This window comes from Kitasatospora sp. NPDC057015, assembly GCF_042673745.1.
In the GTDB taxonomy this organism is placed as follows: Bacteria; Actinomycetota; Actinomycetes; order Streptomycetales; family Streptomycetaceae; genus Kitasatospora.
In genome coordinates, this window is sequence record NZ_JBHUSG010000014.1 from 57,672 (window position 1) to 115,342 (window position 57,671).

A 57,671-nucleotide genomic window follows, 5' to 3' on the forward strand; every position below is an offset into this window, starting at 1 on the left:
CCGCCTCGTGTGAGGATTGAGACATGTCCGATGCCTCCAACATCCCGTCCGACGTCTCCAGCCTCCCCGCCGCCACCCCGCTGACCCGGGCCGCGCTGGAGATCGACGAGTACGCCGCCACCCTCGGCTGGGACCTCCCGGCCCGCCTGTTCGCCCTGGTGGACAGCGCCCAGCTGCGCAAGGCCGACCCCAAGCTGGCCAGGCAGCTCGGCCTGGCGGACTCCGACGAGCCCGGCCTCACCCCGATCGAGCAGGACGAGCTCCCGGCCGGCATGGAACTGGACAAGTTCCTCGGGACGATCGCCTGGCCCGACATGATCGCCGGCTGCGCGCTGGTGGTCGAGCGGCTGATGCTCCCGCCGGGCGCCGAGCAGAGCCGTCCGAAGAACGCCACCGAGGCCCAGCTGGCCGAGTGGGTGGCGAACCACCCCAAGCGCGAGGAGGTGCGGATCACCGCCGCCGTGCTGCGCGACGGCAAGCGCGAGACGGCGCTGCGGCTGCGCTCCAAGGACGTCGCGCGCGAGGTGCTCACCGGCCCCGACCTGGTGCCCGGACTGACGGACGCGCTGCTCGCGACCTTCGCCTGACCCGCGGCCGCCCCCGGCCCTCCCGCCGGCCCACCCGGTCGCGGCGGGGCCGGGGGCGGGCGGCTCAGGCCCTGTGCCGGCCGTGCCCCGGCCCCGCCGCGGCCCCGGCCCTTGCCCGAGCCCGCGCGTCAGCCCTGTCTCAGCCCTTGCCGCAGGACGGCAGCGCCGAGGTCTGCCCGGAACGCACCTGCTCCAGCGACTTCAGCGCGCCGTCCAGGGTCTCCGCCTTGATCAGGGTGAGCCCGCTCGGGGTCGCCCCGGCGGCCTCGGCGCAGTTGTCGGCGGGGGTGAAGAAGTACTGCGCGCCGGCGTCCCGGGCCGCGATCAGCTTCATCGCGATGCCGCCGATCGGCCCGACCTTGCCGTCGTCGGTGATCGTCCCGGTGCCCGCCACGAACTTGCCCGCGGTCAGGTCCTCCGGGGTCAGCTTGTCGATGATCCCGAGCGAGAACATCAGCCCGGCGCTCGGCCCGCCGACGTCCTGCAGGCCGATGTCGATCTGGAACGGGTAGGTGTGCTTGGTGTCGGGGCCGATCCCGACGATCGCCCGGTCACCGTCGGAGGCCTTGGCCGTGGTGATGGTGACGTCGGTCGGCTTGCCCTGGTCCGGCGCCGCGGCGTCCTTGCCGCGCGGCACGACGGTGAAGACCGTGTTCTCGCCCGGCTGGTGCTTGGTGACCAGCTTGGCCACCTGGTCGTCGGCGGTCACCGCGGTGCCGTCCACCGCGACGATCCGGTCGCCCGCGTGCAGCTTGCCGTCCGAGGGGCCGCCGGCCACCACCGAGGCGACGATCACCTCGCTGCCCATCGGGATGCCGAGCTGGTTCAGCGCCGCCGTCTTGGCGCTGTCCTCGGAGGAGGCGAACTCCTCGGCGTTCTGCTGCTGGGCCTCCTTGTCGGTCTGCCCCGGCGGGTACACGTTCTCGTGCGGCACCACCAGGACGTCGCCGCGCAGCCACCCGACCACCGCCGAGACCAGGCTCGGCTCGTACTTCGCGCCGGTCACCTGGACGGTCGTCATGTTGAGGTGACCGGTGGTCGGGAACGACTCGTGGCCGGTGATGGTGATCACCGGGCGGCCCGTCTTGTCCTGCACGCCGAGCGTGTTGTACGTCGGCCCCGGGCTCATCTCCGTGTACGGCACCTTCATCAGGACGGAGACGCAGAGCAGGGCTATCAGCAGCAGGGTGGCGGCGAGCATCGTCGCAGAGCGGCGTGGCATGGCTCGACAGTACGGGACGCCGGTGGCCGGGCGCCCCCCGGGCTACCGGCCCAGCCCGTCCGTGGAGGCCGTGCCGGGCCCCGCCGTGGAGCGTTCCATGGCCGCCAGGAAGCGCTGGTGTTCGGCCAGCGAGGCCGGATCACCGGCGGATTTGGGGGCCCGGGCCGCCCAGAGCGCCCAGAGCGAGGCGAGTACCGCGGCGACCGCGGGGATGATCAACCAGGCGAGCGCACCCATATCCGAACTCCCAGCTCGTCGTGTCTATGAGCAGATTAACCACCCACACGAACAACGTGCGTGGCGCCATCCGGGTTACGGTGCGGACAACCCGTCCAGGGACGGCGCGGGGGAGCTCAGGACCACCGGCCCGGCTGCCACCGAACGGGTGACGGGGCCCCCGGCCGGGGGCCGGCCGTCCTCCGCCGAACACGGCGCGGGCCGCCCCGGGACGCGCCCGCGGACGAGCGGACGAGGCGTCGGGGCGCACCGGACGCCCGGGTGGGACGGGCGCTCAGCAGGAGCCGGCGCCGACCCACTCCTCCTCGCCGTCGGAGAAGACCTGGTGCTTCCAGATCGGCACCTCGTGCTTGAGGTCGTCGATCAGCCGGCGGGCCGCCGCGAAGGCCTCGCCGCGGTGGGCGCAGGAGACGGCGACGATCACGGCCTTGTCGGTGATCTCCAGCCGGCCGATCCGGTGCACCGCGGCGAGCGCGCGGACCGGGAAGTCCGCGACGATCTTCTCGGCGATCCGGCGCATCTCCTGCTCGGCGGTCGGGTGGCAGCTGTACTCCAGCGCCGCGACCGACTTGCCGCCGTCGTGGTCGCGGACCGTCCCGACGAAGACGGTGGTCCCGCCGGCCGCGTCGTCGCCGACCGCCTCGTACACCTCGTCGAGGGAGAGCGGGGTCTCGCGGATCGCGAGCAGGCGGATGGGGTCGTGGTTCTCGGACATGCCCCCATGATTCCTCATCCCGGGCGGCCCCGGGCAAGGGGCTTCCGCATCACGATTGCGAAATTTCGCATCGTGAGAAGAAAGGGGTTCGGGCCTACCGCCCGACGGACGGCGCGGTGCCTCAGAAGCGGCGCCGCTTGCGGGCCCGGCGCACCAGCGCCGCCGTCCCGACCAGGGCCACCGTCGCACCGGCCGCACCCAGGCTGGTGGCGGCCTCCTTGCCGCCCAGCCGGCGGCCGGCCACCGCGTGCTTGCCGGAGACCTGCGCGAGCAGCTCGGCCAGCACCTGCTCGTTGGAGTGGGCCGGGCGCCAGCCCGCCTCGTGCAGCCGGCTGCCGGACACCACCCAGGGGTACATCGTGTAGGCGAGGTCACCGGCCGGGGCCGGGGTCAGGCCCAGCCGGTGCAGCCGCGCGGCGGTGCCGAGCGCCAGGGCGGCGGGCAGCTCCATCCGCCGGATGCCGGAGAGCCTCTCGACGTCCTCCTGCTCCAGCCAGCCGTCGCAGCCGACCGTCACCTCGCCCTCGACCAGGCCGAGCGCGGCGTACTCCAGCGCCGCCGCCAGGTCGTCCACGTGGCAGAACTGCCAGCACGGCCGCGAGCCAGCCACGACCAGCAGCCTGGGCGCCTCGAAGTGCCTGGTCAGCACGGTGTCCACACCGGGGCCGACCACCACGGCCGGGCGCAGCACGGTGACCTGCAGGCCGGGGTGGGCGCGCGGGGCGCGGCGGGCCAGGCGCTCGATCTCCAGCAGGTCGCCGACCAGCGTGGCCTCCTCGGTGGCCCGCAGCTCGGAGTCCTCGGCGAGCGGCACCTCGTTGTCGGGGAGCGCCCCGTAGACCATCGCGGAGGTGCAGAGCACCACCCGGCTCACGCCGGCCGCAGCGGAGGCGGTCAGCACCGTCTGCGCGCCCCGCACGTTGTACGCGCTCCGGGCGCGCGGGTCGGTCTCCATGCCCAGGTCCATCGCGAGGTGGACCACCACGTCGACCCCGGCCAGCCGCTCGGCCACCGCCGGGTCGCGGACGTCCAGGACGCGCCACTGCACGCCGGGCACCTCGCCCCGCCGGTCGTCGATGGCCAGGACCTTGCGGACGCCGGCGGAGGCCACCAGCCGGGCCGCGACCCGTTCACCGAGCACACCGGCGGCACCGGTGACGGCCACGGTCAGCGGCTTGCCGCCGTAGGCTGGAGGCGGCGACACCGTGGTACGTGGGTCGTCCTCGCCTCCGGTCAGCCCAGAGCGAACGTCCGAAGGCGGGGAACTCACCGGCCATCCTCCACGGTTAGCTTATGTGCGTACGTACGAGTGTTACGTACCGTCCATCCTGCCCGAGGCGAAGGCCCGGCGGTGCACCCGGCGCGGACCAGTCCGTACGGGAGCCGCTCACCGGCTGTGAGTTCCGGCTCCGCCCACCACCCCGGGCCTGCAGACTTCCCCGCCACACCACCCGCGTGACGGCCGACCAGATCGAGGAACCCGTGAGCGACCTCCCCTTCGGATTCGGCGTTCCGCCCGAGGAGCCCGAGGACGGCAAGGCCAAGCGCGACAAGTCCGAGAACTCCGACAAGGACGGCCCCGACGCGGGTGCCACCCCGCAGCAGCCCTTCGGCTTCGGCGCGGGCAACCCGCTGGGGGCGCTCTTCGGCATGGGCGCGCCCGGCGGCGCGCCCGGCGCGGACAACCCCTTCGGCGCCATGCTCGGCGGCCTCAACCCCAACGACCTGGGCGCGGCCTTCCAGCAGCTCGGCCAGATGCTGTCCTTCGACGGCGGGCCGGTGAACTGGGAGCTGGCCAAGGACATCGCCCGCCAGACGGTGGTCGCCGAGCCCGTCGAGGGCAAGAGCAAGGACCGCTCGGTGAGCGCCGCCGAACGCTCGGCCGTCGCCGAGGCCGTCCGGCTCGCCGACCTCTGGCTGGACTCCGCGACCGAGTTCCCGTCCGGCGCCGGCACCGCCGTCGCCTGGAGCCGCGCCGAGTGGATCGAGGCGACCCTGCCGGTCTGGAAGGACCTGGTCGACCCGGTCGCCGAGCGGGTCGGCAACGCCATGGGCGGCGTGCTGCCCGAGGAGATGCAGGCCATGGCCGGCCCGCTGATGGGCGTCATGCGCTCCATGGGCGGCGCCATGTTCGGCACCCAGATCGGCCAGGCGCTCGGCGCGCTGGCCGCCGAGGTGGTCGGCTCCACCGACGTCGGCCTGCCGCTGGCCCCGGCCGGCAAGGCCGCGCTGCTGCCGCAGAACGTCGCCGAGTTCGGCGAGGGCCTGAGCGTCCCGGCCGACGAGGTGCGCCTCTACCTGGCCCTGCGCGAGGCCGCCCACCAGCGGCTCTTCGCCCACGTGCCGTGGCTGCGGGCCCACCTGTTCGGCGCCGTCGAGGCGTACGCCCGCGGCATCAAGGTCGACACCTCCCGGATGGAGGAGCTGGCCGGCCAGCTCGACCCGAGCAACCCCGAGGCGCTCCAGGAGGCCCTCGCCGGCGGCCTGCTGCAGCCCGAGGACACCCCCGAGCAGAAGGCCGCGCTGGCCCGCCTGGAGACGGCCCTCGCGCTGGTCGAGGGCTGGGTGGACGCGGTGGTGCACAGCGCCGCCCAGCCGCACCTGCCGCAGGCCGGCGCCCTGCGCGAGACCGTCCGCCGCCGCCGGGCCGCCGGCGGCCCCGCCGAGCAGACCTTCGCCACCCTGGTGGGCCTGGAGCTGCGCCCGCGCCGGCTGCGCGACGCCTCGCGACTGTGGGCCACGCTCGCCGACGCCCGCGGCGTCGAGGGCCGGGACGCGCTCTGGCAGCACCCCGACATGCTGCCGACCGCCGCCGACCTCGACGACCCGGACGGCTTCGTGCACCGCGGCTCGGCCGAGGACGCCGAGGGCGGCTTCGACTTCGACGCGCTCGACAAGCTGCTCGGCGAGGCTGCCGCCGGCCGGGGCTCCGCGGGCGGTGACACCCCGAAGGGCGCCGACCCCGCCAAGGGCACCGACGCCCCGGGGAACACCGACGAGGACGGGAAGGGCGAGCCCACCGCATGACGGTCACCGAGACCGGCGCCACGGCGCTGCACACCGACGCCGTGCGCGCCCTGGCGGGCTGGCACCCCACCGACGCCGTCCAGCAGCGGCTGCGGGACGACTACCTGGCCCACCTGGCCGGGCAGCCGGACGGCCTGTACCGGGCCTGCCTGCCGGCCCACGTCACCGCGAGCGCGCTGGTGGTCGACCCGGCCGCCGGCCGGGTGCTGCTGACCCTGCACCCGAAGGTCGGGATCTGGCTGCAGATGGGCGGCCACTGCGAGCCCGGCGACCCGACGCTCGCCGCGGCCGCCCTGCGGGAGGCCGTGGAGGAGTCCGGCATCCCGGACCTCGCCCTGCTCGCCGCGGACGGCACGCCCGCCCCGGTGCTGCTCGACCGGCACCAGGTGCGCTGCACCGGCAAGGACCGCCCGGAGAACACCCACCTGGACGTCCAGTACGTCGCGCTGGCCCCGCCCGGGTCCGAGGCGCTGATCAGCGAGGAGTCCTTGGACCTGCGCTGGTTCGACTACGACGCGCTGCCCGAACTGACCGACGACTCGCTGCGCGCCCTGGTCGCACGCGCCAGGGCGCTGACGGCCTGACGGATCCGCGCGCGGGCACCGACCTGCGCGCGGACGCGGAAGGGGGGCCCGGCCGCCGGGCCCCCCTTCCGCGTCCGTCCGCGTCGTCGGCCGCCCCGCGGGGGCCGGGCCGCCGCGGCGGCCGCCCGGGTCAGCGCAGCGGCACCCGCTGCGGGGCGAGCAGCTCGCTCGGCTGCACCAGGACGAACCCGCTGCCGGTGAACGCCATCTCCCAGCCCTCGGTGGCCGTACCGCGCCGCCGCCACGCCTCGGTGTTGCTGCTCTGCGCCTGGAGCTGCACGTCCAGCGCCGAGGACCAGCCGACCACAGCGTCGGCGTCCGCGTACACGTACCGGCCCGGCTCCACCCGCATCACCAGCGGCCGGCCGGAGGTCATCAGCACCAGCTTGCCGCTGCCGGTCAGCTCCAGGCTGCGGGTGCCGACCCCGGCGATCCGCTCGCCGCCCTCGATGCCGACCACCTGCCAGTTGATCGTGGTGTCCATCGCCAGCAGGTAGGTGCTGGTGACCGTCAGCCGCTCCCGCCGGAGGTCGAGGATGTGCAGGTGCTGGGCGAGGTTGGCCAGGAACACCGTGCCGGTGCCGCTGCACCGCATCAGGTCGAGCTCGGTCGGGGCGACGTTGGCGCGGTTGCGGCGGCCCGGCGGCGTCCAGCCGGTGAAGTGGACCCGGCCGGTGTGCGCGACCATCGCGCCGCTGCGGGCCAGTACGTCGGCGGGGCCGCCGTCCAGCACGACCCGCAGCATCTGCGGGTTCTGCAGGGCGTAGCGGTCGGAGCCGGTCAGGGCGGTGTGGTCGAGAAGGGGACTCTGCACGGTGCTCGCTCCTCAGCCGCGGATCTTGAGTCGGTCGGAGGTGTCCTCGCTGGGCTGGACGACGACGAAGCCCGAGCCCTTGAAGCCCAGCTGGAGGGCCTCCCCGCTGCCCCGCCCGATCAGGGCGCCCATCTTGACGGTGCGCCTGGTCCTGATCTCCAGTCCGGTGGTCCAGGCGACCAGGGCGTCGGGGTCCACGTACGTCTCGGCCTCGGCGCAGTCCAGCACCACCGGCACGCCCCGGGACGTGACGGACACCCAGCCGCTGCCGGACACCGTCACGTTGAACAGCCCGGTGCCGGCCAGCAGCGCCGGGCCCTTGACCTTCTCGACGGCGCAGGTCAGCCCGGCGTCCAGGGCCAGCAGGTGCGAGCCGTTGACGGACAGCGACTCGCCGTCGAGCTGCAGGTTGAGCACGTCGGCCCCGAAGTCGGCCAGGTAGAGCGTGCCGTCGCCGGACCACCGGAGCAGCGGACTGCGCTCGCCCGAGGCCCACTCCCCCAGCGCCCGCCGCAGGGTCTGCGAAACCGCCTCGTACTGGAGGAAGCCGTCGTACGCGACCATCGCGCCGGGCTTCGCCAGGACGTCCTGGCCCGTGGTCACCGCGATCCGGCACATCGCGGCGCCGTGATTGCTCATCCGGGCCGTCGTCGGGCTCTCCAGGTACCCCTCCAGGTACGAGCCCGAGAGCGTCTGCCTCTCCATGGAATCCGCCTACCAATCCCGGACGTGTCCGGCTCTCAGACCTCGAACGGCTGGACGACGACGAAGTTGCCGGGGCCGCCCCTGAACTGCAGGCTGTACGACTCCGCCGCATGCCCCGCGTACGCCGAGCGCCTGATCCGCACCGGCGCGGTGGTGATCACCTGGGAACCCTTCGACCAGGCCACCAGGGCGTTCACGTCGGCGTAGGTCTCCGGCGCCGGCGTCACCGGCAGCACCACCGGGACGCCGTTGGTCTTCACCACGACCGTCCCGTGCCCGGTGAACTGCAGGGTGAAGAAGCCGCCGTTGGGGAGGCCCTCGCCCTCGATCCGGCGGACCTCGTGCTCCAGGCCGGCGTCGAAGGCCAGCACCCGGTCGGAGCTGACGCAGAAGGAGTCGCCCTCCAGCCGGACCACGTGCAGGTGGCTCGCCTCGTCCGCGAGGAACACCTGGCCCTCGCCGGACACCCGCATCAGCTTCAGCTGCTGGCCGGTCAGGTTGGCGGTCAGCTTGCGCAGGACGCCCGAGCCCTCGTGGGCGAAGTCCGCCTTGCCCTGGTAGGCGACCATGCTGCCCTGCAGGGCCAGCACGTCCTGGCCCTTGGTCAGGGTGTAGCGGACCAGGTGGTCGTTCTGCTTCAGCCAGCCGCTCTGCTCGGGGAGTTCGGCGTACTTGGTGAGCGAGATCCGCACCCCGGCGGCGGGCGGCTGCGGCTGCGGCTGCGCCGGGATCTGCACCGTGGCCGCGGGGGCCGGGACGGATGCGGGAGCGGGTGCGGGTGCGGGCATCGGGGCGGGTGCGGCGGCCGGCACCGGGACGGCGGCCGCGGGTTCGTCCTCGACGACCTCGCCGCCGAAGTTCTCCAGCAGTGCCTGGAGCCCGCCGTCGAAGCCCTGGCCCACCGCGGCGAAGCGCCACTCGCCGCCGCGCCGGTACACGTCCGCCAGCATCACCGCGCGCTCGGTGCTGAACTCGGCGCCGGTGAAGGAGTACCGGCCGACCTCGGCGCCGCCCGCGACGATCCGCACGTACCCGGAGCCCACCTGCGACATCGAGCCGTCGCCGTCGACGGTGGCGGTCAGGCTGAGCTTGTGGATGTGCTCCGGGACATCGGCCAGCGTCAGCTGGAAGGCCTCGGTGTCGTCCTGCTGCGCGCCGAGCTGCCGCACCGAGTTCTCCGGGCTGGCGGGCTGGTTGAAGAACACGAAGTACCGGTCGTCGCTGAGCCGCTCGTCGGCGTCGAGGCCGAAGCAGCTGATGTCGAAGGACAGCCCCGGCGCGGTGAGCCGCACCCCCAGGTAGAGATCCGTCACCGGGGTGAGCTCGGCGATGCGGACGCGCGACGCCTTGGCGAGTTCTCTGGTCATGGCGCTGAGAACGCCCCTCCCTGTGTGCCGGCCTGGTTCCGGTGACCCTATCCCAGGGGGACCGGCCGGCAGCAGGCCCGTGCGCCCGCCGAATACCGAAGGCCGCAGGCCGCAGGCCCTAGGCGCAGGATCCGCCGGCCGCCTGCTGCTGCCCGGCGCCGGTGGCCGGGCCGTCGCCGCGGGCGCCGGGGATGTGCGGCAGCCGGGCCGCCGAGACCACGCCCTCCAGGTAGCCGCGGGCCCGCTCGGTCCGCGGGTAGGCCTCCAGCAACGCCCAGAACGCCGAGCCGTGGTCGGGGACCAGCAGGTGGGCCAGCTCGTGCAGGAGCACGTAGTCGACCACGTACTCCGGCATGCCCTGCAGGCGGTGCGAGAGCCGGATGGTCCGCTCGCTCGGAGTGCAGGAGCCCCAGCGCGAGTTCTGGTTCGTCACCCAGCGGACCTGTACCGGCCGGGCCCGGCCGTCGAGGTAGGCGGTGGACAGCTCGCGCGCGCGGGCCGCCAGCGCGTCGTCGCCGAGCACCCGCCGGCTCTCCTGCGCGGCCAGCCGGTCGAGCATCTGCGCCACCCAGCGCTGCTCCTCGGCGACCGACATCCGGGCCGGGATCAGGACGATCGTGCGGTCCCCCTCGCGGTAGGCGGAGACGGTGCGGCTGCGGCGGGCGCTGCGGCGCACCTCCACCCGGGTGCGGTCGGCCGGCTGGTCCTGGTGGGCCGGGGAGCCGGGTGCGGAGGGCGGCCGGGAGGGGGCCGCGGGATCGACCGGATCCGGCCGCCCGCGCGTGCTCGGCGTCGCGACTCCCGACCCGGATGCTGCACGGGCACGCCGACGCGACGCCGGGGGATGGGGTTCCCGTTCGGCCGCCATGGCACACGACGTTACCTGTTACCCCTGACAGAAGTCCCGGTGCCCTGGCCGAAATGTTGCGTGGAGTGATCGCGAACGAAAGGCCTACGGGAGGTGACGTCACCGTGAGCCGGGGCGGGACGAGAAGTTATCCACAGGGCATGCGAAGCAATGGTGTGATCATGCGTCCGGGGCTGTGGACAACGGAGTTCGCGAGGGGCCGACGATCGGGCATCCTGCGGGCAGCGCCCCCTGCCGGAGGCGCCGCCGCGACCCGGCCCGCGAGGCCGGCTGTCCGGATCCGATCTGGAGGGACACCACATGCGCCCGGTGCTCAAGCCCGCCCTCTCCCGCGCCTGGCGGGACACCGAGACCCTGCAGTTCGGCACCGTGCACCGCCACGCCCGGGTCGTGGAGGAGGCCGGCGCACCCTTCTGCTCCTTCCTCGGCCTGCTCGACGGCAGCCGCGAGCGCCCGGCGCTGCTCGACGCCGGCGAACGGCTGGGCCTCGGCCGCGAACCCACCGGGGAGCTGCTCGACTCCCTGGAGAAGGCCGGGCTGCTCGACGACGCCGTGGCCGGCGCGCAGGCGCTCGCGCACTACCCCCCGGCGCACCGCGAACTCCTCGGCCCCGACCTCGCCTCGCTCTCCCTGGTCCACCCCGAGCCCGGGGCCGCCCCGGCCGTCCTGCGCGGGCGGGCCGCCGCCCGGGTCGAGGTGCGCGGGGCCGGGCGGGTCGGCGCCGCGATCGCGGCGGTGCTGACGGCCGGCGGGGTCGGAACGGTCACCGTGACGGACACCGGCCGGGTCACCCCCGGCGACTGCTCCCCCGCCGGGCTGGCGCCGACCGAGGTCGGCCGGCTGCGGACCTCGGCCGCCCGCGCCACTGTCGCCCGGGCGGGAGCCCGCGGCGCGGGCGGGCAGCGGCGACCGGACCCGGGCGCCCCGGCGCCCTCGCTGGTGGTGCTGGCGCCCCGGGACGGCAGCGGGGCGTTCGCCGGCGGCGCGGTGGACGCCCGGCGGCTGATGCGGGCCGGGATCCCCCACCTCTACGTGGGCGTCGTGGAGCACCTCGGCGTGGTCGGCCCGCTGGTCCTGCCCGGCGCCTCGGCCTGCGGCGGCTGCCTGGCCCTCGGCCGCACCGACGAGGACTCCGCCTGGCCCCGGCTGCTCGCCCAGCTCGCCGAGGACGGCCCCGGACGGCCGCGGACCCCCGCCTGCGACAGCGCCCTCGCCACCGCGGTCGCCGGGCTGGCGGCCCTGCACGTCCAGCTGCACCTCGACGGCGCCCGCCCGCCGAGCGTGGACGGCTGGTGCGAGATCTCGGCCGCCGACGGCTTCGCCCGCCGGCTGCGGCTGCCGGACCACCCGGACTGCGGCTGCCTCTGGCACCCGGCCGCGCACCGCTGAGCGGCGGCCGGCGGGGGCCCGGCGGACCGGATCCGGGCAGCCGGCGGGCCCGCCCGGCGGACCGCCGAGCGGTGGCGGCGGCGCTGGTGGCGGCCGGTCCGGCGCGCCGGGCCCCGGGGCGCGACCCGGCCCGGAGCGACCGTCCGCGGGTGCCGTACTGTCAGCGCTCCCGCACTATCCACAATTCGGCCGGGCCCGCCCGCCGAGCGGGCACAATGGCGTAGTGACCGCCGTCCCTCAGGCCCCGCAGCTCGCGAAGGCCGCCGGGGCGTCTGACTGGGAGGCCCGGGTGAGCGATCTTCCGCGCAAGGCAATGACCCGTACGGCAAAGCTCGCCGCTCTGCCGCTGGGGATGGCCGGCCGGGCCACGCTGGGCCTGGGCAGGCGGATCGGCGGGCGCTCCGCCGAGGTGGTGACCGCCGAACTGCAGCAGGCCACCGCCGACCAGCTCTTCAAGGTCCTCGGCGAGCTCAAGGGCGGGGCGATGAAGTTCGGGCAGGTGCTGTCCGTCTTCGAGGCCGCGCTGCCCGAGGAGGTCGCCGGTCCCTACCGCGCCGCGCTGACGAAGCTTCAGGACGCCGCGCCGCCGATGCCCGCCGCCAAGGTGCACGCCGCCCTGGCCGAGCGGCTGGGCCCGGACTGGCGGGACGGCTTCCGCAGCTTCGACGACCGGCCGGCCGCGGCCGCCTCGATCGGCCAGGTCCACCGGGCCGTCTGGCACGACGGGCGCGAGGTCGCGGTCAAGGTCCAGTACCCGGGCGCGGGGGAGGCCCTGCTCGCGGACCTCGCCCAGCTGAGCCGGGTGGCCTGGCTGCTCGGCCCGCTCATCCCCGGGCTGGACATCAAGCCGCTGATCACCGAGCTGCGCGAGCGGGTCGCCGAGGAGCTCGACTACGAGCTGGAGGCGCAGGCCCAGGGCCGGCACGCGGAGGTGTTCGCCGGCGACCCCGACATCGTCGTCCCGGGCGTGGTGGCCCAGGCCGACCAGGTGCTGGTCACCGAGTGGATGGGCGGCACCCCGCTCGCCGAGGTGATCTCGAACGGCACCCAGGAGGAGCGCGACCGGGCCGGCCACCTGCTCGCCCGCTTCCTGTTCGCCGGCCCGTCCCGCACCGGCCTGCTGCACGCGGACCCGCACCCGGGCAACTTCCGGCTGCTGAAGGACGAGGGGCCGGCCGACGGCTGGCGGCTCGGCGTGCTGGACTTCGGCACCGTCGACCGCCTTCCGGGAGGGCTGCCCTCCCCGATCGGGGACTCGCTGCGGATGGCGCTGGCCGGCGACGCCTCCGGCGTCCTGGACATGCTCCGCGAGGAGGGCTTCGTCAAGCCCTCGATCCGGCTCGACCCGGACGCGGTGCTCGACTACCTGCTGCCGATCATCGAGCCGGCCACGGTCGAGACCTTCCACTTCACCCGGGCCTGGATGCGCTCCCAGGCGGCCCGGATCGCCGATCCGCGCTCGCCCGCCTACAACCTGGGCAAGCAGCTCAACCTGCCGCCCTCGTACCTGCTGATCCACCGGGTGACGCTCAGCACCATCGGCGTGCTCTGCCAGCTCGGCGCCAACGCGCCGTTCCGGGCCGAGATGCAGGCGTGGCTCCCGGGCTTCGCCCACCAGGGCGCGCCGGGTGCGAACCCGGAGGTGTTGAAGAAGCGCTGACCGCCCGTCCGGCCCGCTGCGGGCGCGGGCCGCTCAGGACACGGCGATGGCCGCTCCCCCGGTTCGGGGAGCGGCCATCGGCACGACGGGGGTGGAACGCGGGACGCGCCCCGGCGCTTACATCAGCGCGAGGGCGAGCGCCTTGCGGGCCCGCAGGGAGGCACGTTCGGCCTTCCGCACGAGCTTGTGGGCCCTGACGACCCGTAGGCCGAGCCGTTCGTGCTCGGCTTCCTGGAGGCGCTCTTGCATATGCGCACGCGCCAGGGATTCGTGGAGGAGTTGCATCTCGAGGGTCCTGTTCTGGATCTGAAGTTCGGTGGTCTGCTCAGCGCGGACGGTGGGATCGACGACGGCGGCGGTCATGTGGTGGTCCTGCTCGTGGTGCTTGCTCGGAAAGGGGATGCTGCGGGCTGCGTCCGCCTTGGCGGCGGCGAGGCGCACGGAGTGGCGCAGGGCACTGTCCAGCGGGGGCTGCTCTCCCCGGCGGACGGCCTCGGCACCGAGCGCGGGGTTCACGCGAGGGCCTCGGTCTTGCGCGGACGGCCCCGGGGACGCTTGCGGGCGACGACGACGCCCTGGACGAAGAGCTCGCCACCCCAGACGCCCCACGGCTCGCGGCGCTCCAGGGCACCGGCGAGACAGGCCTCCTTCACCGGACAGGCCCCGCAGAGGGACTTCGCGTACTCGACGTCCGCCGGGGTCTCGGCGAAGAAGACCTCCGGGTCGAAGGCGCGGCACGGGATGGGAAGGCCGAGGGCCTCGGCGTCGTCGATCGCGGTGAGCTGCATCAGGGATACCTCCGGGGGGTCGGCCTGGTCGGCCTTGGTGATCTGGTCTGTCGTCGGTACGGACGGGAGGGGCGGTGTGATGACCGTGGACACTGTGGGCGTCTTCCTCGTCTTTTCAGTGGGTCCGGTTCAGCTGGCTGGTGGGGCTGAACCGGAGGCCCCGGGGGGCCTGGGTGGTCTTGCGTACCGGACAAAACAGAAGGGCCGCGGATCCCGGTGTACGGGTTCCGCGGCCCTGGAGGGTGCCGACCTGATGCTGACTCAGGTTCGTTCTCTCCAGGGTTCAGGCCCGCGGAAGGCCCTGTTCCGGATGACCGAGGCGCCGATAAAGGCGGCCTTGGCCTGGTTGATCAGCTGCTCGTTCTGCTTCTGGGTGATTCCGGCACCGATGACCTGCGCATAGTCGCCATGCTTGGCGGCTGCTACTGCTGCCTTCGGTGCCTGCGTCGGTCGCTCGTCGCGCAGATCGCGGGACATCGCGTCCATCGCCCAGTCACGGGACAGACCCGTCTCGACGGCGCCGGCTCCGGTGCTGCCGCCAGTGTTCCGAAGACCACTGACAACGGGCAGGACGGAGACAACGGTGGTGTCGAGACCCAGACCGGATGCGGCAAGCAGCGCGAGCGCCCGCTCGGGGGCGACGCACAGGGAGGCAGCGGTGACGGTCTGGCCAGTCAGTTTGGTGATCATCGTCGTGGTTTCCACTGTCTTCGCCTCCTCTCGGCGTCTCGCGGTGCCCAGTCCCCCGGGCTCCGGCTGTTCGGATGTCTGTCTCGGTGAAGCTTCTTCTCGGTGAGGCTTGTGGTCGCGCGCTGTGATACGCACGACACGCAGGGGAAGGCCGTTTCAGGAGTGACCCCGTACGGCTCGCGATCTCGTCCCCTTGACCGCTCCGGCAGGCTATTGCGCTCCATGCACGGCGCGCAAACTATTTTTCCGGCGAGTTTCGAAGTGCCCGCCCCGGGTGGTTCAGGCCGGCTCGTCCGACGTGTCGACGGGAGCCGCTTCCGAGTCGTCCTCGGGCTCTTCCCCCGCACACAACGAGAGCACGGCGGCCCCGTACTTGTCCAGCTTCATGGCGCCCACGCCCGAGATGACGGCCAGCTCGCGCTCGTTGGCGGGGACGTCCTCCGCGATGGCCATCAGGGTGGCGTCGGTGAAGACCACGTACGCGGGCGCGCCCTGCTTCCTCGCCTGACCCGCCCGCCACTCGCGCAGCCGCTCGTACAGGGCCTCGTCCATCGAGGACGGGCAGCTCTCGCACCGGCGCAGCTTGCGCTCGACGGCGTCGGTGAGGGTGCGGTCGCAGACGCGGCACTTGACCGGTCCGCGCGCCTTGCGGGCGGCCGGGCGCCCCTCGCCGAACTCGACGCCCCCCCGCCCGCCCCGGGCGCCGGAGCGTGAACCGGGCGCGCCGGATCCCGGGCGCAGTCCGTCCAGGAAGCGGGTGGGCTTGCGGCTGGCCCGGCCGCCCGGGGAGCGCGAGAGGGACCAGGAGAGCGAGAGGTTGCGCCGGGCCCGGGTGACGCCCACGTAGAGCAGCCGGCGCTCCTCCTCCACCTGTTCGTCGGTCTTGGCGTAGATGATCGGCATGGTGCCCTCGGTGAGGCCGACCAGGAAGACGGCGTCCCACTCCAGGCCCTTGGCGGCGTGCAGCGAGGCCAGCGTGACCCCTTCGACCGCCGGGGCGTGCTGGGCGGCCGCGCGGGCGTCCAGCTCGGCCACGTAGGCGCTCAGGTCGGCGCTCTCGCCGGCCTTGCGCCGGGCCGCCTCGAACTCCTCGGCGAGCCGGACCAGCGCCGCCAGCGACTCCCAGCGCTCGCGCACCGCGCCCGAGCCGCCCGGCGGGGTGGCGGTGAAGCCCCGGGTGGCCAGCACCGCGCGGACCTGGGAGGCCAGGTCGGGGGCGTCCGCCGTGAGCGGGTCAGAACCGGCCCGGGCGGCCCCCTTCAGCAGGACGCCGGCCTCCCGCACCTCGGGCCGCTCGAAGAACCGCTCGGCTCCCTTGAGCTGGTACGAGATGCCGAGGTCGGCCAGCGCCTGCTCGTACACCTCGGACATGCCGTTGGTGCGGAACAGCACGGCGATCTCGCTGGCCCGGCAGCCGCCGCGCTCGGCGGGCAGCGCCAGCAGGTCCTTGATCCGGTGCGCGGTGCTCTCCGCCTCGGTGGGCTCGTCCGCGTACTCCACGTAGACCGGCTCGGGGCCGGCCTCGCGCTGCGAGACCAGCTCCAGCCGGTGCTGGGCGGCCTGGCCCCGGGCCTGGGCGAGCAGGCCGTTGGCCAGGTGCACCACCTGCGGGGTGGACCGGTAGTCGCGGACCAGCTTGACCACCGTCGCCTCGGGGTGCCGGGTGCGGAAGTTCAGCAGGTAGTCGGGGGTGGCCCCGGTGAAGGAGTAGATGGTCTGGCTGGCGTCGCCGACCACGCAGAGGCTGGCGCCCGGGCCGGTCCACTGGTCGAGCAGGCGCTGCTGGAGCGGGGAGACGTCCTGGTACTCGTCGACGGTGAAGTGCCGGTACTGGGCGCGGACCCGGTCGGCGATCTCCGGGCGGTCCTCCAGGATCGCGGCGGTGAGCAGCAGGACGTCCTCGAAGTCGATCACGGAGCGGTCGCGCTTGGACTGCTCGTACGCGGCGTAGACCCGCGCGATCTCGGCCGGGTCGCGCGGGGCCTCGCGGCCGGCCTTGAGGACGGCGGCGGCGTAGTCGTCGGGGACGATCTGGGTGACCTTGGCCCACTCGATCTCGCCCGTGAGGTCGCGCAGCTCGGTGCGCTGCACGCGCAGGCCGCAGCGCCCGGCCGCCTCGGCGACCAGCTGGACCTTGCGCTCCAGCAGCCGCGGCACCTCGCCGCCGACCGCGCGCGGCCAGAAGTACTGGAGCTGGCGCAGCGCGGCGGAGTGGAAGGTCCGGGCCTGGACGCCCTCGGCGCCGAGCTCGCGCAGCCGGCCGCGCATCTCGCCGGCGGCGCGGGCGGTGAAAGTGACGGCCAGCACCTGCTGCGGCTGGTAGACGCCGCTGCGCACGCCGTAGGCGATCCGGTGGGTGATGGCCCGGGTCTTGCCCGTACCGGCGCCGGCCAGCACGCAGACCGGGCCGTGCAGGGCGGTGGCGACGGCCCGCTGCTCCGGGTCGAGGCCGGCCAGCACGGCGTCGGCACCGACGGGGGCCGGCCGGTCGTCGTCGTACGGGCTGCCGCTCAAGAGGTCTTCCTGCATACCGTCCATCCTCTCAGCCCGGCGGGGGCGGACGACCGGCCGCCGGGTGCGGCCGGTGCGGACATCCCGGGCCGACGACCCGGACGGGCGTCCTGCCGGGCGTGCTGCCGGACGGGCGTCCCGGCCGGGTGTGCTGCCGGGCGGACATCCCGGACGGTCATCCTGGCAGGCCGGGGTGACAGGTGCGGCGGCCTGTCCACAGGGCCGGTAGGACCGGAGGATGATCGGCACGCGCCAGGGCGTGCGTACTCGCGGTCACGCCCGGCGCACATGGAATGACCGAGGCACGTCGCGCGTTCTTCTCCGAGACCGTACGCCCCCCTTCCGAAGGAGACCCCACCGATGTCCGGCAGCGTCACGATGTACAGCACGACCTGGTGCGGGTACTGCACCCGGCTCAAGGGCCAGCTGCAGCGCGAGGGGATCGGCTACACCGAGATCAACATCGAGGAGGACCCGACCTCGGCGTCCTTCGTCGAGTCGGTCAACAACGGCAACCAGGTGGTGCCGACCGTGCTGGTGACGCCGGCCGGCGGCGGCGAGCAGGTCGTGATGACCAATCCGAGCCTGCGTCAGGTCCAGGCGGCCCTGGCGGGCTGAGCCCGGACACGGGCGTGCCCGGGGCCCGGCTCGCGGACTGCGGGCCGGGCCCCGGGGCTTGCGTGCGCGTCCGCCGCGACGCCACCGGCGGTGCGGCGGCGGTGCGACCCGGGCGCGACGCGCGGCGGGACGGTCAGGAGACCTCCGCCCGGGCCCCGTCCGCCGGGCGCGGCTCGGACAGCCGCGGCTCCGCGCGCGCGGTGTCGACCGGGGTGGCCGGCGCCGGCAGGCTGGTGCGCCCGGCCAGGTCGCCGACGCCGTAGACCAGTCGGCAGCGGTCCGCCGAATAGCGCGTCTCGATCACCCGGACCGGCCCGCGCCGGTCGTAGGTGACCCGGGTCTGCACCACCAGCGGCACCCCCGGCCCGCCCTGGAACCACTGCGCCTCCTCCGGCCCGGGCATCCGGGCCACCATGTGGTCCACCGCGCCGACCTCGGTGCGGCCGAGCGCGGCGAGCACCGCCTCGTCGCCGCCCTCGACCTGGTCCGGCTCCATCAGCGGCGTCCCGGCGGCCAGCCCGGCCCGGTAGTGGCTCTCCTCGATCGAGTACGGCTCGCGGTCCAGCATCCGCAGCTGGCGGCGCACCACGATCGCCTCGCCGGGCCGCAGCCCGAGCCGCTCCGCGATGTCCACCCGGGCCCGGACGATCAGCATCTCGAAGTCGGAGGTCAGCTCGCGGCCGGCCTCGGCGGCCTCCCTCGCGTAGATGTCGGTGGGCGCGGCCAGGCAGTCCCGCTGCCCGGGCAGCAGGGTGGGCCCGTAGGCGCGGTGGTCCAGCACGGGGTGTTCCCGCAGGTAGGTGCCCTTGCCCTGGAGCCTGACCAGCCGGCCCTCGTTGACCAGCACGTCGACCGCGAGGCGGACGGTGTTGCGGGCCACCCCGTACTGCCGCTCCAGGTCGCCCTCGACCGGCAGGGGGTCGTCGGCGGTGAACTCGCCGGCGGCGATCCGGCGGCGCAGGTCCGCCGCGAGCCTCTGGTACTTGGGGGATTGGGCACTGCCCCGGGGGATGGTCACCCGAGTGAATGTAGCGATCGGGCCTCCGCCGTTTCAGCCGAACCCGCCAGAATCGGCCAATCCCGGACTTTCCCCGATTGCGGCGCACCGGTCCGGGCATGCCCACCCGGCAATCGTCCGGGACGCATTCCCCGGTGATTGCGAGGGCGGGGGCCCGTGCGGGCCCTGGTGGCACGGCCGGTCCGGTGACCAGCGGCGGACGCCCGAGCGGTGCTTTCACGGGCGGCCCGGATCCGACCCCCGGAATGGACCGGACGAAAATCGGGGGCGCACGGCCTATGGCCGTGCGCCCCCGATTTTATTCACGCGCCTCTTTTATGGAGAACCGCTGTGGACGACTCGTGGAGAACCGTGGCGGACGCCCGAGGAGAACCGTCGGGGACGCCCCGGGGAACGCCGCCGGCGCCGCCTACCAGCGGGCCGCCGACGGCAGCGGCTCGCCGTACCAGAGCTCGACCAGGTGCCGGGCGATCGAGATCCCCGAGGGCGGCACGATCTCGCCCGCGGCCATCGCGGCCCGCAGCTCCTCGCGGGAGAACCAGCGCGCCTCGGCCAGCTCCTCGCCGTCCACCGTGATCGTGGTGCCGGCCGGATCGGCCCGGCCCGTGAAGCCCAGCATCAGGCTGCTCGGGAAGGGCCAGGGCTGGCTCGCCACGTAGCTGACCTCGGCGACCCGGACGCCCGCCTCCTCGAAGACCTCCCGGGCGACCGCCTGCTCGATCGACTCGCCGGGCTCGACGAAGCCGGCCAGGGTCGACCAGCGCCCCTCGGGCCAGATCGCCTGCCGGCCCAGCAGGCAGCGGTCCTGCTCGTCGGTGATCATCATGATCACCGCCGGGTCGGTGCGCGGGTAGTGCTCCGCCGCGCAGGAGGTGCAGCGCCGGAGGTGGCCGGCGCCGGCCTTCTCGGTCGGGTGTCCGCAGCGCGAGCAGAAGCTGTGCAGGCGGTGCCAGTGCTCCAGCGCCACCGCGTGCACCAGCAGCCCGGCGTCGCGGTCGGAGAGCATCGCCCCCACCTCGCGCAGGCCGGCCGGGCGGGCGTCGCCGTCGAGGCGGCCCGGCAGGGTCTCGCCGGCCAGCGCGAAGTAGGAGACGCCGTCGTCGTCGGTGCCGAGGAAGTAGCGGTCGCCGGTCTGCGGCGCCTCGAAGGAGGGGAGCAGCACCAGTTCGGTGCCCTCCTCGGTGTCCACCACGAAGGCCTCGCCGCCGGCGATCGGCAGCACCTTGGTGGCGGGGTGGCTCCAGGCCGCGGCGAGCCAGGGCTCGTCGACCCGGTGCTGTGCGGCGCGGTCGACCCCTGCCCTGGCCAGCGCGAGGGCCTTCGGACGTTCGGTCTCAGGCACGGTGCTCACTTAAGGTTCCATCCCACGTGAAGAGTCGTCAGGTCCGTCACTCGCTCTCGCCGCCCGGCCGCCAGGTCTCGGCCAGGTCGCCCCACAGGTAGGCGGTGGTCTCCACGCCCTTGCGCAACAGGTCCAGCTCGACCTTCTCGTTGACGGAGTGCCAGCCGTCCGACGGCACCGAGATGCCGAGGAAGAGCACCGGCGCACCGAGCACGTCCTGCAGGTCCGCGGCCGGTCCGGAGCCGCCCTCCCGGGTGAAGAGGATCTTCTGCCCGAACGCCCGGCCCATCGCCCGGACGGTCGACTGCAGCGCCGGGTGGTCCAGCGGGGTCAGGCACGGCCGCGTCGCACCGGGGAAGACCAGCTCGTACCGGATGCCCTCGGGCACCCGGTCCGCGACCCACGCCCGGACGGCCTCGCGGATCTTCTCGACCTCCTGCCCGGCGACCAGCCGGAAGGAGAGCTTGAGGTGGGCCGAGGCCGGCACGATGGTCTTGCCGCCGGGGCCGGTGTAGCCGCCCCAGATGCCGTTGACCTCGGCGGTCGGCCGGGCCCAGACCCGCTCCAGGGTGCTGTAGCCGGCCTCGCCCTGCGTCCCGTACGACTTGGCGACCCGCAGCCACTGGGCCTCGTCGAAGGGCAGCTCGGCGAAGAGCTCGCGCTCGCGGTCGGTCAGTTCGACGATGCCGTCGTAGAAGCCCGGGACGTCCACCCGCCGGTCGCCGTCGTGCAGGGCGGCGGCGAGCTCGGCGGCGACCGAGGCCGGGTTCGGCACGGCGCCGCCGAAGGAGCCCGAGTGGATGTCGGTGTCCGGACCGAACAGGTCGATCTGGGCGTCCGCCAGGCCGCGCATGCCGGTGCAGACGGTCGGGGTGTCCTCGGACCACATCCCGGTGTCCGAGATGATCACCACGTCGGCGGCCAGCCGCTCGGCCTCCCGCGCGACCAGGGCGGCGAAGTGCGGCGAGCCGGACTCCTCCTCGCCCTCGATCAGCAGCTTGAGGTTCACGGCCGGCGCGGTGCGCCCGGTCGCGGCCAGGTGCGCCCGCACCCCCAGGGTGTGGAAGAACACCTGGCCCTTGTCGTCCGCCGCGCCGCGGGCGAACAGCTGCCGGCCGACCACGGTGGGCGTGAACGGCTCGGTCGCCCAGCCGTCCTCCCTGGCCGCGGGCTGCACGTCGTGGTGGCCGTAGACGAGAACGGTGGGCGCGTCCTGCTCACCGGACGGCCACTCGGCGAAGACGGCGGGCAGGCCCGCGGTCTCCCAGATCTCCGCCACCGGGAAGCCGGTCTCCCGCAGCTTGGCGGCCAGCCACTCGGCGGAGCGGCGCACCTCGCCGGAGCGCCCCGGGTCGGCGGAGACGGACGGGATGGAGAGCCAGTCGGCGAGGTCGGCCAGGAAGGCGCTCTCGTTCTGCTCGATGAAGGTACGGACGACGCTGTCCGGAGTTCTCGTCATACGGACGACTTTAGTTCGCCCGTGCGGGTGCTCGCCCCGGCCGGCCGGCCACTGGGCCGCGCCGGGGCTGTAACCTCCGTCACCTCCCGGCGGGCCGCCGTCGCCTCCCCGGAAAACCCCGTCGCCTCCCGGCCGCGGGTGACGGCGGCCGGGAGGCGACGGGGGCGGGCACGAACGGCTCGCTCAGCCGGAGGTCCGCAGCAGGGCGATCCGGGAGCGGGTGAGCAGGGTCGCCAGCACCACGGCGACGAGCGGCAGGGCCAACAGCGTGATCCCCATGTTCAGCCAGGGGAACACCACCACCGTGCGGTCCACGGCCTCGTCCGGGCTCATCCCCGGATAGGCGGCGGCCACCCCCTCCACCTTGCGCAGGGCCACCGCCGGCACGACGCCGCAGATCGTCCCGAGCACCGCGCCCATCGCGGCGATCACCCCGCACTGGAAGCCGGACAGCGTGCGGCGGATGCGCGGGGCCGCGCCGACCGCGGCCAGCGTGGTCAGGTCGCGCTGGGAGTCGGCGGCCGCCAGGCCGGTGGCGATGCCGGCCGCGCCGAGGGCGACCAGCGCCGCGAAGCCGGTCAGCGCCAGCGAGACCAGGCCGTTCGCCGGACGGTAGCCGCGCTCGACCTCGAACTGGACGCCCTCGCTGACCCGGTTCACGGCGCCGGCGGCCTTCTGCTCCGCCGCGTCGCCCGGCACCGTCTCCGGCAGCCAGACCGAGCCGGCGTCCGTGGTGGTCAGACCGATCCGGCGGGCCGTCTCGGGGCTGATCACGGCCTTGGCGTAGGAGACCGTGAGCGGGGAGGAGACCAGCACCGCGTCCAGGGAGACCTCGTGCACGGCGGGCCGCTGGTACCCGTCGGGGCCCGTCGTGCCCGCGCTCTTGGGCAGCACGGCGGGGCCGGCCGAGGCGGCCGGGGACGCCGACGGCGACACCGGACCGGACGGCGCGGGCGCAGCCGCCGCCCCCGACGCGGTGGGCGTCGCTGACCCGGTGGCGGACGCGGTGGCGGACGGTGTCCGCGCCCCCGCGGAGCCGCTCGGGCCGGGCGTCCCGTCCATCCGGTACGGCTCGGTCAGGTCCAGCGTGATCTTGCCGTCCTTGACGAGCTTCGGGTCGAAGACCACCGCCCGGCCCGCCGCCAGGGCCTGCTCGGCGCCCTGGTCGTGCAGCGCGAACAGGTTGCGCAGCAGTGCGGCGTCACCCGCCTGGACGGAGCCGAACGCACTGCCCCGGTAGGTCGACCCGTCCTGCTTGCAGCGCGGGTCCTTGGCCAGCTCCGCGCGCTGGGCCGGGGTGGTCGGGGTGTCGAGGTCGGGGTCCTCGGCCGGGCAGCGGCGCTCCTTGGGCACCGAGACGTCGACGTTGCCGCAGCCGCCGCCCGTCGTGGCGGTCTGGCAGTCGCCCATGAAGTTGACCCGCTGGACGTCGGCCCGCTGGCCGAGGCCCGCGACGTTGCCCTCGACCGCCGTCCGCAGCTGCGGCAGCTGGCTGCCGTCCGCCGACGGACCCCAGCCGGAGGCCAGCGTGACCGCACCGGCCGGCGCGGAGGCGACGTACTCGCGCCGCTGCTGCTCGTCGCTGCTGGCGGTGTAGACGCCCACCGCGACCGACCCGGCGACGGCCGCCATCACGGCGGCGACGGCGGGGGCGGTGCGGCCCCGGTGGCGTACCGAGTCGCGCAGCGCGAGCCGCGGCCCCAGCGGCAGCCGCCCGCCGAGCCGGCCGAACAGGCCGACCAGCATCGGGGCGAGCGCGACCATGCCGAGCTCGGCGATCATCGAGCCGCCGAGGACGGCCAGGCTGCGGTTGCCGACGCCGGCGGTCGAGCCCAGCAGGGCCAGGGCCGCGCCGCCCGCGAGCATCAGCAGTCCGAGGACGGCCAGCTTCTTGCTGGGCGGCTTGACCGAGCCCCGGCCGGTGAGGGCGGAGACCACGTCCTGGCGGGAGGCCTGGACGGCCGGGACGACGGCCGCCAGGAGCCCGGTGACCAGCCCGATGCCCATCACGCCGAGCAGGTCGAGGATCTGCAGGTCGAAGTGGCCGAAGCGGCGGCCGGCGTAGTGCTCGGCCCACGGCCGCAGCGCGGCGACCAGCCCGACCGCGACCAGCAGGCCGACCGCGGCGCCGCTGATCCCGAGGACGACGCCGCCGCCGAGCACCACCGAGCGGATGTGCGCGCGCTCACCGCCGCCGGCCGCGAGCAGGCCCAGCTGCCGCCGGGAGCGCCTGGCTCCGACGGCGAAGGCGGGGCCCGCGAGCAGCACGATCTCCAGCAGCGCCATGCCCGCGACGGTGGCCAGGATGACCACCGCCGTCTGGTCGAAGTACGCGCCCTGGGCGCCGCCGTCCCGGTCCTGCCGGACGAGGTAGGGCACCTGGGAGCGGGCCGGCGGGTCCAGCAGGACGCTTCGCGAGGAGACCGTGAAGCCGTACTTGTTGAGCTCCATCACCCTGGGCCAGTCGAGCACCGCGCCGTCGGGGAGGTCGACCAGCCAGTGGTCCTCCTGCTGCGGGGTGCCCTCGCGGTTCGCGCGGTTGCTCCCGACCGCGGCGAGCGGCGCGACGAGGTCGCCGGGGCGGCCGATCAGCACGGCGCTGCGCAGCTCGCTCGGGAACTCGACGACGGCGGTGACGGTGTACGGCGTCTTCTCCAGCCCGCGCGGGCTGGTCCGGTCGCCGACCTTCAGCCCCGCCCGGTCGAGGAACTCGCGGGTCGCCGCGATCTCGTGGGACGCGGTGGGCACCCGGCCCTCCACCAGGTCGACGCGGCCCTTCCAGATCGGGTCGGCCAGGTCGGCCTCGGCGGTCTGGGTCTGGAGCAGGCCCTCCGCGCTGGTGGTGGAGACGTACGGGCCGTCGACCAGCGGGACGAGCCTGCTGCCGGCCGGCAGCAGTTCCCCGATCAGCGCGGCCGGGGTGCTCTGCTCGCTGCGCTGCTGCTCGGCGGTGAGCTGGGCGCCCTGCTCCGGCCGGTCGACGGTGACGCCGGACCCGGGGTCGGAGTCCTGCAGCACCGTCGCCCCGGGGCTCGTCAGACGCACCTCGGCGTCGGCCCGGCCCATCGTGCGGACCACCCGCTCACCCGGGTCGAGCTCGGCGCTGCGGAAGACGATGTCGGCCCCGGCCACGCCGAGGACGGGCAGCGCCACCATGGCGATGACCAGGGCGCTGCGGCCCTTGGCCCGCAGGGCGTCGCGGCGGGCGATGCGCAGGGCGACCCGCCAGGCGCCGGGCTTCACTCGGCCACCGGGCCCTTGATGCTGTTGGTCGCGGCGGAGACCAGCAGGCTGGCCGCGTTCTGGCTGACGCTCTCGTCGACCATCCGGCCGTCCCGCAGGAAGACCACGCGGTCGGCCCAGGCGGCGTGCCTGGCCTCGTGGGTGACCATCATGGCGGCGGCGCCGGCGTCGCAGCGGGCCCGCAGGACGGCGAGCACCGCCTCGCCGGTGGTGGAGTCGAGGGCGCCGGTGGGCTCGTCGGCGAGGACGAGGCGGCGGTCGCCGATGAGTGCCCGGGCGATCGCGACCCGCTGCTGCTGGCCGCCCGACATGTCGTCGGGGAACCGGTCGGCGAGCTCGGGGATGCCGAGCTCCTCCAGCGCGGCCAGCGCCTCGCGGCGGGCCGCCCGGCCGGAGACGCCGTCCAGCTCGCGGGGCAGCGAGATGTTCTCGGCGGCGGTCAGCGCGGGTATCAGGTTGTAGTCCTGGAAGACGTAGCCGATCGAGCGCCGGCGCACCCGGGCGAGGTTCTTGCGGGACAGGCCGCCGAGGGCGACGCCCTCGACCAGCACCTGCCCGGCGGTGGGGGTGTCCAGCCCGCCGGCGAGCGTGAGCAGGGTGGACTTGCCGGAGCCGGACGGGCCCATCACGGCGACGAACTCGCCCGGGTGCACCCGCAGGTCGACCCCGCGCAGGGCCTGGACCTCGGAGGCCCCCTGCCCGTGCACCCGGGTGACGTGGTCCAGGTGCAGTACCGCTCCCGTCGGGTTCCTGGTCGGGTCGGTCTCGGTCACTGTTTCCCCCTCGTGGATCGGGCTGTGGTTCCGGGCTCGGTGTCGAGCCGTTCGAGCCGGCCCCGGCCGGGCCCGGTCGGGGCGGGCCTTCGTGGGGCGGGCGGCTCGGCGGGACGGGCGGACGCGGGGCGTCCGACCCGGCCGGGAGCCGCGCGGGGCTCCCGGGGTGCGCCGACGGCGCCGGAGGTGTGGCCCGGCGCCGCGGGCGGGGTCAGGCTCTGAAGCCCCGGCGGCCGGCGCGGGCGGGCGCGGGGCCCTCCCCCGGCAGCGGGCCGGCGGCGCCGGGCGCCTGCGGCGGCGCCGGCTGCTTCGCGCGGGCCTCGGCGTGCTGCGCGAGGCGGGTCTCGCAGTGGTCGAGCCAGCGGACCTCGGCCTCGGCCTGGAAGATCAGCTGGTCGAGGACGAGCAGCCAGGCGAGGTCCGAGCCCTCCTGGCGGCCGGCCTGCGGCGCGCTCTCGCCGGCGAGCGCGCGGCCCTTGAGCCGGGTGTAGTCCTGGAGCGCCTTGATGCTGTGCCGGCGCTGGCTCTGGACGACGGCGGGCACGTCCACACCGGGGACGGTCACCGCCATCGCGAGCTTGATCGCCAGTTCGTCCCGGGGCGGGTTGGTCCTGGACACCGGGGTGTCGAACCAGTTGCGCAGTTCCGCGCGTCCCTCATCCGTGACGGCGTAGAACTGGTGGCCCTCCTCGTCCTCTCCGGCGGGCACCACCAGGCCGTCCCGTTCGAGGCGTCCGAGGGTGGTGTACACCTGCCCGACGTTGAGCGGCCAGGTCGCACCGGTGCGGGCCTCGAACTCGGCGCGCAGCTGGTAGCCGTAGCGGGGACCTTGGTCGAGCAGGGCCAGCAGGCCGTGACGGATGGACATACCGAGTATGTATACCCGGTATGCTCTCCATGCTCAAGCCGCACCGCCGCACCCCGCGGCGGACCTCGCCGATTCCCGGCCCGACACGCCGACCCGGTAGCGTCGTGCCCTGTGAGCCAGTTGCGCATCGCCACCTTCAACCTGCTGCACGGTCAGCCGCTGGCCCTCGACGGCAGCCCGCTGGACGACCCCTCGACGACCGGCGGCCCGCTCGCCGAGGCGATCGCCGCACTCGACGCCGACGTCCTGGCGATCCAGGAGGTGGACCGCCACCAGGAGCGGTCCGGCCTGATCGACCAGGCCGCCGTCGCCGCCAAGGCGATGGGCGCCGCCGACTGGCGCTTCGCCGCGGCCCTGCACGGCCGCCCCGCCCCGGTGGCCGGCTGGCTGCAGGACCCGGCCGTCACCGGCCTCCAGGTCTACGGCCCCGACGAGGTCGGCACCGCCACCGACCTGCCCTCCTACGGGACGGCGCTGCTGACCCGGCTGCCCGTGCACCACTGGCGGGCCCGCCGGTTCGCACCCGCGCCGTTCGGCCTGCCGCTGCGGGTGGCCGGCCGGCGCGGCCTCACCCCCGTGCCGGACGAGCCGCGGGCGGCGCTGGCCGCCGTCCTGGAGGGCGAGCACGGGCCGTTCACCGTGGTCGCCGCCCACCTGTCCTTCGTACCCGGCTGGAACATGGCGCAGCTGGCCGGCATCCGACGCTGGATCGCCGACCTGCCGCAGCCCTACCTGGTGCTGGGCGACTTCAACCTGATCGGCGCGGTGCCGCGGACGGTGCTCGGCGGGGCAACCGCCCTGGAGCGCTCGGGCCCGCGCCGGATCCGCGAACTGCGCGCCGCCCGCCGGGCCAGGGCCGCCGCGGCCGAGCCGCGCCGGCGCCGGGTGCGCGAGCCGCGGGCCCGACTGCAGGGCTGGCACGACCTGGCCCGGATCCCGACGTACCCCTCGCACCGGCCGGCCGTGCAGTTCGACCACGTGCTCGCCGTCGGGGTGCCGCGCGGCGCGGTCGGCGCCTCCGCCGCACCGCGCACCGCCGTCTCCGACCACCGTCCGCTGGTGGTGGAGGTCGCACTCTGACGCCCCGTCGGTCCGGGCCCCCGCGGGGAGGGCCCGGACCGGCTCTAACGGTGTGCCAGCTGCCCGTTCTGCTGCGGCAGCAGCGCGGTGGCCGGGGCCGGGTCGTACTGCAGCAGCAGCATCGCCGCGTCGTCGCCGAGCTGCCGGCCGACGTGGCGCACCACGTCCTCGTGCACCCGGTGCAGCACCTCCGCCGGGTTGCCCCGGGCGCGCTCCGGCAGGCGCTCGGCCAGCGGGTAGAAGACACCGGCGCGGTCGCGGGCCTCGACCACGCCGTCGGTGAAGAGCAGGACCCGGTCGCCGGGGCTCAGCCGGACCCGCTGCACCGGCGGGCGGACGTCCGCGGGGTCGAGCACGCCGAGCGGCGGGACGGTCTCCTCCAGCCCCAGCACGGAGACCCCCTCGCCCTCGCGCAGCAGCAGCGGCGAGGGGTGGCCGCAGTTGGCGATCTCGGTGGCGCCGTCCGGCGCCACCCCGATCAGGACGAGCGTGACGAACTCCTCCTCCACCCCGGTGTGGTCGTTCTCGTGCAGCGCCCGGTCGAGGCTGACGGCCAGCCAGCCGGCCACCTTGTCCAGCGCGGGCTCCTGGTGGGCGGCCTCCCGGAAGGCGCCGAGCACGGCGGCGGCCGTCTCGACGGCGTTCAGCCCCTTGCCCCGGACGTCACCGACCACCGCCCGGACGCCGTGCCGGGTGTTGACCAGCTCGTAGAGGTCGCCGCCGATCCTGGCGTGCGCGGCGGCCGCCGCGTAGTGGACGGCCGCCCGGACGCTGCCGACCCGGTCGGGGACGGGTCGCAGCAGCACCCGGCGGGCGACCTCGGCGACCAGCTGGGCGTCGGCCAGGGCCTTCTCCTGACGCAGTCGCAGGGTCGCACTGACCCAGCCGATGGCGGCGACCAGGACGATGGCGAAGACGGTGGCGCTGTGCACGGACTCGCCGAGCGAGTCGCTGGAGAGGGCCATCAGGAAGGCCGCGGCCTCGGTGCAGAGCCCGATGAGCAGCGGGTACCAGGTGCGACGGCTGACCACGGCGGCCAGCGCGGGGACGGCGGTGAGGGCCGGTTCGACCGTCACGCCGGTGTCGGTGAAGTAGTTGAGGGCGACCACCAGCGCCATGCCGATGAACGGCAGCGCGAGCGCCGTCCTCGGCCAGGTGCCGGTACCGCCCGGAGCAGCCCCCGGGGTCGGCCCCGCGAAGCGCTCTCTGATCCATCCGGTCGCGCTCAACTTCGGTCTCTCCAGCAGAAGGTGCCGGCGCCCCGGAGGGCACCTGCGGTGATGACTGAGGGTCAGGAGGAAGGGGCCTTGCTGGCGGCCGGAGTACGAGGTGACCGGTTACCGACCCCACAATAGGCGCGAAACGCGCGGGGAGCACAGGTTTCGCGTGATCGTGTGACGACTTGGATGCTCTCTGTGACTCATTCTTCACTGTTCCCGATCAGGAGCCGTTCCAACTCTTTTCGGCCAGGAAGTCCTACCGGTTGTTCGATCCGCCCGCTCCGGACGTACAGGAAGGAAGCCGTGACCTGCTCCACCGGCACCCGGGCCTGTTCGGCCCAGGCCACCCGGTAGACGGCCAGTTGGAGCGGATCGGCAGTCTCCTCCCGATTGGTCTTCCAGTCCACCACTTCGTAGCGTGACGCTCCCGCCGCTCCTGACTCACCGTCATCACTGCGGTACACCGCGTCGATCCGGCCGCGCACCACCCGGCCCGCCAGCACCAGCTGGAACGGCGCCTCCACCCGGTGCGGGGTCCGGTGCGCGTACGGCGTACGCAGGAACGCCTCCTTGAGCCGCTCCAGGTCGCGCTCGTCCTCGATGCCGTCGTCGTCGGTGCCCGGCAGTGCGCCCGGCTCGACCAGCAGCAGCGGCTCGATCCTGGCCTGCACCCAGGCGTGGAACCGGGTGCCCCGGCGGGCGGCCGGCTGCGGCGGCCTGGGCATCGGCCGGGCGAGGTCGCGGGCGAAGCCGTCCGGGTCGGCGGCCAGCCGCATCAGCTGGGTCGCCGACAGCGCGGCCGGCAGCGGGACGTCCCGGACGCTGCGCCGGGAGCGCTCCAACTCGCCGAGCAGCGCGTCCAGGTCGCGGTCCCAGGAGTCGGTGCGGCGCCGGTCCTCCGGTGCCATCCGCTCCGGCTCCGGCGCGGGGTGCCCGGCCAGCCGGCGGCGCACCACCTCGGCGACCCGGCGCCGGGCGCTCTGCGCCTGCGGGTCCAGCGGCAGCGGCCAGGGCAGCTCCAGCGCGTCGGCCAGCGCCGGGTTCTCGGCGTCCGGCAGCGGCTGCTCGGCCCAGTGCTCGATCTCGCCGTCGCCCGGACGCTCGCAGTGCCGGCGCAGCTCCAGCAGGAACTCCGACGGGCCGCGCGGACGCTTCTGACTCGGCCCCCACCAGTGGCCCGAGGCGAGCAGCAGCCCGCGCGGGCGGGTGAACGCGACGTAGCCCAGGCGCAGTTCCTCGGTCGCGGCGTGCACCGACATGGCGTTCTTGAAGGCCGTCATCGCCTTGCCCGTCCAGTCGCCCCGCACGTCCGGCAGGGTCGCCGCGTCACCGCGCAGGGCGTGCGGCAGCACCCGTTTGGTGCTGGTCCAGCGCTCGCGGGCGGTGGCGGACGGGAAGCTGCCGCGGACCAGGCCGGGCACCGCGACCACGTCCCACTCCAGGCCCTTGGACTTGTGGACGGTGAGCACCTTCACGGTGTCCTCGCCCCCGGGGAGGCTGCTGTCCAGACCCCGCTCGTACTCCTGGGCGGCCCGCAGGAACCCCAGGAAGGCCGACAGGCCCGGGTCCCCGTCGAGATCGGCGAAACCGGCCGCGACGTCCAGGAAGGCGTGCAGCGTCTCGCGCCGCCGGGCCGCCAGGGCGAGCGGCGAGGCGGACAGCTCGACCTCCAGGCCGGTGACGGTCAGCACCCGGTGCAGGACGTCCATCAGCGGGTCGGCCAGCGAACGGCGCAGCTCACGGATCTCCCGCGCGAGGCGGGCGAAACGGACCCGGGCCTGCGGCGAGAAGGCCAGCTCGTCGGGCTGCTCGGCGTCCAGGAAGCTCTCCAGCGCGTCGGCGAGCGAGACCACCTCGGTCGGATCGGTGTCGGCGACCGCCGCCGCCAGCGGATCCACCCCCTCCGGGCGGCCGGTGCGGACCAGGTCGGCGGCGCGGCGGCCGAGCAGCGCCAGGTCCCGCGGGCCGATCCGCCAGCGCGGGCCGATCAGCAGCCGCACCAGCGCGGCGTTCGCCGTCGGATCCTGCAGCACCTCGCAGACGGCGACCAGGTCGGCGACCTCCGGCAGTTGCAGCAGCCCGCCCAGGCCCACCACCTCCACCGGGACCTCCCGGGCCACCAGCGCCGCGTGGATGTCCGGGAAGGCCGCGCCGCCCCGGCAGAGCACCGCGATCCGCCCGGGCGCCGTACCGGTGCGCACCAGGTGCGCGATCGAGTCGGCCAGCCAGGCGATCTCCTCGGCGTGGGTGGGCAGCAGCGCGGCCCGTACGAAGCCGTCGAGTTCCGCGCCGGGCGCCGGACGCAGCGCCTCGACGCCCTCGTGCATGGCCCGCAGCGGCGCCGCCAGCTCGTTGGCGAAGGCCAGCAGCCGGCCGCCGCTGCGGCGGTTCTCGCTCAGCGAGTAGCGGGCCGCCGGGGTGCCGTCACGCCGGGGGAAGTGCACCGGGAAGTCGTCCAGGTTGGCCACCGAGGCGCCCCGCCAGCCGTAGATCGCCTGGCAGGGGTCGCCGACCGCGGTGACCGGGTGACCGCCCTCGCCGGGAGCGCCCGCCGGCCCCCGGCCGAAGAGCCCGGCCAGCATCAGGCGCTGGGCCACCGAGGTGTCCTGGTACTCGTCCAGCAGCACCACCCGGAACTGCCCGCGGAGCACCGCGCCCACCTCGGGCCGCTGCTGGGCCAGCCGGGCGGCGGCGGCGATCTGGTCGCCGAAGTCCATCAGACCGGCCGCGCGCTTGCGCCGCCGGTACTCCTCGACCAGCCGGAGCAGCTCCTGGCGGGCCCGCGCGGCGACCGGGACGGCCCGCAGGTCGTCGTTGGTCAGCTTCACCCCGGCCAGCGTGTCGAGCAGCGCCTCGTCCCAGGCGCGCAGGTCCGCCGGCTCGGCGAGGTGCTCGGCCAGCTCGCCGTCCAGCGCGATCAGGTCGGCGACCAGCGCCGAGAAGGTGCCGGTCAGCGCGGGGAACGGGCCGCGCTCCGAGCGCAGCACCTTGGCCGCCAGCTGGAACCGGGTGGCGTCGGCGAGCAGCCGGACCTCCGGCTCGATGCCGATCCGCAGCCCGTGCTCCTTGAGCAACCGCCCGGCGAAGGCGTGGTACGTGGAGATCTCGGGCAGCCCGAGCGGCTCCTCGCCCGGGCCGCCGACGCCGGCCGGCTCCACGATGCGCGCGCTGTACAACGCCGTGCGGACGCGCTCGGACAGCTCCCCGGCCGCCTTGTTGGTGAAGGTGAGACCGAGCACCTCCTCCGGGCGCACCGCGCCGGAGCCGACCAGCCAGACCACCCGGGCCGCCATCACGGTGGTCTTGCCGGAGCCCGCACCGGCCACGATCACGGCCGGCTCCAGGGGCGCGCCGATGGCCCGCATCTGCTCCGGGTTGAAGGGGATGCCGAGCAGCTCCTTGAGCTGGTCGGGGTGGTCGAGCACGGCGTTCACGCCCCCACGCTAACCGGCGCGGCGGACAGCGGGCGCCGCCCGCCCGGCCGCGGCGGCCCCGGCGGCCGGCCGGCCCGCTATTCGATCAGCTGCGCGCCGTCGCGCTGCGCCGAGCAGCTGCGGCGGAACGAGCAGCGGTCGCAGCCGGTGCCGGTGGCGGGCACGAACCGCTCGGCGAGGACCCGGCCGGCGGCGTCGGCGAGCAGGTTCTCGATCCACGGCTCGCCCTCGGGCGGCCCCTGCCGCTGGACCTTCGGGCCGTCCGGCAGGGCCTTGTCGGCGGCCCGCAGGTGCACCAGCTCGGCGCCGCCGGACAGCGGCGGGCCCTCCTCGAAGCCGGGCAGCTCGTTGAGCGCGCCCGCGCGCACCGCCAGCTGGTAGACGGCGAGCTGCTTGTGCTCGGGCAGCGACTTCTCGGTGGGTATCTGCTTGCCGGTCTTGAAGTCCACCACGTACGCGCGCCCGGCCGCGTCCTTCTCGATCCGGTCCATCGAACCGCGGATCTGCACGGCCACGCCCCCGACCTCCAGGGTGACGTCGAAGCCGTGCTCGGTGGCGACGGTGCTGCGCCCGCGCTCCAGGACGTGCCAGTTCAGGAACCGCTCCAGGGCCGCCCTGGCCTCGTGCTTCTCCTGGTGGGACTTCCAGGGGGCGTCGAACGCCAGCGCGTCCCAGACCGTGTCCAGGCGTTCCATCAGCACGGCGAGGTCGGCGGGCGTGCGGCCGGAGCCGACCTCGTCGGTGAGCGCGTGCACCACGTTGCCGAAGCCCTGGGCGGCGGAGCTGGAGGTGCGCGCCTGGACCTCCTTGTCCAGGAACCACTGCAGGGAGCAGTTCTCCAGCTGCTCCAGGCCGCTGCCGGAGAGCCGCACCGGCACGTCGGGCCGGCGCAGCGGGTCGGGCGCCTCGGTGGCGTCCTCCAGGCCCCACCAGCGGTCGGGGTGCGCCACCGGCACCAGCGGCAGGCCGTCCTCGTCCGCCGCCGCGGCCAGCCGGGCGAGCCGCTCGGCTGCGGCCCGCCGCAGCTCCGGGGAGCGGTGCGGGTCGACGGTGACCGCGCGCAGTTCGGCGACCAGCGCGGGCACCGACAGCGGACGGCGCGGACGGTGCGTGACGTCCTCCACCACGACCTGCGGGGTCCGCCGCAGCACCCGGCCGGTCCGGGGATCGAGCTCCTCGCGGTACAGCTCGCGCAGGAACCGGGACGGCTCGTCGCCGTCCTCGGCCGGAGCCTTGACGGCGGTGACGATCAGCCGCTCCTTCGCCCGGGTCGCGGCCACGTAGAAGAGCCGGCGCTCCTCGCCCAGCAGGGCCGCCGGGGTGAGCGGCTCGGCGAGGCCGTCGCGGCCGATCCGGTCGGCCTCCAGCAGCGAGCCGCGGCGGCGCAGGTCGGGCCAGAGGCCGTCCTGGACGCCGGCGACCACGACCACCCGCCACTCCAGGCCCTTGGAGCGGTGCGCGGTCATCAGCCGGACGGCGTCGGGGCGCACCGCGCGGACGGTCAGGGTGTCCGCGGCGATGTCCTGCGCCTCCAGCTCGGCGAGCAGGTCCAGGGCGCTGCGATGGCCGGTGACCTGCTCCTCGGCGCGGGCGGCGGTCTCGAACAGGGCGCAGAGCGCGTCCAGGTCGCGGTCGGCGTTGCGGCCTCCGGCGCCGCCGCGCAGGGCGGCCCGCTCCAACCGCTCGCGCCAGCGCCGGCTGCCGTCCCAGAGCGCCCAGAGCGCCTCCTCGGCGGTGCCGCCGCCGGCCAGCAGCTCGCGGACCTTGCGCAGCAGGATGCCGAGGTCCCGGGCCCGGCGGGCGTACGCCGGGTCCATCGCCACCAACCGCTCGGGCTCGGCGAGGGCCTCGCGGATCAGCTCCTCGGCGGGGCGGACGGTGGCGGCGGCCGGGCGGCCGGGCCGCTCACGGCCGGCGGCCCGCAGGGCCTGCCGCTCCTCCTCGCGCAGGGCCCGGCCGAGCCGGCGCAGGTCGGAGCCGTCCATGCCGCCGAGCGGGCCGGTGAGCAGGGTCCGGGCGAGATCGGCGGTGAGCGGGTCCGCGGCGGACCGACCGGGGGCGGGCGGCCCGGCGGGGCGGGCGGCCCGCTCCTCGGCCGTGGCCTCCGCGCGGGGCGCGGGTACCCGGGCCTGAGCGGACCCACGGTGGTCGTCGCCGTCGTCGTGGGGAGCGGCTTCGTCGTGGGGAGCGGCCTCGTCGTGGGGGAAGGCGTCGTCGTACGGACCCGCTGCGTCGTCCAAGAAAGCAGCGTCGTCAAACAAGGCGCCGTCGTCCGAGAAGGCGCCGTCGTCGAAGAGGGCCTCGTCGTCGAAGAAGGCGTCGTCGTCGAAGAGGCCGGCATCGCCGGGCTCGTCACCGGGCTCGTCACCGGGCTCGTCACCGGGCTCGTCACCGGGCTCGTCACCGGCCCGGGTGCCCTCCTCGGCCCCGGCCGGCCCGTACCGGCGGCCGTGCCTCTCCAGCGCGGCCTGCTCGGCGCAGACCCGCAGGGCGAGCAGCAGCGGCACCACGGCCGGCTCCTCGCGCAGCGGGAGGTCGTCGCCGTCGATCTCCAGCGGCACGCCGGCCGCGCTCAGGGCGCGCCGGACACCCGGGATCGAGCGTCCGCCGGCCCGTACCAGCACGGCCATCTCGCCCCACGGCACCCCGTCCTCCAGGTGCGCCCGGCGCAGCAGGTCGGCGACGCTGTCCAGCTCGGTGCCGGGGGTGGCGTAGGTGTACACCTCGACCCGGCCGCCCTCGCGGGAGGGCAGCAGGGCGCGGTGCTGGGCGAGCTTGTCGGCGGGCAGCCGGCCCATCGGCATCCGGCGGGCCAGCTCCCGGGAGGCGGCCAGCAGCACGGCCCCGGAACGCCGGGAGACCCGCAGCACCAGGACGTCGGCGGGCCTGCCGTCCGCCTTCGGGAAGTCCTGCGGGAAGTCCAGGATGCCGTTGATGTCGGCGCCGCGGAACGCGTAGATGGACTGGTCCGGGTCGCCGACCGCGACCAGGTCGCGACCGCCGCCCGCCAGTTGCCGCAGCAGCCGCACCTGGGAGGGGTCGGTGTCCTGGTACTCGTCGACGAACACCACGTCGTAGCGCCGGCGCAGCTCGTCCCCCACCTCGGGACGTTCGGCGAGCAGCACCGCCCGGTGCACGAGCTCGGCGTAGTCGAGCACGCCGCGCAGGTCCAGGACGTCCAGGTAGTCGGCGAGGAAGTGCGCGGCGGCCGCCCAGTCGGGTCGCTGCACGCCGTCGGCGAAGCGCCTGAGCTCGGCCTCGCCGAGGCCCAGCTCGCGGCTGCGGGCGAGCACCGCGCGGACCTCGTCGGCGAAGCCGCGGGTGGTCAGGCAGGCCCGCAGGTCGAGCGGCCAGCTGATCCGGCCGGCGCCGAGCCGGGCGTCCTCGGCGTCGCCGGCCAGCAGCTCGCGGACCATCACGTCCTGCTCGGGGCCGGAGAGCAGCCGCAGCGGCTCGGCGTAGGCCTCCGGATCCTGGTGGGCGCGGAGCAGGGCGTAGCAGAAGGAGTGGAAGGTCGTCGCCTGCGGTGCGGCCCCGCCGGTGCCGACCCGGGCGGACATCCGGTCGCGCAGCTCCATCGCGGCCTTGCGGCTGAAGGTCAGCACCAGGATGCGTTCGGGGTCGGTGCCCTGTTCGATCCGCCGGACCACCGCCTCCACCAGCGTGGTGGTCTTGCCCGTCCCCGGCCCGGCGAGCACCAGCAGCGGGCCGCCGGCATGCTCGGCCACCGCCTGCTGGTACGAGTCCAGGACGGGCGGGGCGGGCTGAGCGAGCGGGTTGCGCACCAAGCGGTAGGGGGAGGTCACGAACGTCCTGGGGTCGGGCTGCGGTCGGGCGGGGGCTGGTCGCGGTCGCGGTCACGCCGTTCGGCGGGGGCCGTCCGGGGCCCCGGCCTGCGAAGTCTCCGGTGGGCCGGGGCGGGCCGGGCCCGGGGCGGACCGGCTGCCGGACCCGGTGCGGGCAACAGCGGGACGGGCCCGTTCGGGGCCCGCCCGTATCGAGCCTACGATCCTGCCCCGTCATTCCCTACCGCGCACCCGGTTCGGCGAAGGTGGGGGCGCGCTCGTCACCGGACGCGCCCGCCCGGGCCGATGCCCGACCCGCCGGAGCGAAGAATGTCCGGCGTGGCCTCCGACCTCGGGCACCCCGCGTTCCTACCGCCCGTCCCAGCGGGCCAGCTTCAGATCCACCCTGGGCAGGTCCTCCGCGGCCCGCGAGCCCCGGGCCGGCCCCCGGCCGCCGGTGCTGCGCAGCGCGGTCCCCTCGTCCCGGTAGTGCGCCAGGGCCCGCTGCTCGTGGCCGGGCAGCAGGGCGCCGTCCGCGCGGACCACCCGCCACCAGGGCACCGCACCGCCGTACAGTGCCATCACCCGGCCCACCTGCCGGGGTCCGCCCTCGCCCAGGTACTCGGCGATGTCGCCGTACGTCATCACCCGCCCCGGCGGGATCCGCTCGGTAAGATCGAGGACCAGCTCCGCGAACGGGGGCAACGCGCCCTCGCCGTCGTTCCCGATGTCCGTCACCTGCGGCATTCTTCCCCATCCGGGCGATTCGCGGGCCTCGCGGGGGCGGTCCGCCGCGCCCGATCCGGCCCCTGTCCAGCGCCGGACGCCACGGCATGCCACCATCTTCGGGGCGGTGAGTGGTGATACGAGGACAAGACCAGATGACGGGGACGGCAGACGTGGGCGTGGACGAGGACTCCGACGAGTCCACCGCCGCCGTGTCCGCAGGTCACGGCAGTCAGCCGGCCGCCCCGCCGGAAGTGTCCCTGATCAAGGACGGTCGGTTCAAGACCCCGCGGCCGGCGAAATCCACCGGTTCCGGACGGCCGGCCCAGGTGGTGCCCGCCCAGGTGCCGGACGACCTCGCACCACCGACCACGGAGCACCCGGAGCCGGGCCCAGGAGCCGAGCCCGAGCCCACCCAGCCGCTCCCGGACGTCGAACCGGAACCCACCCGGCCGCTCCCCACCATCGACCCGCAGCCGGGCCCCCCGGCCGCCCCGCCGCCCGGCTCGCTGCCCGACCCGCTCGACGAGACGCCCCACCTGGACGTGGACGAGCCGCTGCTGGCCGCCCGCGCCCACCGCCCCTCCGACCTGATCCGGTTCCTCGCCGGGGTCTTCGGGATCGTCGCGCTGTTCGTCCTGGCCAGCGTCGCCACCTCGACCACCAGCGGCATCGAACTCGACATCAGCTCCAACGCCGAGCGGATCTCCCCCGTCCTGTCGACCATCGCCGGGCTGGTCTCCAGCGTCGCGGTGCTGGCCGTACCGCTGGCCTTCGCCGTCGAACGCCTGATCAAACGCGACGGCCTGCGGGTCGCCGACGGCGTCCTCGCCTCGGTGCTGGCGTACGGGGTGTCGCTCGGCATCGACTGGTGGGTGGCCGAGGGTGCCTCGGACACCATCCGGGACGCCCTCACCAGGCTGCCGGCCGACAGCCACGGCACCCTCACCGATCCGGTGCACGGCTACCTGGCGCCGGTCATCGCCTACATGACCGCGGTCGGCATGTCGAGCCGGCCGCGCTGGCGGGTGGCGCTCTGGGTGGTGGTCATCCTCAGCGGCACCACCGAGCTGATCAGCGGGTACACCACTCCGCTCTCCCTGCTGCTGACCGTGCTGATCGGCTGGTCCGTCGCCTACGGCACGCTGTACGCCATCGGCTCGCCGAACATCCGGCCGACCGGCCAGCACCTGATGATCGGCCTGCGCAAGGTCGGCTTCACCCCGGCCAGCGCCCACCGCGCGCCCGACGCCCCCGGCGGCACCCGCCGCTACCACGTGGCCCAGCAGAGCGGCCCGCCGCTGGACGTCCACATCGTCGACCGGGAGCAGCAGGCCTCGGGCTTCTTCTACCGGGCCTGGCGGCGGCTGCGGCTGCGCTCGGTGGCCGTCCGGCGCAGCCCCCAGTCGCTACGCCAGGCCCTGGAGCAGGAGGCGCTGATCGCGTACGCGGCGGCCGCCTCCGGCGCCCGGGCCCCGCAACTGGTGGCGACCTCGGAGCTCGGCCCGGACGCCGCGATCCTGGTCTACGAGAACGTCGAGGGCCGGCCGCTGGACGACCTCGCGGACGAGGAGATCACCGACCAGGTGATGGCCTCCCTGTGGGAGTCCGTCGCCGCCCTGCACGAGCGCCGGATCGCGCACCGCCGGCTCACCGGCGAGTCGCTGCTGGTGGTGGACGACAAGAACGCCTGTCTGGTCAACCTCTCGGGCGGCGACATCGCGGCGAGCGACCTGACGCTGCGCATCGACGTCGCCCAACTGGTCACCACCTTCGCCCTGCGGATCGGCCCGGAGCGGGCGGTGAGCGTCGCCAACCACGTGCTGGGACCGGAACGGGTGGCGGCCGCGCTGCCGCTGCTCCAGCCGGTCGGGATGAGCCGCTCGACCAGGATCGACCTCAAGCGCCTCAGCAAGGAGCGCAAGGCCGCCGCCCAGGCCCGGGCCCTGGAGCAGGTCGCCGCCGGCGAGCGCACCCAGCAGCAGGCCGAGGAGGACATCGCGGTCGCGGGCGAGGACCTCCTCAGCCGGATCCGCGGGCAGATCCTGCAGATCGCCCCCGAGGCCCCGATGGAGCCGGCCAAGCTGGAGCGGCTCAAGCCGAAGACCCTCATCATGGTCGTCGCGCTCACCTTCGCCGCCTACCTGGCCCTGACCACCATCAAGCCCGCGCAGCTCAAGCTCTCCCAGATGAACTGGGCCTGGGCCGCGCTGGCACTGGCCGCCGCCGCCTTCAGCTACGTCGCCGCCTCGATGAGCCTGACCGGGTTCGTGCCGGAGCGGCTGCCGTTCCGGCGGACCGTCGCGGCCCAGGTCGCCGGCTCCTTCGTGAAGCTGGTGGCGCCCGCCGCGATCGGCGGCATCGCGCTGAACACCCGCTACCTGCAGAAGTCCGGCATCCGGCCGGGCCAGGCGGTCGCCAGCGTCGGCGCCTCCCAGCTGGCCGGCCTGGCCGGGCACCTGCTGCTGCTGTTCAGCTTCGGCCTGATCACCGGCAGCCAGACCAACGGCGATCTCAGCGCCTCCCGGGCGGTGATCATCGGCGTGCTGACCGCCGCCGTGCTGGCGCTGGTGGTCGCCGCCGTCGGGCCGCTGCGGCGCTTCGTGGTGACCCGGGTCCGCTCGCTGTTCTTCGGCGTGGTCCCGCGGATGCTCGACCTGATGCAGACGCCGACCAAGCTGCTCAGCGGCTTCGGCGGCATCCTGCTGCTCACCATGAGCTTCACCGCCTGCCTGGACGCCTCCGTGCAGGCCTTCGGCGGGGACATCAGCTTCTCCGCGGTCGCCGTGGTCTTCCTGACCGCCAACGCGGCCGGGTCGGCCATTCCCACCCCGGGCGGCATCGGCCCGGTGGAGTTCGCGCTGATCGGCGCCCTGACGGTGGCGGGCGTCCCGCCGGCGGTGGCCACCCCGGCCGTCTTCCTCTACCGGGCGCTGACCTTCTGGCTGCCGGTGCTGCCGGGCTGGATCGCCTACAACGTCCTGCAGCGCAAGGGGGCGCTCTGACCCCCGGCCCGGGTGGTCGCGGGGCGCCACCACCACCGGTCGACGCAGACACCGAAGGGCCGTCGGCCTCCTGGAGTTCCAGGAGGCCGACGGCCCTTCGAACGTTCGCGGGGCGCGGGCCCGGTCCGGCTAGTAGGCCGGCTTGTGCGGCTCGATCTGGCTGACCCAGCCGAGGATGCCGCCACCGAGGTGGACGGCGTCGGAGAAGCCCGCGGACTTCAGCACGGCCAGCACCTCGGCCGAGCGGACGCCCGACTTGCAGTGCAGCACGATCTTCTTGTCCTGCGGGAGCGTCTCCAGGGCGTTGCCCATGAGGAACTCGTTCTTCGGGATCAGCACCGCGCCGGGGATGTTGACGATCTCGTACTCGCCGGGCTCGCGGACGTCGATCAGGAGGATGTCCTCCTTGTCGTCCTGCCACTGCTTGAGCTGCTTCGAGGTGATCGTCGAACCGGCGGCGGCCTCCTGGGCCTCCTCGGAGACGACGCCGCAGAAGGCCTCGTAGTCGATCAGCTCGGTGACGGTGGGGTTCTCGCCGCAGAGCGCGCAGTCCGGGTCCTTGCGGACCTTGACCTGGCGGTAGTTCATCTCCAGGGCGTCGTAGATCATCAGCCGGCCGACCAGCGGCTCGCCGACGCCGGCCAGCAGCTTGATGGCCTCGGTGACCTGGATGGAGCCGATGGACGCGCAGAGCACGCCCAGCACGCCGCCCTCGGAGCAGGACGGGACCATGCCCGCCGGCGGGGCCTCGGGGTAGAGGCAGCGGTAGCAGGGGCCGTGCTCGGCCCAGAACACGCTGGCCTGGCCGTCGAAGCGGTAGATCGAGCCCCACACGTACGGCTTGCCGAGCAGCACCGCGGCGTCGTTCACCAGGTACCGGGTGGCGAAGTTGTCCGTGCCGTCCACGATCAGGTCGTAGCCGGAGAAGATCTCCATCACGTTGGAGTTGTCGAGGCGGTCCTCGTGGAGGATCACGTTGACGTAGGGGTTGATCTCCAGCACGGACTCGCGCGCCGACTCGCCCTTGGAGCGGCCGATGTCGGACTGACCGTGGATGATCTGGCGCTGCAGGTTGGACTCTTCGACGACGTCGAACTCGACGATGCCGAGCGTGCCCACGCCGGCCGCGGCCAGGTACATCAGTGCGGGGGACCCGAGGCCGCCGGCGCCGACGCACAGCACCTTGGCGTTCTTCAGCCGCTTCTGCCCGGCCATGCCCACGTCGGGGATGATCAGGTGGCGGGAGTACCTGCGGACCTCGTCGACGGTGAGCTCGGCGGCCGGCTCGACCAGGGGTGGCAGCGACACGGTGACTCCGATGGTCGTCAGTTCAGGTTCGGCCGCGCCGACCGGATGGATCGGCGCCGTCGAACAGTGGCATTGCTAGGCCAACAGTGTCATGCCACCCCTGTATTCCGAGACAGCTCGTCCGATGGGCGAGACAGGGAACGCCGGATGGTGGGACCGTGCCCCGGCCCCGCGGGACGGGCACCGGCGCGGCCCCGCACCCGCCCGGACCCTTGGCGGGCCCGGGCTCCGTCACCTCCCGGCGGGCGGCGGTCGGACCGCGCCCGGCGGCTCAGACCCGGCAGGCCGTCTCCAGCCAGATGTCGCCGAGCGACTCCTCCAGCGGCACCTGTGTCCGCCAGCCGAGACGGTCCCTGGCCGTCCGGACGTCCGCCTGCCGCCACGGAACGGGCTCCGCCACCGGCGAGCGCCCGTCGACGGCCCGGCCCTCCGCCGACCGGACGTCCGCCGACCGGTGCCCGGCCAGGTGGTGCGCCAACGGATGCAGCAGGTGGTCGGCGGCGCCCGCGGCCTGCGCCGGGAGCAGCGCGGGCCTGCTCTCCTCGACCACCGTGCCGTCGAAGCCGGCCGTCCGGACGAGCATCTGCGCGGCGTCCCTGGCCCGGACGGCGTGCCCGCTGCCGATGTTGATCACACCGGTGGCCGCGGAGACCGCCGCCGACTGGATCGCCCGCGCCACGTCCCGGACGTCGACGAAGTCCCGGTACCCGGACAGGTCGGGCATCCGCACCACGGACTCGTCCCGCTCCAGTGCCCGGCGCAGCCCCTCCGAGAGCCGGCCGAAGAGCGAGGCGGTCGGCGCACCCGGGCCCACCACGTCGAAGACCCGCAGGACCGCGGCGTCCAGACCGGAGGCCAGCACGAGCTCCGTCCCCGCGAGTTTGGACACCCCGTACGGGCCGACCGGGCGCGGCTCGGCGCTCTCCGCGATCGGGATCCCGCCCGGGACGGGGCCGTACTCGGCCGCCGATCCGACGTGGACCAGGCGGGCCGGCTCCCGGCTCCGCCGGATCGCCTCGCACACCGTGGCCACGGCCAGCGTGTTGGCCCTGATCAGCGTCCGGGAACTGCCGTAGGTCGCCCCGGCGCAGTTGATCACCACCTGCGGGGCCACCGCGTCGAGGAACCTGGCCAGCGCACCGGGGCTCCCGGTCGTCAGGTCGAAGCGGATGTCGGCGGAGTCTCGCCGGCCGAGCACCGTCACCTGCAACTCCTGGTCCACGAGCAGACGATCGGTGACCCGACGGCCGATAAAGCCGTCGGCGCCCAGCAGCAGCACCCTCATCGGGGGTGTCCTTCCATGAGGCAAGGTCTCGGACGACCTGGCGGTCAGATGGGAATTCGGAGATGACATCGAGAGGGGTGGGTCCGGCCGTCCGGACAGCCCGAACCGCCCGGACACCCCGCCACGGGGCGGTCCGGGCAGTCGGCCGCCCGCCGGCTCAGCGGTGCGCGCCGGGGCGGCTCAGCACCACCCAGGCGTAGGGCAGCAGCGCTGCTCCCGCCAGGCCGCTGCCGAACAGCTGGGCCGCCGCCGGGCCGTGGTCCGCGAGCAGCGGCCAGCCCGCGGCGCCGGTCTGCGACCGGAACAGCAGCAGCGAGGCGGCGACCGCGGATCCCGCGGCCGTGGCCGTCGCCGCCACCCGGGCCCGGCCGCCGTGCAGCAGCAGCGAGGTGAGCACCAGCAGCAGCCCCAGGGCGGCCTGGGCGGCCCACTGCACCGCGTCCGCGCGGTCGGCCACGGCGTGCGACAGCCCGCCCCCGGCCGGGCCGGGCCTGGGCGCCACGACGGTGAGGACCGCCAGGGCGGCGAAGGTCAGCACCGCCAGGACCGCGAGGTGCAGCCCGACCGCCACCGGCAGCACCGGGCGCAGCCGGGACCGGAAGTCGCCGATCGTCACGGCCGTCCCCAGGTGCACCCGGCCGACGTGCCGGAACCAGCGGGCGGACCACTCGGCCGCGCCCAGCCCGGCACCGGCGGCGATCACCATCGCGGCCTGGACCGGGCCTGCGCCGGCCGCCAGCGGCAGCAGCAGGGCGGTCGCCACGGCCAGGCCGTACCCGAGCACCGCGGGCCGCGAGCGGGACGCTCCGGGGCCCCACGCGCCGGGCCCGCCCGCCGGGCCCGTCAGGTGCTCCGGGTGGTCCGGATGAACGGGGTGCTCCGCGGTGTCGGGGTGCTCCGGTCTCGCCCGGCGCCCGGCCCGCCTCCGCGCGGTCCGTCCGTCGGCGGTCAGCCCGTGCACGGCCGCGGCGGCCAGCCAGCCGCCCGCCGCCACCGCCGCCAGCAGGCCGACGGCGCCGAGCGGCCCCGGTCGCACCGCGCGGACGGCCACCAGGGCCGCGCAGGGGAGCACGGCCGCCAGTGCCGTCCGCAGGGCCGCACCGGAGCGCCGCCGCCAGGACTCGCCCGCCTCGGCGGACGGCGGATCGGGCGGACGACGCGGCACCCGGGCGTAGAGCTCCTCCGCCAGCGAGAAGACGTCGGCGTGCCGGTAGCCGGCGGCCGTACCCGGTCCGAGGCCGGCCGCCTCCAGGCCGGCCGCGATCTCCAGCGGGTCGACCGCCTGCTCGCACAGGGCCCGGTGGCGCACCATCAGCTCCCGCACCGGATCACCGGCCACCGCACCCACCGCACGGTCGACATCCGGAGCACCGTCGGCACCCGGCGGCCGGACACCCTGCACCGGACGGCCCTGCGACGGACGGCCCTGCGACGGACGCCGGCCCTGAGCCGCCTGACCGCCCGGGGAGTCCTGACCGCGCGGAGCCGCCCGACCGCGCGGGTCTGCCCGGTCGCCCGCCGACTCGGAGGCAGCCGATCGCGGGCCGGTCGGCCACTGCACGGGCACCTGCCCGCCGGCCGGTCGGCGCGGGGCCGCCTCCGGCGCCGGGCCGCGCGGCGATCGGCGCCCCGCCATCAGAGCGCCTCCGCCAGTTCTTCCGGTCTGGCCTCCGGACCGGAAGAACTGGCGCCGGCGGCCGCGACCGGCCGCTCCTCGGCCGCCGGCCGGGCCGGACGGACGGGCGCCGCCGCCGCGCCGATCGCCATCCAGTACTCCGCCGGCCGGGCGAACGGCCGCAGCCGCTGCCCCACCGGGCCGCTCCGACCGTCCGGGAAGGCCGGCCAGTTCGAGACCAGCTCCAGGTAGATGTCACGGAACGCGGTGACCACCGGCTCCACGGCGAAGCGTTCCTGCACGCGCAGCCTGCCCGCCAGCCCCAGCCGCGAGCGGCGCTCCTCGTCGCCCAGCAGCGCCAGGCAGGCGCCGGCCAGTGCCTGCGGATCCCTCGGCGGCACCAGCAGGCCGGTCGGCCCGACCACCTCGCGGGCCACCCCGGTGTCGGTGGACACCACGGCCCGGCCGCTCAGCATGGCGTCGGCGAGCAGCAGCGGAGCCCGGTGGGACGGTGCCGAGAAGACCACCACCGTGCCGCGCTGCCAGGCCTCGGCGGCGGAGGCCGGCCGGCCGGCGAACTCCACCGCCCCGGCCAGACCCAGCCGGTCGGCGAGGGCCTCGCAGTGGGCGCGGTAGCCGGGCGCGGTCTCCTCGCCGAGGACGAGCAGCCGGGCCGCGGGCAGTTCCGCGTGGATCCGGGCGAAGGCGTGCACCATCAGCACCGGGTCGCGGCCCGGCTCCAGCGGGCCCGCCCACACCAGGGTGGGTGCCTCGGGCTCCGGGCCGGCGGCCGGCCGCGCGACCGCCGGGGTGCCCTCGTAGACCACCCGGGTCCGCGCCGGGTCGGCGCCGACCCGGCGCTGCCACTGCTGGTCGTGGGCGCTGCCCGGGGTCAGCAGGGCGGCCTGCCGGTAGGTCTCCTCGGTCAGCAGCCGGAAGAAGGTCAGCAGCAGGGCCCGGACCGGCCAGCGGTAGGGCGCCTCGCGGTACCCGGCGTACTGCTCGCGCAGGTGCAGGCCGTGTTCGGTGACCACGAACGGGACTCCGTGCAGCCGCTTGGCGGCGAGTGCGGGCAGGGCCGCCGGCCCGGCCCCGACCACGTGGCAGACGTCCGCCGCGCCGAGGCCGCCGGGCCCGGTGCCGTACCAGGGCGCGGCGAGCGGGCGCAGGCACTGCTCCAGCAGGTCCGCGGCGACCAGCACGTCCCTGACCATCGGCTGCCCGGCCGCGGTGTCGGCGCCGGGGGATCTCCAGGCCCGCTCCAGGGCGCGCTGGGCGTGGCCGGAGGCGAGGAACGCGGGCAGCGCGCCGTCCTCCCGGGCCAGCTCGGCCAGCCGGTAGAGCCCGGGGGCGAAGGAGCGGCGCTCCCTGGGCATCACCAGCGAGCGCACCAGTTGCTCGTACGCCCGCAGGTACTGGCGCCTGCGCAGGGCCGCCGGGCCGCGCCCGGCGGGCCGCACCCCCCACATCGGCAGCTCGTGGACGGCCCGGAAGCGCCCGGCGGGGCCCCCGGGCCCGGCCTCGGCCGCGCCCCGCCCGGCCGGCCCGGCGAGCAGGTAGAGCTCGAACTCGTGCTCACGCAGGCCCTCGGCCAGCCGGGCACTCCAGCCCGGCCCGCCACGCTGTGCGTACGGCCGAGCGCCCTCGGTGAGCAGTGCGACGCGCACGGAGACCTCCAGAGCAGAGCGGATCAACGGATTGCTTCAGCAGTTGAGGAACCGAGGAGCCGGATCGGCCGGTGACACCGCGCCCCCCCGGGGGCGCCGCGCGGGGCGGCCCGGACGTGCCCGTCCGGCAGGCCGCACCCCGGCCCGCCGGACCCCCTCTGCAGCCGCCCCTTGGGCACCCCGGCGGCTGCTACTCCCCTACACCTGTTCGGCCCGACACCAGAAAGGTAGGACGGACCACCGACGATCCATCGGCCCGCTGCCCCGTTGCCACCTGAATGAGTGAACGGGCGTGACCAACCCTCATTCGGGCCGTTAGGCGGGCACGTTTCCGACCGCTCCGTCGAGCCCGTCGCCGAGCCCCCCGTCGGCGCCTGCCCCGGTTCCCTCGACGCCCGCGCCAGCCTCGACGCCGTCGGCGCCCGGGCCGGCGGCGGCCCGCGGAGCCCCGGCCCGGTCCGACGGGGTCGGCGCCAGCAGCTCCCGCACCGCCCGCGCCACCTGCGCCGGGTGCTCCATCATCGCCACGTGTCCCGACTCGGGCAGCACCAGCAGCCGGGCGTCGGCGAAGGCCGCGCAGGCCCGCCGGGCGGAGCGGTACGAGACCAGCTTGTCCTTCAACCCGTACACCAGCAGCACCGGCGCCGTGACCTGCTCCGCCTGCCGCCACAGCGACTGCTCGCCGCGCTCGGTGTAGGCCGAGACGATCCCGCGGGCCGAGCCCACCATGACCTGCATCGCGTACGGCAGCCCCATCCGGCGCCGGTACTCGGTGACGGCGGCCGCCCGGCGCTCGGCCGGCACCGCCTCGGCGTCGCCGTACACCAGCCGCAGCAGGCCGTCGGTGGCGTCCTCGACGCTGCGGCCGTTCGACGGCAGTCGCCGGAGCAGGCCAGGCACCCCCGGCACCGCGAGCATGCCGGTCGGCCAGGCGCTGCGCTGCGGCGGCAGCTCGGGCAGCGCCGGGGAGATCAGGGTGAGGCTGAGCACCAGGTCCGGGCGGAGCGCCGCGAGCCGGACGGCGACGGCGCCGCCGAGCGAGTTGCCGAAGAGGTGCACCGGGCCCCGGCCGGACGCCTCCAGGTAGCCGATCACCGCCCGGACGTGCCCGGAGAGCGTCAGGTTGCCGTCCGGCGGCGGGGCCGAGCGCCCGAACCCGGGCAGGTCCACCGCCTCGCCCTCGACCAGGTCGGAGAGCTCGCCCATCAGCTCGGTCCAGTTGTCGGAGGAGCCGCCGAGTCCGTGCACGAAGAGCGCGGGCGGCAGGTGCCCGCCGCCCCCGGGAGCGGCGCCGGCCGGCCCGCTCACCGCCAGTACGGCTCCGGGAATCTCGACCGTCCGGATCTCCGCGCGCCCGCGCGCACCGCCCTCGGCCAACGGGTCCACCTGCTGCTCAGCGCTCATGGAGGACGATGGTAGAGCGCCGGGAAGGTACCGTTCCGGGACCGCACCACTGCCAACGGCCGTGGTCAGACCCGTATTGTGGGCTCCCCACAAGGGGGTTCCGTGCTTTTATCGGCTCCACCCGGCGCGGATGTGGTTACCGAAAAGTAGAATCAGTCACCTTGCCCGTGCTGTAGATCCCGTGAAGTGAGGAGCGCCGTGACGGCCATCCAGGAGGCGCAGGAGCGCCCACGCGGTGCCCGCCTGCCGCGAAGCGCCCGCCGTGAACAACTGCTCGGCGCCGCCCAGGAGGTGTTCGTCGCCCAGGGCTACCACGCCGCGGCCATGGACGACATCGCCGACCGCGCCGGCGTCAGCAAGCCGGTGCTGTACCAGCACTTCCCCGGGAAGCTGGAGCTCTACCTCGCGCTGCTCGACAAGCACTGCGACGCGCTCGTGGAGGCGACCCGCACCGCGCTGTCCGCGACCACCGACAACAAGCAGCGCGTGGCCGCGACCATGGAGGCGTACTTCCACTACGTCGCCAGCGAGTCCGGCGCGTTCCGGCTGGTCTTCGAGTCGGACCTGACCAACGAGCCGGCCGTGCGCGAGCGGGTCGACCGGGCGGCCGACCTGAGCGCGACCCTGGTGAGCCAGGTCATCGCGGAGGACACCGACCTGCCCGAGGCCGAGGCGAAGCTGCTGGCCGCCGGCGTCTGCGGGCTGGCGCAGATCACCGCGCGCTACTGGCTCTCGCAGGGCCGGGAGATCCCGCACGACGAGGCGGTGCGCCTGGTCGCCAGCCTGGCCTGGCGCGGTCTCAAGGGCTTCCCGATGCACCCGGGCGAGCAGGGCGGCGAGGGCGCCGAGGGCGGCGCCGATCCCGCGGCCGAGTAGGCGATGTCCTGACCTTCACCTCAGTGCCTGGCTCGTGCTCTATGGTGAGGCTGTACGGCGCGGTGGCCACGAACGCCTGTTCCAGGGCGCTCCGGTCCCCGCGCGTGGATGGCTGCAACCCCGGAGGGACGGAAGCCGTGGAGGTCAAGATCGGCGTGCAGAACGCGCCCCGAGAGATCGTTCTCGAGAGCCCGCAGACTGCCGATGAGGTCGAGAGCGCGGTCGCGAAGGCGCTGGAGGGCACCTCGAAGCTCCTCACGCTGACCGACGAGCACGGCCGCCGCGTGATCGTCCCGGCCGAGCGCCTGGCGTACGTGGAGATCGGCGAGCCGACCGTCCGCAAGGTCGGTTTCGGCACCGTCTGAGACGGTTCACCGGTGCCCCGCCCCTCCTCGGAGGTGCGGGGCACCGGTGCGTTCACGGGCGGGCGGCGCCCTCGACGGCGGGTCCGGCGCCGCGGCGGCGCCGGGTGCGGGCGCGCCGGGTACCGGGGCGCCGGGTGTGCGGGTGCCGGGTGTGCGGGTGCCCGCTTGCGGGTACGGGCGGTGCAGCCGCATCCCGCGATCCCCGGAGGCAGATCTTGCTGGTCGAGTCGCTCGCCTTCGTCCTGATAGGTCTGCTCGTCACCGCGGTCGCGCTCGGCGTGCTCCCGGAGTACTTCCCGGCCCCCCGCGGGCTGACGGCCGGGACGGCGGTGGTGGCCGCGCTGGTCAGCGGAGTGATCGCGCACTACGCCACGAGCGGGGCGCTGCCGGCGGTGATACTCGCGATCTCGGCGACCGGGTCGGCCCTGCTGGTCTCGGTGCTCGCCCGGCCGGACCTGGTCGCCCAGCGGTCCGGTGCCCACCGCTCGGGCTCCCCGCGCCAGGGCACGGGCCGGCACGGCGTCCACCGCCGCCGGCCCGCCTGACCGGCCTCCCGGCCGGCCCCGGCAGGCCGAGCGGCCGGTGCCCGGGTCACGTCACGGGTCGCCTCCCCGGTCACGTCCCGGGTCGGGCGGCCTAGGACGCCAGGCCGAGCGCGGCCATCCGCCGGGTGTGCGCCTCGGTGATCCGGTTGAACATCTTGCCGACCTCGACCAGGTCGAAGCCCTGCACCTGCGCACCGCCGACCAGCAGGTTCGACAGCGCGTCGCGCTCCGCCACCACCCGCTGCGCCTGGCTCAGCGCCTCGCCCATCAGCCGCCGGCCCCAGAGCGCCAGCCGCCCGCCCACCCGCGGGTTCTCCTGGATGGCCTGGCGCACCTTGTCGACGGCGAACTGCGCGTGCCCGGTGTCGGCCATCACCCCGAGCACCAGGTCGCGGGTGTCGTCGTCGAGGCGGACGGCCACCTCGCGGTAGAAGTCGGTCGCGATCGCGTCGCCGACGTACGCCTTGACCAGGCCCTCCAGCCAGTCCGACGGCGCGGTCAGCCGGTGGAACCCGTCCAGCGGCTCCACGAACGGCGTCATGGCCTCGTCCGGGTCGGCGCCGACCGCGGCGAGCCGGTCGTGCAACAGTTGGAAGTGCTGGAACTCGGCGGAGGCCATCCGGGCCAGCGCCGCCTTGTCGGCCAGGCCGGGCGCGAACTTGGCGTCCTCGGCCAGCCGCTCGAACGCGCTCAGCTCGCCGTAGGCGAGGGCGCCGAGCAGGTCCACCACCGCGGCCCGGTACTCCGGGTCGGCCGAGCGGCCGGCCCAGTCACCGATCGAACCGGCCCCGATGCCCTGGGTCTCACCTTGCGTCTCCATGGCTCGCCACCCTAGCCGGAGGGTCCCGGTCCCGCCCGCACCCCCGCGGGGCCCGGGCGGACCGGCTCGGGCGGCCGTGTCACCCGCGTCACGTGTTCGAGTCGTCGCGTGACTGTATGGTGGTAGGGAGGCCCGTAGTGCTCGCATGGTTCCGCCGCCTCCGGCGGACCGGGCGAGCCCGCTCCGAACGGACGCCGTCCTTGCCGGACGCGTCCCGCACGGACGCCGGGCGCTCACGTACGCGGATGCCCGGTCGGAGAGCCGATCGGCTCCGACCTTGGCTTGGACCTCAAGCCTTGGCACCGCATCAGTGGCCGAGCGAGGGCCGCCGCGGACCGCGCCGAAGGCGAAGGTCCCGCGCCGGGTCCCTCACGGGAAATCCTCCCCCACGCCGCCGGGCGACGCGCCTTCACGGGCCGTCCGACCTCGGCCGGCCGCAGGGACCGGCGCGGTTGTGCGTCCGCGCAGCTGTAACTGGGCCAGTCCGGCCCGCCCGCAGCCGCGCGGCTGCCCGCCGCCCTCTCGCTCTCGGCCCCCCACATGGAAGAGGCAGCACCCTGTCCACCACCGCTGAACCCACGAAGACCACGTTCCGTGAGCTCGGAATCCTCCCGGAGACCGCCGAGGCCCTGGAGGCCGTCGGCATCATCCACCCCTTCCCGATCCAGGAGATGACCCTGCCGGTCGCTCTGACCGGCCACGACGTCATCGGCCAGGCCAAGACCGGCACCGGCAAGACCCTGGGCTTCGGCCTGCCGCTGATCGAGCGGGTGGTCGTGCGCGCCGACGTCGACGCCGGCCGCGCCACCGAGGACCAGCTCGTCGAGAGCCCGCAGGCCCTGATCGTCGTCCCGACCCGCGAGCTCTGCACCCAGGTCACCAACGACCTGCAGACCGCCGGCAAGGTCCGCAACGTCCGCGTGCTCGCCATCTACGGCGGCCGGGCGTACGAGCCGCAGGTCGAGGCGCTGAAGAAGGGCGTCGACATCATCGTCGGCACCCCCGGCCGCCTGCTGGACCTCGCCGGGCAGAAGAAGCTCGACCTGTCGAAGATCCGCGCGCTCGTCCTGGACGAGGCCGACGAGATGCTCGACCTGGGCTTCCTCCCGGACGTCGAGAAGATCCTGACCATGCTGCCGGCCAAGCGGCAGACCCTGCTGTTCTCGGCCACCATGCCGGGCCAGGTCATCAGCCTCGCCCGCCGGTACATGAGCCAGCCGACGCACATCCGGGCGGCCGCTCCGGACGACACCGGCCACACCGTCGCCAACACCACCCAGCACATCTTCCGGGCGCACTCGCTCGACAAGGTGGAGATGGTCTCGCGGATCCTGCAGTCCGAGGGCCGCGGCCTGGCGATGATCTTCTGCCGGACCAAGCGGACGGCGGCGGACGTCTCCGACCAGCTGACCCAGCGCGGCTTCGCCGCCGGCGCGGTGCACGGCGACCTCGGCCAGGGCGCGCGCGAGCAGGCGCTGCGCGCGTTCCGCGGCGGCAAGGTCGACGTCCTGGTCTGCACCGACGTCGCGGCCCGCGGCATCGACGTCGAGGGCGTCACCCACGTCATCAACTACCAGTGCCCCGAGGACGAGAAGACCTACCTGCACCGGATCGGCCGGACCGGCCGCGCCGGCGCCTCGGGTACCGCCGTCACGCTGGTGGACTGGGACGACATCCCGCGCTGGCAGCTCATCAACAAGGCGCTCGACCTGAAGTTCCCGGAGCCCGAGGAGACCTACTCCACCTCGCCGCACCTGTACGAGCTGCTGAAGATCGCCCCGGGCACCACCGGCGTGCTGCCGCGCGCCGAGCGGACCCGGGCCGGCCTCGGCGCCGAGGAGGTCGAGGACCTCGGCGAGACCGGCGGCCGCGGCTCGCGCTCGGCCGGCGGCCGCACCCGGGGCGCCCGCCCGGCCGGTGGCACCGGCAACGGCAACGGCCGTGGCCCGGCCGTCGCCGAGCCGGCCGAGGAGAAGCCCGCTCGCAAGACCCGCGAGCGCCGTCGCACCCGCGGCGGCGCCGACTCGGCGGCCGAGGCCGTGGCCGGAGCCGCCGTGGTCGAGGCCGGCGCACCCGCGGCCCCCGCCGCGACCGAGGCGGCCGAGGGCGAGGGCGCCCCGCGCCGTCGCCGTCGCCGCCCGCGCAGCGCCGCCGCCGGCGAGGCCGGGGCCACCGCTCCGGTGACCGCCGAGGCGCCGGCCGCGGCCGAGCCGAAGGCCGAGTCCAAGGCGGCCGCCAAGGCCGAGCCCAAGGCGGAGGGTGAGGCCGCCCCGCGCCGCCGCACCCGCACCCGCCGCCCCGCCGCCGGCGGCGAGGCGGCCGCCCCGGCGGTCTGATCCGGCACGCGAGGAGGCGGGCCGGTCCTTCGGGGCCGGCCCGCCTCGGCGTTCCCGCGCCCGCCGTCCGCCTCTGCCGGGGCGTGCGGGCCGCCTCTCCCGGGGCGTGCGGGCCGCGCGCTCTGGTCCGTACGGCGTACCGCCCCGCCTGCCGCGCCGGCGTGCCCCCGGTCGGCGTACGCCGGTGACTAGGCTCGGAAGGCACCGCGACCGGCCCGCCCTGGAGGAGACCGCACGATGAGCACCCCGCCGTTCCTGACCCTGCCCGGCTGCGCCCGCTCGCTGCGGCTGACCACGCCCCGCGGGGAGTTCGCCGCGCTCCGGGCCGACCCGGAGGGCCGGCCGATCGGGACGGCCCTGCTGGTGCCCGGCTTCACCGGGAGCAAGGAGGACTTCGTCGCCCTGCTGGAGCCGCTCGCCGAGGCCGGCTACCGGGTGGTGGCGGTCGACCAGCGGGGCCAGTACCAGAGCGGCGGCCCCGAGGACCCGGCGGCGTACGCGATCGGGGAGCTGGGCGCGGACGTCCGGGCGCTGGGCGCCCTGCTGGACGGCGCGGGCCCGCTGCACCTGCTCGGGCACTCCTTCGGCGGCCAGGTGGTCCGGGAGGCCCTGCTGGGCGCCACCGGCCCGCTGCCCTGGAGCTCGCTGACGCTGCTCTCCACCGGCCCGGCCGCGATCGACCCCAACGAGGCGGCCCGTACCAAGCTGCTGGTGGACGCCCTGCAGACGATGGACCTGGAGTCCATCTGGCAGATCCTGCAGCAGATGGAGGAGGGCAGCGGCGACCCGGCCCGCCGGCCGTCCCCCGAGGTGGCGCGGTTCCTGCACGAGCGGTGGCTGGCGAACGTGCCGCAGGCCCTGATCACCACCGGCGAGCACCTGATCTCCGGTCCGGACCGGGTCGACGAACTGGCCGCCGCCACCCCCGCCCTGCCCAAGCTGGTGCTCTCCGGCGTCCGGGACTACGCCTGGCCGGTCGAGGAGCAGTCCCGGATGGCGCTGCGCCTGGGGGCCGGGCGGGTCGTGGTCGACGACGCCGGGCACTCCCCCAACGCCGAGCAGCCCGCCCGGACGGCCGCCGCGCTGGCGCGGTTCTGGTCCTGAGCGGGGCCCCTGCGGCGGCCTCGGCGAGGTGCCGGTCGGGGCGCTGACGAACCCGTCCGACCTGCGGGGATCCGCCCGCGACCGGGTCGGTCGGGGCCGGCCCGGCGGCGGCCGGGAGCGGCTCGTCCGGAAGAAGCCGGGCAATCTCCCGGGACAGAATTCGTTAGTTCCGGTAATATTTGAGTCTGTCCGGGAATCTTCAACCTCCCGAGCCTGTTGAACCGATGACCGGCCGCGCCAGTGCGCAGATCCGGGCCGGCCGGCCGAAACCGGGACTTTACGGGCGAGCAACCGCCCGGACTCAGCACCGCGCGACAGTGGTCCATGAGGATGCCTGCAGTCCCGGCGACCAGGGGGGCACGTTTGCAGCAGCAGACCGCGGAACGAACGACGCACCAGACCTTGAAGGGGCTGATCCCGACTCAGCCGAAACCGCCCCGTTCGCCGGGGCAAGAAAAGGAGAGGCCCATGCGCTTCGAGATCCTCCGACTGGACGACGCCCAGGGCGCGGCCACCGACCGGCTGATCGCCGACGCCGAGACCGTCAACGAGCTGGTCCAGGCTGCCGCCCGGACCGGTGAGCGCCTGCTCATCCGCCCGTGCAAGACCGTCTGACGCCGCCCGGCGCCGCCCCGACCGGGGAGTCGGACCCCGCTGCGGAGTCCTGCGAAGCGCCCGCATCCGACGTCCCGATACCCCACTGACGCCCCGTCACCGCACAGTCGATGACGGGGCGTCAGTGTGTTCCGGCCCGGCCCCGGGACGTTTGCCGCCGCCCGGCTTTGGACATCCCCTAGCCGGGGCCGCCCGCACGGGCCGCCGAGGCGGGCGGCCGACGCACCGGCGGACGGCGCGACGCACTCCGTACGGGTGATCGTCCTTGACGCGGCGGTCCGGAGGGAGGAGCGTTGTCGGCTATGAGGGGCGAGCCAAGCTGCCCGAGGTGCGCCGGTCGGGTCCGCGCCCCCGGTCTGTTCTCAGACACCTGGCAGTGCGACCGGCACGGAGCGGTGCACCCGATGCAGCCCGTACTGCCCCCGAGCGTCGAGGCGCTGGGCGTGGCCGTGGCCCGCTCGCAGGTGCCCGTCTGGATGCCCTGGCCCCTGCCGGTCGGCTGGCTGTACACCGGCATCGCGCACGTCGGGGACGACGTCTCCGGAGCCCGGGCCACCGCCGTCGCCTGCTCCGGCCCGGCCCCGCTCGGCGGATTCGGCGAACTCGTCCTGGTGGCGGAGGAGCTGGGCGTCGGCCTGGGCGCCCGCTACGCGGGCATGCCGGGCCCCGACCCCGGCGACTCGGTCGCCCTGCACAAGCCCGCCGACGCCAAGCTGCTGGCCGCCGGACGCCCCACCCCGATGTTCCACGTGCCCGACGCCCCCGCCGACCGCGCCGTGTTCGCCGGCGAGGCCCGCGGCCTCTGGCTCTGGGCGATCGCCTGGCCGGAGCAGTCGGCCCTGGTCATGTACGACGAGCTGGTGCTCACCGACCTGCGCGAGGCCGGCGCCGAACTGGACCTGCTGCCCTGCGGCGCGCTCTCCCCCCGGCTGCTGGGCTGAGGCGCCGAGGCCCGCCGGCCGCCCACGGGCCCTGACTATCCTGAGGCGAACCCGGCGAGCGTCGACCCTCCAGGAGCCCTGACACCGTGCGCATCGATCTGCACGCCCACAGCAATGCCTCCGACGGCACCGACAGCCCGGCCGAGCTGGTCGCCGCCGCGGTCACGGCGGGTCTGGACGTGGTGGCGCTGACCGACCACGACACCGTCTCGGGCCACGCCGAGGCCGCCGAGGCGGTGCACGCGCTGCCGGCCGGGAGCCGCCTCACGCTGGTGCCCGGCGCCGAACTCTCCTGCCACACCGACGGCATCAGCCTGCACCTGCTGGCCTACCTGTTCGACCCCGCCGAGCCGGCCTTCGCGCAGGAGCGCGAGCTGGTCCGCACCGACCGCTTCCGACGCGGCCGGGCGGTCGTGGAGCGCTGCCGCGAGCTGGGCGCGCCGATCACCTGGGAGCAGGTGCAGCGGATCGCCGGCGCCGGCTCGGTGGGCCGCCCGCACATCGCCAGCGCGCTGGTGGAGGCCGGCGTGGTGGCCACCGTCTCGGACGCCTTCACCGCCGACTGGCTGGCCAACGGCGGCCGGGCGGACGTCCGCAAGCACGAGACGGACCCGGTCGAGGCGGTCCGGCTGGTCCGGGCCGCCGGCGGGGTGCCGGTCTTCGCCCACCCCGGCGCGGTCAAGCGCGGACGGACGGTCTCCGACGAGACGATCGCCGGCCTCGCGGCGGCCGGCCTGGCGGCACTGGAGGTGGACCACACGGACCACGACGAGCCGACCCGGGCCCACCTGCGCGGCCTGGCCGCCGAGCTGGGCCTGCTGACGACCGGTTCCAGCGACTACCACGGCAGTCGCAAGACCGTCCGGCTCGGCGAGCACACCACCGACCCGGCGGTGTACGAGGCCCTGCTGGCGCAGGCCACGGGGGCCCGGCCGATCGGCGGCTGACCGCCTCGGATCGGACCCGGGCGGTTGCCGCCGGGCCGGGGCGGAGCACGTCGGGCCGGCGGGTCGGTCCGCGGCAGGGGTCGGGAGCGGCCACCGCCGAGCCCGTCCGGCGCGCCGTCAGGGCCTGCGCGCGCGGCGACCCCTGCCCAACCGGACAATTCGGGCATGAGTTTCTTCGACGTCACGACGTTCGGGTCGCTGTTCGTCACCCTCTTCGTGATCATGGACCCGCCCGGCACCATCCCGATCTTCCTGGCCCTCACCTCGGGCCGGGCGCACAAGGTCCGGCGCCGGATGGCCTGGCAGGCCGCCGCCGTGGCGCTCGGCGTGATCACCGCCTTCGGCCTGTTCGGCCGGCAGATCCTGGACTACCTGCACGTCTCCGTCCCGGCCCTCCAGGTGTCGGGCGGCATCCTGCTGCTGCTGATCGCCCTCGACCTGCTGACGGGAAAGATCGAGGAGCCGACGCAGACCAAGGAGGTGAACGTCGCGCTCGTCCCGCTGGGCACGCCCCTGCTGGCCGGCCCCGGCGCGATCGTCGCGGTCATCCTCGCCGTCCAGGGCGCGCACTCCGGCGCGCAGGAGCTCGCGGTGTGGTGCGCCATCCTCGCGATGCACGTCGTGATGTGGCTGACGATGCGCTTCTCACTGCTCATCATCACCGTCATCAAGGAGGGCGGGGTGGTGTTGATCACTCGGCTGTCGGGGCTGCTGCTCTCCGCGATCGCCGTCCAGCTGACCGCCGACGGCGTCTTCGCGTTCATCGCCGAGCAGGGCTGAACGACGGCGGGCCCGCCCCTGAGGCCCGATCAGTCCAGCGGCACGGCCCGGCGCAGCGGGTCCCGCAGGTCAGTCCCGTGGCGCAGCCAGCGCTCCTCCAGGGCGGCCGCGCCGTGCACCCGCTTGTAGCCGGCCTCGTTGGGGGTCATCGGCAGCAGGGGCAGGAAGCGCACCGGATCGGCCGGCTCGTCCAGTTCCAGATCCGGCACCAGGCCGCCCGGCTCGGCGGCGAGCACCGAGGTGAACGGCGCTCCCTCCCAGAGCGGCGAGCCGAGGTCCAGCGAGCCGCCGGGGGCCACCACCAGGCCCTCGACCTGCGGCGTCGCCGCGAAGGTGGCGAGCGCCTTGAGCACGTCGTCGCGACCGCCGCGGACGGTCAGCACCAGTTCCGCACGGGGGCCGCGCACCGGATCGGCCGTCATCGCCGTCGGGTCCGCCATCGGCGTGGCGGCCATGCCGAGGGTGGCGTAGCGCACCAGCCCCTCGGCGTCCGGGCCGAACCGCAGCACCTCGATCCGGTCGGTCCCCAGGAAGGTCACCGCCGCCCGGCCGCTCGGCTCGCCGAAGGCGGTCAGCAACCGGGCCTCGACGGCCACCAGCACGGCCTCGCGGGTGTGCCGGCCGGGGCCGTGCGGGTCACTGGACGGGTCGCCGAAGAGCGGGAAGTCGTGCGCCATGCCCGTGAGCGTAACCCGCGCCGCGATATCGCCTTGCGAACACCCCAGCGCCGAGGACGGGTCAGCTGTTAATGTGAGCAACTGGCCACCGGCGACTTCTGTCACCCGGGGCAGCGGCGTGAAGGAGGTGGTTGCGGTGGATACCAGCCGACCATGCAGTACCGGCAGCTCTACCCGGCCCGGATGCCTTCCCCCTACCACTCACCTCGCCAGCTGAAACAGCTGCGTCCGCCGAGGTGACTGAGGCGGCGTCAGATCGGGCCGGGAGAGCACCCTCCCCGGAGCCTCGTCGACCCGCATCGCGCCCCAGCAAGGCCGAGGACCGACCGCAGGTACCGGACACTCCCATCGGTGTTCTCCGCCGCCGCACCACGGCGCCTCCGACGTGCCGCCGTGCGACGGCTCCTGCCCAAGGAGCCTGCCATGTCGATGATCAACAACCTGCGCGCCGCCGTCCGGCCACACCTCCGGCGCGCCGGGGACGACGCCTACGACTCGATCCACCCGGGACAGTCCCCCTCCGCCGTGGTCGACTGCGCCGTGTACCAGGACGGCAAGCGGCACGGCGAGAGCTGCAGCCCCCGCGAGGCCGCCCGCCGCGTGAAGGCCGCCAAGCAGCTCCCGGGCACCGGCTCGTTCAGCTGGATCGGC

The 57,671-nt window shown here is 74.9% G+C and carries 47 protein-coding genes (1 of these 47 only partly in view); 18 read left to right on the top strand and 29 right to left on the bottom strand.

The annotated features are described in order from the left end of the window. The first annotated feature begins 23 nt into the window (after positions 1 to 23). Positions 24 to 587, top strand: a complete 564-nt coding sequence (locus tag ACFTWP_RS16285) for a PPA1309 family protein (RefSeq protein WP_380265191.1) — start codon at positions 24 to 26, stop codon at positions 585 to 587. A gap of 139 nt (positions 588 to 726) precedes the next feature. Here ACFTWP_RS16285 and ACFTWP_RS16290 read toward each other — a convergent pair whose 3' ends face one another. The 4 genes from ACFTWP_RS16290 to ACFTWP_RS16305 form a co-directional block, all read right to left on the bottom strand. Next, positions 727 to 1,809 carry a PDZ domain-containing protein gene (locus ACFTWP_RS16290; protein WP_380265192.1) on the bottom strand — a complete coding sequence of 361 codons (1,083 nt, stop codon included), beginning with the start codon at positions 1,807 to 1,809 and terminating at the stop codon, positions 727 to 729. Between the two features lie 42 nt (positions 1,810 to 1,851). Beyond that, on the bottom strand, positions 1,852 to 2,046 hold the full coding sequence (locus ACFTWP_RS16295) for a hypothetical protein (protein WP_380265194.1): 195 nt from the start codon (positions 2,044 to 2,046) through the stop codon (positions 1,852 to 1,854). A 274-nt stretch (positions 2,047 to 2,320) separates the two neighbouring features. Then, the gene (locus tag ACFTWP_RS16300) at positions 2,321 to 2,761 is read right to left on the bottom strand and encodes a molybdenum cofactor biosynthesis protein MoaE (RefSeq protein ID WP_380265195.1); all 441 of its coding nucleotides are present in this window, start codon (positions 2,759 to 2,761) and stop codon (positions 2,321 to 2,323) included. A 121-nt stretch (positions 2,762 to 2,882) separates the two neighbouring features. Continuing rightward, positions 2,883 to 4,031 carry an NAD-dependent epimerase/dehydratase family protein gene (locus tag ACFTWP_RS16305; RefSeq protein WP_380265196.1) on the bottom strand — a complete coding sequence of 383 codons (1,149 nt, stop codon included), beginning with the start codon at positions 4,029 to 4,031 and terminating at the stop codon, positions 2,883 to 2,885. A gap of 212 nt (positions 4,032 to 4,243) precedes the next feature. Between ACFTWP_RS16305 and ACFTWP_RS16310 the strand changes: the two genes are divergently transcribed. Both ACFTWP_RS16310 and ACFTWP_RS16315 read left to right on the top strand, forming a co-directional pair. After that, complete coding sequence (locus tag ACFTWP_RS16310) at positions 4,244 to 5,788, top strand: zinc-dependent metalloprotease (protein WP_380265296.1); 1,545 nt, start codon at positions 4,244 to 4,246, stop codon at positions 5,786 to 5,788. Then, positions 5,785 to 6,372 carry an NUDIX hydrolase gene (locus ACFTWP_RS16315; protein ID WP_380265197.1) on the top strand — a complete coding sequence of 196 codons (588 nt, stop codon included), beginning with the start codon at positions 5,785 to 5,787 and terminating at the stop codon, positions 6,370 to 6,372. The genes ACFTWP_RS16310 and ACFTWP_RS16315 overlap by 4 nt, the downstream gene beginning before the upstream one ends. 130 nt (positions 6,373 to 6,502) lie before the next feature. Here the strand turns inward: ACFTWP_RS16315 and ACFTWP_RS16320 are convergent, their stop codons facing one another. The 4 genes from ACFTWP_RS16320 to ACFTWP_RS16335 all read right to left on the bottom strand — a co-directional run bounded on the left by ACFTWP_RS16320 (position 6,503) and on the right by ACFTWP_RS16335 (position 9,940). Next, positions 6,503 to 7,186 (bottom strand): AIM24 family protein, encoded by a 684-nt coding sequence (locus tag ACFTWP_RS16320; RefSeq protein ID WP_380265198.1) that lies wholly within the window; start codon positions 7,184 to 7,186, stop codon positions 6,503 to 6,505. 12 nt (positions 7,187 to 7,198) lie between these two features. Beyond that, on the bottom strand, positions 7,199 to 7,891 hold the full coding sequence (locus tag ACFTWP_RS16325; RefSeq protein ID WP_380265199.1) for an AIM24 family protein: 693 nt from the start codon (positions 7,889 to 7,891) through the stop codon (positions 7,199 to 7,201). Between the two features lie 35 nt (positions 7,892 to 7,926). Continuing rightward, positions 7,927 to 9,258 carry a TerD family protein gene (locus ACFTWP_RS16330; RefSeq protein WP_380265200.1) on the bottom strand — a complete coding sequence of 444 codons (1,332 nt, stop codon included), beginning with the start codon at positions 9,256 to 9,258 and terminating at the stop codon, positions 7,927 to 7,929. Positions 9,259 to 9,376: 118 nt separating this feature from the next. Then, complete coding sequence (locus ACFTWP_RS16335) at positions 9,377 to 9,940, bottom strand: M48 family metallopeptidase (protein ID WP_380265201.1); 564 nt, start codon at positions 9,938 to 9,940, stop codon at positions 9,377 to 9,379. A gap of 486 nt (positions 9,941 to 10,426) precedes the next feature. Between ACFTWP_RS16335 and ACFTWP_RS16340 the strand changes: the two genes are divergently transcribed. After that, on the top strand, positions 10,427 to 11,515 hold the full coding sequence (locus ACFTWP_RS16340; RefSeq protein ID WP_380265202.1) for a ThiF family adenylyltransferase: 1,089 nt from the start codon (positions 10,427 to 10,429) through the stop codon (positions 11,513 to 11,515). 289 nt (positions 11,516 to 11,804) lie between these two features. Then, a complete protein-coding gene (locus tag ACFTWP_RS16345) occupies positions 11,805 to 13,175 on the top strand; it encodes an ABC1 kinase family protein (protein WP_380265203.1) in 1,371 nt (456 codons plus the stop codon). Positions 13,176 to 13,292: 117 nt separating this feature from the next. Here ACFTWP_RS16345 and ACFTWP_RS16350 read toward each other — a convergent pair whose 3' ends face one another. The 4 genes from ACFTWP_RS16350 to ACFTWP_RS16365 all read right to left on the bottom strand — a co-directional run bounded on the left by ACFTWP_RS16350 (position 13,293) and on the right by ACFTWP_RS16365 (position 17,191). Further along, positions 13,293 to 13,691 carry a hypothetical protein gene (locus ACFTWP_RS16350; protein WP_380265204.1) on the bottom strand — a complete coding sequence of 133 codons (399 nt, stop codon included), beginning with the start codon at positions 13,689 to 13,691 and terminating at the stop codon, positions 13,293 to 13,295. Continuing rightward, positions 13,688 to 14,056 (bottom strand): WhiB family transcriptional regulator, encoded by a 369-nt coding sequence (locus tag ACFTWP_RS16355; RefSeq protein WP_380265205.1) that lies wholly within the window; start codon positions 14,054 to 14,056, stop codon positions 13,688 to 13,690. The genes ACFTWP_RS16350 and ACFTWP_RS16355 overlap by 4 nt, the downstream gene beginning before the upstream one ends. A gap of 168 nt (positions 14,057 to 14,224) precedes the next feature. Next, complete coding sequence (locus ACFTWP_RS16360) at positions 14,225 to 14,668, bottom strand: hypothetical protein (RefSeq protein ID WP_380265206.1); 444 nt, start codon at positions 14,666 to 14,668, stop codon at positions 14,225 to 14,227. Positions 14,669 to 14,932: 264 nt separating this feature from the next. Beyond that, positions 14,933 to 17,191 carry an ATP-dependent DNA helicase UvrD2 gene (locus tag ACFTWP_RS16365; protein ID WP_380265207.1) on the bottom strand — a complete coding sequence of 753 codons (2,259 nt, stop codon included), beginning with the start codon at positions 17,189 to 17,191 and terminating at the stop codon, positions 14,933 to 14,935. A 333-nt stretch (positions 17,192 to 17,524) separates the two neighbouring features. On the opposite strand from ACFTWP_RS16365, the gene ACFTWP_RS16370 reads away from it, so the two are divergent. After that, the gene (locus tag ACFTWP_RS16370; RefSeq protein ID WP_380265208.1) at positions 17,525 to 17,782 is read left to right on the top strand and encodes a mycoredoxin; all 258 of its coding nucleotides are present in this window, start codon (positions 17,525 to 17,527) and stop codon (positions 17,780 to 17,782) included. A 133-nt stretch (positions 17,783 to 17,915) separates the two neighbouring features. On the opposite strand, the gene ACFTWP_RS16375 is transcribed toward ACFTWP_RS16370, so the two are convergent. From ACFTWP_RS16375 to ACFTWP_RS16400, 6 genes are all read right to left on the bottom strand, one after another. Next, a complete protein-coding gene (locus tag ACFTWP_RS16375; RefSeq protein ID WP_380265210.1) occupies positions 17,916 to 18,800 on the bottom strand; it encodes a GntR family transcriptional regulator in 885 nt (294 codons plus the stop codon). A gap of 409 nt (positions 18,801 to 19,209) precedes the next feature. Further along, entirely contained in the window at positions 19,210 to 20,151 is a 942-nt protein-coding gene (gene nudC, locus ACFTWP_RS16380; RefSeq protein ID WP_380265211.1) for an NAD(+) diphosphatase, read from the bottom strand. A gap of 37 nt (positions 20,152 to 20,188) precedes the next feature. Continuing rightward, positions 20,189 to 21,601, bottom strand: coding sequence for a dipeptidase (locus ACFTWP_RS16385; RefSeq protein WP_380265212.1), 1,413 nt, complete (start codon positions 21,599 to 21,601; stop codon positions 20,189 to 20,191). 183 nt (positions 21,602 to 21,784) lie between these two features. Beyond that, positions 21,785 to 24,844 carry an FtsX-like permease family protein gene (locus tag ACFTWP_RS16390; protein WP_380265213.1) on the bottom strand — a complete coding sequence of 1,020 codons (3,060 nt, stop codon included), beginning with the start codon at positions 24,842 to 24,844 and terminating at the stop codon, positions 21,785 to 21,787. Next, positions 24,841 to 25,617, bottom strand: a complete 777-nt coding sequence (locus ACFTWP_RS16395; RefSeq protein ID WP_380265214.1) for an ABC transporter ATP-binding protein — start codon at positions 25,615 to 25,617, stop codon at positions 24,841 to 24,843. Before ACFTWP_RS16395 ends, ACFTWP_RS16390 begins: the two co-directional genes overlap by 4 nt. A gap of 211 nt (positions 25,618 to 25,828) precedes the next feature. Then, positions 25,829 to 26,485: a PadR family transcriptional regulator gene (locus ACFTWP_RS16400; protein WP_380265215.1), complete on the bottom strand. Its 657-nt coding sequence runs from the start codon at positions 26,483 to 26,485 to the stop codon at positions 25,829 to 25,831. 111 nt (positions 26,486 to 26,596) lie between these two features. Here ACFTWP_RS16400 and ACFTWP_RS16405 point away from each other — a divergent pair, with 111 nt between their 5' ends. Further along, entirely contained in the window at positions 26,597 to 27,565 is a 969-nt protein-coding gene (locus ACFTWP_RS16405) for an endonuclease/exonuclease/phosphatase family protein (protein ID WP_380265216.1), read from the top strand. Positions 27,566 to 27,609: 44 nt separating this feature from the next. Here the strand turns inward: ACFTWP_RS16405 and ACFTWP_RS16410 are convergent, their stop codons facing one another. From ACFTWP_RS16410 to ACFTWP_RS16425, 4 genes are all read right to left on the bottom strand, one after another. Further along, on the bottom strand, positions 27,610 to 28,794 hold the full coding sequence (locus tag ACFTWP_RS16410) for a PP2C family protein-serine/threonine phosphatase (protein ID WP_380265217.1): 1,185 nt from the start codon (positions 28,792 to 28,794) through the stop codon (positions 27,610 to 27,612). 191 nt (positions 28,795 to 28,985) lie between these two features. Further along, a complete protein-coding gene (locus tag ACFTWP_RS16415; protein ID WP_380265218.1) occupies positions 28,986 to 32,219 on the bottom strand; it encodes a UvrD-helicase domain-containing protein in 3,234 nt (1,077 codons plus the stop codon). Between the two features lie 77 nt (positions 32,220 to 32,296). After that, positions 32,297 to 36,025 carry an ATP-dependent helicase gene (locus ACFTWP_RS16420; RefSeq protein ID WP_380265219.1) on the bottom strand — a complete coding sequence of 1,243 codons (3,729 nt, stop codon included), beginning with the start codon at positions 36,023 to 36,025 and terminating at the stop codon, positions 32,297 to 32,299. A 348-nt stretch (positions 36,026 to 36,373) separates the two neighbouring features. After that, positions 36,374 to 36,751, bottom strand: a complete 378-nt coding sequence (locus ACFTWP_RS16425) for an MGMT family protein (protein ID WP_380265220.1) — start codon at positions 36,749 to 36,751, stop codon at positions 36,374 to 36,376. Positions 36,752 to 36,885: 134 nt separating this feature from the next. Between ACFTWP_RS16425 and ACFTWP_RS16430 the strand changes: the two genes are divergently transcribed. Next, on the top strand, positions 36,886 to 39,735 hold the full coding sequence (locus tag ACFTWP_RS16430; RefSeq protein ID WP_380265221.1) for a flippase-like domain-containing protein: 2,850 nt from the start codon (positions 36,886 to 36,888) through the stop codon (positions 39,733 to 39,735). Between the two features lie 129 nt (positions 39,736 to 39,864). On the opposite strand, the gene moeZ is transcribed toward ACFTWP_RS16430, so the two are convergent. From moeZ to ACFTWP_RS16455, 5 genes are all read right to left on the bottom strand, one after another. After that, positions 39,865 to 41,043, bottom strand: coding sequence for an adenylyltransferase/sulfurtransferase MoeZ (moeZ, locus tag ACFTWP_RS16435; protein WP_380265222.1), 1,179 nt, complete (start codon positions 41,041 to 41,043; stop codon positions 39,865 to 39,867). 271 nt (positions 41,044 to 41,314) lie between these two features. After that, positions 41,315 to 42,328, bottom strand: a complete 1,014-nt coding sequence (locus tag ACFTWP_RS16440) for an NAD-dependent epimerase/dehydratase family protein (protein ID WP_380265223.1) — start codon at positions 42,326 to 42,328, stop codon at positions 41,315 to 41,317. Positions 42,329 to 42,485: 157 nt separating this feature from the next. After that, positions 42,486 to 43,667 carry a hypothetical protein gene (locus tag ACFTWP_RS16445; protein WP_380265224.1) on the bottom strand — a complete coding sequence of 394 codons (1,182 nt, stop codon included), beginning with the start codon at positions 43,665 to 43,667 and terminating at the stop codon, positions 42,486 to 42,488. Between the two features lie 296 nt (positions 43,668 to 43,963). Continuing rightward, positions 43,964 to 45,610 (bottom strand): DUF3492 domain-containing protein, encoded by a 1,647-nt coding sequence (locus ACFTWP_RS16450; RefSeq protein WP_380265225.1) that lies wholly within the window; start codon positions 45,608 to 45,610, stop codon positions 43,964 to 43,966. 315 nt (positions 45,611 to 45,925) lie between these two features. Next, entirely contained in the window at positions 45,926 to 47,014 is a 1,089-nt protein-coding gene (locus ACFTWP_RS16455) for an alpha/beta fold hydrolase (RefSeq protein WP_380265226.1), read from the bottom strand. Between the two features lie 198 nt (positions 47,015 to 47,212). Here ACFTWP_RS16455 and ACFTWP_RS16460 point away from each other — a divergent pair, with 198 nt between their 5' ends. From ACFTWP_RS16460 to ACFTWP_RS16470, 3 genes are all read left to right on the top strand, one after another. After that, a complete protein-coding gene (locus ACFTWP_RS16460; protein ID WP_380265227.1) occupies positions 47,213 to 47,890 on the top strand; it encodes a TetR/AcrR family transcriptional regulator in 678 nt (225 codons plus the stop codon). A 137-nt stretch (positions 47,891 to 48,027) separates the two neighbouring features. Next, a complete protein-coding gene (locus ACFTWP_RS16465; RefSeq protein WP_191289406.1) occupies positions 48,028 to 48,255 on the top strand; it encodes a DUF3107 domain-containing protein in 228 nt (75 codons plus the stop codon). Between the two features lie 215 nt (positions 48,256 to 48,470). Then, on the top strand, positions 48,471 to 48,800 hold the full coding sequence (locus ACFTWP_RS16470) for a hypothetical protein (RefSeq protein WP_380265229.1): 330 nt from the start codon (positions 48,471 to 48,473) through the stop codon (positions 48,798 to 48,800). Positions 48,801 to 48,891: 91 nt separating this feature from the next. Here ACFTWP_RS16470 and ACFTWP_RS16475 read toward each other — a convergent pair whose 3' ends face one another. Continuing rightward, positions 48,892 to 49,620: a ferritin-like fold-containing protein gene (locus ACFTWP_RS16475; RefSeq protein WP_380265230.1), complete on the bottom strand. Its 729-nt coding sequence runs from the start codon at positions 49,618 to 49,620 to the stop codon at positions 48,892 to 48,894. A 671-nt stretch (positions 49,621 to 50,291) separates the two neighbouring features. Here ACFTWP_RS16475 and ACFTWP_RS16480 point away from each other — a divergent pair. From ACFTWP_RS16480 to ACFTWP_RS16505, 6 genes are all read left to right on the top strand, one after another. After that, on the top strand, positions 50,292 to 51,956 hold the full coding sequence (locus ACFTWP_RS16480) for a DEAD/DEAH box helicase (protein ID WP_380265231.1): 1,665 nt from the start codon (positions 50,292 to 50,294) through the stop codon (positions 51,954 to 51,956). Between the two features lie 237 nt (positions 51,957 to 52,193). Further along, positions 52,194 to 53,060, top strand: a complete 867-nt coding sequence (locus tag ACFTWP_RS16485; RefSeq protein WP_380265232.1) for an alpha/beta fold hydrolase — start codon at positions 52,194 to 52,196, stop codon at positions 53,058 to 53,060. A 468-nt stretch (positions 53,061 to 53,528) separates the two neighbouring features. Beyond that, the gene (locus ACFTWP_RS16490; protein WP_371479671.1) at positions 53,529 to 53,675 is read left to right on the top strand and encodes a hypothetical protein; all 147 of its coding nucleotides are present in this window, start codon (positions 53,529 to 53,531) and stop codon (positions 53,673 to 53,675) included. A 302-nt stretch (positions 53,676 to 53,977) separates the two neighbouring features. Beyond that, positions 53,978 to 54,616 (top strand): DUF6758 family protein, encoded by a 639-nt coding sequence (locus ACFTWP_RS16495; RefSeq protein ID WP_380265233.1) that lies wholly within the window; start codon positions 53,978 to 53,980, stop codon positions 54,614 to 54,616. 86 nt (positions 54,617 to 54,702) lie between these two features. Then, on the top strand, positions 54,703 to 55,563 hold the full coding sequence (locus ACFTWP_RS16500) for a PHP domain-containing protein (protein WP_380265235.1): 861 nt from the start codon (positions 54,703 to 54,705) through the stop codon (positions 55,561 to 55,563). 165 nt (positions 55,564 to 55,728) lie between these two features. After that, positions 55,729 to 56,343, top strand: coding sequence for a MarC family protein (locus ACFTWP_RS16505; RefSeq protein WP_380265236.1), 615 nt, complete (start codon positions 55,729 to 55,731; stop codon positions 56,341 to 56,343). A 29-nt stretch (positions 56,344 to 56,372) separates the two neighbouring features. Here the strand turns inward: ACFTWP_RS16505 and ACFTWP_RS16510 are convergent, their stop codons facing one another. Then, positions 56,373 to 57,020 carry a suppressor of fused domain protein gene (locus ACFTWP_RS16510; RefSeq protein WP_380265238.1) on the bottom strand — a complete coding sequence of 216 codons (648 nt, stop codon included), beginning with the start codon at positions 57,018 to 57,020 and terminating at the stop codon, positions 56,373 to 56,375. Positions 57,021 to 57,443: 423 nt separating this feature from the next. Here ACFTWP_RS16510 and ACFTWP_RS16515 point away from each other — a divergent pair, with 423 nt between their 5' ends. Further along, positions 57,444 to 57,671: the beginning of a magnesium and cobalt transport protein CorA gene (locus ACFTWP_RS16515; protein ID WP_380265239.1), read on the top strand. Its footprint extends 903 nt past the window's final position; the window shows 228 of its 1,131 coding nt (coding positions 1–228); its start codon is at positions 57,444 to 57,446; the stop codon falls past the right edge of the window.

Coding starts and splice junctions, on each gene's coding strand:
- ACFTWP_RS16285 (WP_380265191.1), top strand. CDS start 24: ATGTCCGATGCCTCCAACATCCCGTCCGACGTCTCCAGCCTCCCCGCC.
- ACFTWP_RS16290 (WP_380265192.1), bottom strand. CDS start 1,809: ATGCCACGCCGCTCTGCGACGATGCTCGCCGCCACCCTGCTGCTGATA.
- ACFTWP_RS16295 (WP_380265194.1), bottom strand. CDS start 2,046: ATGGGTGCGCTCGCCTGGTTGATCATCCCCGCGGTCGCCGCGGTACTC.
- ACFTWP_RS16300 (WP_380265195.1), bottom strand. CDS start 2,761: ATGTCCGAGAACCACGACCCCATCCGCCTGCTCGCGATCCGCGAGACC.
- ACFTWP_RS16315 (WP_380265197.1), top strand. CDS start 5,785: ATGACGGTCACCGAGACCGGCGCCACGGCGCTGCACACCGACGCCGTG.
- ACFTWP_RS16325 (WP_380265199.1), bottom strand. CDS start 7,891: ATGGAGAGGCAGACGCTCTCGGGCTCGTACCTGGAGGGGTACCTGGAG.
- ACFTWP_RS16330 (WP_380265200.1), bottom strand. CDS start 9,258: ATGACCAGAGAACTCGCCAAGGCGTCGCGCGTCCGCATCGCCGAGCTC.
- ACFTWP_RS16340 (WP_380265202.1), top strand. CDS start 10,427: ATGCGCCCGGTGCTCAAGCCCGCCCTCTCCCGCGCCTGGCGGGACACC.
- ACFTWP_RS16365 (WP_380265207.1), bottom strand. CDS start 17,191: ATGGACGGTATGCAGGAAGACCTCTTGAGCGGCAGCCCGTACGACGAC.
- ACFTWP_RS16370 (WP_380265208.1), top strand. CDS start 17,525: ATGTCCGGCAGCGTCACGATGTACAGCACGACCTGGTGCGGGTACTGC.
- ACFTWP_RS16385 (WP_380265212.1), bottom strand. CDS start 21,601: ATGACGAGAACTCCGGACAGCGTCGTCCGTACCTTCATCGAGCAGAAC.
- ACFTWP_RS16400 (WP_380265215.1), bottom strand. CDS start 26,485: ATGTCCATCCGTCACGGCCTGCTGGCCCTGCTCGACCAAGGTCCCCGC.
- ACFTWP_RS16425 (WP_380265220.1), bottom strand. CDS start 36,751: ATGCCGCAGGTGACGGACATCGGGAACGACGGCGAGGGCGCGTTGCCC.
- ACFTWP_RS16430 (WP_380265221.1), top strand. CDS start 36,886: ATGACGGGGACGGCAGACGTGGGCGTGGACGAGGACTCCGACGAGTCC.
- ACFTWP_RS16440 (WP_380265223.1), bottom strand. CDS start 42,328: ATGAGGGTGCTGCTGCTGGGCGCCGACGGCTTTATCGGCCGTCGGGTC.
- ACFTWP_RS16455 (WP_380265226.1), bottom strand. CDS start 47,014: ATGAGCGCTGAGCAGCAGGTGGACCCGTTGGCCGAGGGCGGTGCGCGC.
- ACFTWP_RS16475 (WP_380265230.1), bottom strand. CDS start 49,620: ATGGAGACGCAAGGTGAGACCCAGGGCATCGGGGCCGGTTCGATCGGT.
- ACFTWP_RS16480 (WP_380265231.1), top strand. CDS start 50,292: ATGACCCTGCCGGTCGCTCTGACCGGCCACGACGTCATCGGCCAGGCC.
- ACFTWP_RS16485 (WP_380265232.1), top strand. CDS start 52,194: ATGAGCACCCCGCCGTTCCTGACCCTGCCCGGCTGCGCCCGCTCGCTG.
- ACFTWP_RS16490 (WP_371479671.1), top strand. CDS start 53,529: ATGCGCTTCGAGATCCTCCGACTGGACGACGCCCAGGGCGCGGCCACC.
- ACFTWP_RS16495 (WP_380265233.1), top strand. CDS start 53,978: ATGAGGGGCGAGCCAAGCTGCCCGAGGTGCGCCGGTCGGGTCCGCGCC.
- ACFTWP_RS16505 (WP_380265236.1), top strand. CDS start 55,729: ATGAGTTTCTTCGACGTCACGACGTTCGGGTCGCTGTTCGTCACCCTC.
- ACFTWP_RS16510 (WP_380265238.1), bottom strand. CDS start 57,020: ATGGCGCACGACTTCCCGCTCTTCGGCGACCCGTCCAGTGACCCGCAC.